Origin of the sequence: Lentibacillus halophilus (assembly GCF_039522485.1) — a bacterium.
Lineage (GTDB): Bacteria > Bacillota > Bacilli > Bacillales > Amphibacillaceae > Lentibacillus > Lentibacillus halophilus.
Genome location: NZ_BAAADM010000032.1, coordinates 119,829 through 161,812 on the forward strand (window position 1 = coordinate 119,829; position 41,984 = coordinate 161,812).

At 44.8% G+C, this 41,984-nt stretch carries 40 protein-coding genes and 1 riboswitch; of the genes, 27 read left to right on the forward strand and 13 right to left on the reverse strand.

What is annotated here, in order from left to right; translation table 11 throughout:
• A partial coding sequence (locus ABDZ72_RS06625) for a DUF1538 domain-containing protein (RefSeq protein ID WP_343751983.1) occupies positions 1-581 on the reverse strand: 581 nt, incomplete at its 3' end.
• Between the two features lie 199 nt (positions 582-780).
• Here ABDZ72_RS06625 and ABDZ72_RS06630 point away from each other — a divergent pair.
• The 3 genes from ABDZ72_RS06630 (at position 781) to ABDZ72_RS06640 (ending at position 2,104) form a co-directional block, all read left to right on the forward strand.
• Positions 781-1,356 carry a TetR/AcrR family transcriptional regulator gene (locus ABDZ72_RS06630; protein ID WP_343751932.1) on the forward strand — a complete coding sequence of 192 codons (576 nt, stop codon included), beginning with the start codon at positions 781-783 and terminating at the stop codon, positions 1,354-1,356.
• A gap of 80 nt (positions 1,357-1,436) precedes the next feature.
• The gene (locus tag ABDZ72_RS06635; RefSeq protein ID WP_343751933.1) at positions 1,437-1,790 is read left to right on the forward strand and encodes a DMT family transporter; all 354 of its coding nucleotides are present in this window, start codon (positions 1,437-1,439) and stop codon (positions 1,788-1,790) included.
• Complete coding sequence (locus ABDZ72_RS06640; protein WP_343751934.1) at positions 1,790-2,104, forward strand: DMT family transporter; 315 nt, start codon at positions 1,790-1,792, stop codon at positions 2,102-2,104. The genes ABDZ72_RS06635 and ABDZ72_RS06640 overlap by 1 nt, the downstream gene beginning before the upstream one ends.
• 307 nt (positions 2,105-2,411) lie before the next feature.
• Here ABDZ72_RS06640 and ABDZ72_RS06645 read toward each other — a convergent pair whose 3' ends face one another.
• Positions 2,412-3,473: an NAD(P)/FAD-dependent oxidoreductase gene (locus tag ABDZ72_RS06645; RefSeq protein WP_343751935.1), complete on the reverse strand. Its 1,062-nt coding sequence runs from the start codon at positions 3,471-3,473 to the stop codon at positions 2,412-2,414.
• 141 nt (positions 3,474-3,614) lie between these two features.
• Between ABDZ72_RS06645 and ABDZ72_RS06650 the strand changes: the two genes are divergently transcribed.
• Together ABDZ72_RS06650 and scpC are read left to right on the forward strand one after the other, a co-directional pair.
• On the forward strand, positions 3,615-4,259 hold the full coding sequence (locus ABDZ72_RS06650; RefSeq protein ID WP_343751936.1) for a LytTR family DNA-binding domain-containing protein: 645 nt from the start codon (positions 3,615-3,617) through the stop codon (positions 4,257-4,259).
• A 159-nt stretch (positions 4,260-4,418) separates the two neighbouring features.
• The gene (scpC, locus tag ABDZ72_RS06655) at positions 4,419-5,933 is read left to right on the forward strand and encodes a succinyl-CoA:acetate CoA-transferase ScpC (RefSeq protein ID WP_343751937.1); all 1,515 of its coding nucleotides are present in this window, start codon (positions 4,419-4,421) and stop codon (positions 5,931-5,933) included.
• A gap of 71 nt (positions 5,934-6,004) precedes the next feature.
• On the opposite strand, the gene ABDZ72_RS06660 is transcribed toward scpC, so the two are convergent.
• Positions 6,005-6,457, reverse strand: a complete 453-nt coding sequence (locus ABDZ72_RS06660; RefSeq protein WP_343751938.1) for a DinB family protein — start codon at positions 6,455-6,457, stop codon at positions 6,005-6,007.
• A gap of 143 nt (positions 6,458-6,600) precedes the next feature.
• Positions 6,601-7,602 carry an LLM class flavin-dependent oxidoreductase gene (locus tag ABDZ72_RS06665; RefSeq protein ID WP_343751939.1) on the reverse strand — a complete coding sequence of 334 codons (1,002 nt, stop codon included), beginning with the start codon at positions 7,600-7,602 and terminating at the stop codon, positions 6,601-6,603.
• Positions 7,603-7,768: 166 nt separating this feature from the next.
• On the opposite strand from ABDZ72_RS06665, the gene rlmN reads away from it, so the two are divergent.
• The 4 genes from rlmN (at position 7,769) to ABDZ72_RS06685 (ending at position 11,589) form a co-directional block, all read left to right on the forward strand.
• Complete coding sequence (gene rlmN / locus ABDZ72_RS06670) at positions 7,769-8,839, forward strand: dual-specificity RNA methyltransferase RlmN (RefSeq protein ID WP_343751940.1); 1,071 nt, start codon at positions 7,769-7,771, stop codon at positions 8,837-8,839.
• A gap of 273 nt (positions 8,840-9,112) precedes the next feature.
• Positions 9,113-10,285 (forward strand): Alp7A family actin-like protein, encoded by a 1,173-nt coding sequence (locus ABDZ72_RS06675; RefSeq protein ID WP_343751942.1) that lies wholly within the window; start codon positions 9,113-9,115, stop codon positions 10,283-10,285.
• Between the two features lie 9 nt (positions 10,286-10,294).
• A complete protein-coding gene (locus ABDZ72_RS06680) occupies positions 10,295-10,819 on the forward strand; it encodes a hypothetical protein (RefSeq protein ID WP_343751943.1) in 525 nt (174 codons plus the stop codon).
• Positions 10,820-10,923: 104 nt separating this feature from the next.
• Entirely contained in the window at positions 10,924-11,589 is a 666-nt protein-coding gene (locus ABDZ72_RS06685; protein ID WP_343751945.1) for a YetF domain-containing protein, read from the forward strand.
• 45 nt (positions 11,590-11,634) lie between these two features.
• Here the strand turns inward: ABDZ72_RS06685 and ABDZ72_RS06690 are convergent, their stop codons facing one another.
• On the reverse strand, positions 11,635-13,047 hold the full coding sequence (locus tag ABDZ72_RS06690) for a Na+/H+ antiporter NhaC family protein (protein WP_343751947.1): 1,413 nt from the start codon (positions 13,045-13,047) through the stop codon (positions 11,635-11,637).
• 97 nt (positions 13,048-13,144) lie between these two features.
• Positions 13,145-14,767 carry a BCCT family transporter gene (locus ABDZ72_RS06695; RefSeq protein WP_343751948.1) on the reverse strand — a complete coding sequence of 541 codons (1,623 nt, stop codon included), beginning with the start codon at positions 14,765-14,767 and terminating at the stop codon, positions 13,145-13,147.
• A gap of 314 nt (positions 14,768-15,081) precedes the next feature.
• Positions 15,082-15,276: riboswitch (cobalamin riboswitch) on the forward strand.
• Positions 15,277-15,388: 112 nt separating this feature from the next.
• On the opposite strand from ABDZ72_RS06695, the gene ABDZ72_RS06700 reads away from it, so the two are divergent.
• From ABDZ72_RS06700 to ABDZ72_RS06710, 3 genes are read left to right on the forward strand one after another with little or no spacing between them, the layout of a single operon-like run.
• Entirely contained in the window at positions 15,389-17,599 is a 2,211-nt protein-coding gene (locus ABDZ72_RS06700) for a ribonucleoside-diphosphate reductase subunit alpha (RefSeq protein WP_343751949.1), read from the forward strand.
• Positions 17,596-18,033: a flavodoxin gene (locus ABDZ72_RS06705; RefSeq protein WP_343751950.1), complete on the forward strand. Its 438-nt coding sequence runs from the start codon at positions 17,596-17,598 to the stop codon at positions 18,031-18,033. Before ABDZ72_RS06700 ends, ABDZ72_RS06705 begins: the two co-directional genes overlap by 4 nt.
• Positions 18,011-19,054 (forward strand): ribonucleotide-diphosphate reductase subunit beta, encoded by a 1,044-nt coding sequence (locus tag ABDZ72_RS06710; RefSeq protein ID WP_343751951.1) that lies wholly within the window; start codon positions 18,011-18,013, stop codon positions 19,052-19,054. Before ABDZ72_RS06705 ends, ABDZ72_RS06710 begins: the two co-directional genes overlap by 23 nt.
• Positions 19,055-19,129: 75 nt before the next feature.
• Here ABDZ72_RS06710 and ABDZ72_RS06715 read toward each other — a convergent pair whose 3' ends face one another.
• The 3 genes from ABDZ72_RS06715 to ABDZ72_RS06725 form a co-directional block, all read right to left on the reverse strand.
• Complete coding sequence (locus ABDZ72_RS06715) at positions 19,130-20,401, reverse strand: hypothetical protein (protein WP_343751952.1); 1,272 nt, start codon at positions 20,399-20,401, stop codon at positions 19,130-19,132.
• Positions 20,402-20,416: 15 nt separating this feature from the next.
• Positions 20,417-21,124, reverse strand: coding sequence for an MOSC domain-containing protein (locus ABDZ72_RS06720; RefSeq protein ID WP_343751953.1), 708 nt, complete (start codon positions 21,122-21,124; stop codon positions 20,417-20,419).
• A gap of 225 nt (positions 21,125-21,349) precedes the next feature.
• Positions 21,350-22,249, reverse strand: coding sequence for an N-acetylmuramoyl-L-alanine amidase family protein (locus ABDZ72_RS06725; RefSeq protein ID WP_343751954.1), 900 nt, complete (start codon positions 22,247-22,249; stop codon positions 21,350-21,352).
• Between the two features lie 237 nt (positions 22,250-22,486).
• On the opposite strand from ABDZ72_RS06725, the gene ABDZ72_RS06730 reads away from it, so the two are divergent.
• Together ABDZ72_RS06730 and ABDZ72_RS06735 are read left to right on the forward strand one after the other, a co-directional pair.
• On the forward strand, positions 22,487-22,717 hold the full coding sequence (locus ABDZ72_RS06730) for a hypothetical protein (protein ID WP_343751955.1): 231 nt from the start codon (positions 22,487-22,489) through the stop codon (positions 22,715-22,717).
• A gap of 131 nt (positions 22,718-22,848) precedes the next feature.
• Complete coding sequence (locus tag ABDZ72_RS06735) at positions 22,849-24,513, forward strand: aryl-sulfate sulfotransferase (RefSeq protein WP_343751957.1); 1,665 nt, start codon at positions 22,849-22,851, stop codon at positions 24,511-24,513.
• 623 nt (positions 24,514-25,136) lie between these two features.
• Here ABDZ72_RS06735 and ABDZ72_RS06740 read toward each other — a convergent pair.
• The gene (locus ABDZ72_RS06740; protein WP_343751958.1) at positions 25,137-25,514 is read right to left on the reverse strand and encodes a PH domain-containing protein; all 378 of its coding nucleotides are present in this window, start codon (positions 25,512-25,514) and stop codon (positions 25,137-25,139) included.
• A gap of 284 nt (positions 25,515-25,798) precedes the next feature.
• Here ABDZ72_RS06740 and ABDZ72_RS06745 point away from each other — a divergent pair, with 284 nt between their 5' ends.
• The 11 genes from ABDZ72_RS06745 (at position 25,799) to ABDZ72_RS06795 (ending at position 37,310) form a co-directional block, all read left to right on the forward strand.
• Positions 25,799-26,104 (forward strand): GRAM domain-containing protein, encoded by a 306-nt coding sequence (locus ABDZ72_RS06745; protein ID WP_343751959.1) that lies wholly within the window; start codon positions 25,799-25,801, stop codon positions 26,102-26,104.
• A 268-nt stretch (positions 26,105-26,372) separates the two neighbouring features.
• The gene (locus ABDZ72_RS06750; protein ID WP_343751961.1) at positions 26,373-26,693 is read left to right on the forward strand and encodes a hypothetical protein; all 321 of its coding nucleotides are present in this window, start codon (positions 26,373-26,375) and stop codon (positions 26,691-26,693) included.
• A gap of 40 nt (positions 26,694-26,733) precedes the next feature.
• On the forward strand, positions 26,734-26,877 hold the full coding sequence (locus ABDZ72_RS06755) for a hypothetical protein (protein WP_343751962.1): 144 nt from the start codon (positions 26,734-26,736) through the stop codon (positions 26,875-26,877).
• Positions 26,878-27,729: 852 nt separating this feature from the next.
• Positions 27,730-29,142, forward strand: coding sequence for an MDR family MFS transporter (locus ABDZ72_RS06760; protein ID WP_343751963.1), 1,413 nt, complete (start codon positions 27,730-27,732; stop codon positions 29,140-29,142).
• Between the two features lie 987 nt (positions 29,143-30,129).
• Positions 30,130-31,191, forward strand: coding sequence for an NAD(P)H-dependent flavin oxidoreductase (locus ABDZ72_RS06765; protein WP_343751964.1), 1,062 nt, complete (start codon positions 30,130-30,132; stop codon positions 31,189-31,191).
• 110 nt (positions 31,192-31,301) lie between these two features.
• On the forward strand, positions 31,302-31,526 hold the full coding sequence (locus tag ABDZ72_RS06770) for a DUF1659 domain-containing protein (protein ID WP_343751965.1): 225 nt from the start codon (positions 31,302-31,304) through the stop codon (positions 31,524-31,526).
• A 73-nt stretch (positions 31,527-31,599) separates the two neighbouring features.
• Positions 31,600-31,734 (forward strand): YvrJ family protein, encoded by a 135-nt coding sequence (locus tag ABDZ72_RS06775; protein ID WP_343751967.1) that lies wholly within the window; start codon positions 31,600-31,602, stop codon positions 31,732-31,734.
• A gap of 169 nt (positions 31,735-31,903) precedes the next feature.
• Positions 31,904-35,065 carry an SNF2 helicase associated domain-containing protein gene (locus ABDZ72_RS06780; RefSeq protein WP_343751968.1) on the forward strand — a complete coding sequence of 1,054 codons (3,162 nt, stop codon included), beginning with the start codon at positions 31,904-31,906 and terminating at the stop codon, positions 35,063-35,065.
• Between the two features lie 74 nt (positions 35,066-35,139).
• Positions 35,140-35,292 carry a hypothetical protein gene (locus tag ABDZ72_RS06785; RefSeq protein WP_343751969.1) on the forward strand — a complete coding sequence of 51 codons (153 nt, stop codon included), beginning with the start codon at positions 35,140-35,142 and terminating at the stop codon, positions 35,290-35,292.
• Between the two features lie 183 nt (positions 35,293-35,475).
• Positions 35,476-36,828: an MATE family efflux transporter gene (locus ABDZ72_RS06790; protein WP_343751970.1), complete on the forward strand. Its 1,353-nt coding sequence runs from the start codon at positions 35,476-35,478 to the stop codon at positions 36,826-36,828.
• 104 nt (positions 36,829-36,932) lie between these two features.
• Positions 36,933-37,310 carry a RidA family protein gene (locus ABDZ72_RS06795; protein WP_343751971.1) on the forward strand — a complete coding sequence of 126 codons (378 nt, stop codon included), beginning with the start codon at positions 36,933-36,935 and terminating at the stop codon, positions 37,308-37,310.
• Positions 37,311-37,341: 31 nt separating this feature from the next.
• Here the strand turns inward: ABDZ72_RS06795 and ABDZ72_RS06800 are convergent, their stop codons facing one another.
• Positions 37,342-37,587, reverse strand: a complete 246-nt coding sequence (locus ABDZ72_RS06800; RefSeq protein WP_343751972.1) for a YuzB family protein — start codon at positions 37,585-37,587, stop codon at positions 37,342-37,344.
• 282 nt (positions 37,588-37,869) lie between these two features.
• On the opposite strand from ABDZ72_RS06800, the gene ABDZ72_RS06805 reads away from it, so the two are divergent.
• Positions 37,870-38,778 carry a DUF1002 domain-containing protein gene (locus ABDZ72_RS06805; RefSeq protein ID WP_343751973.1) on the forward strand — a complete coding sequence of 303 codons (909 nt, stop codon included), beginning with the start codon at positions 37,870-37,872 and terminating at the stop codon, positions 38,776-38,778.
• A 271-nt stretch (positions 38,779-39,049) separates the two neighbouring features.
• Entirely contained in the window at positions 39,050-39,838 is a 789-nt protein-coding gene (locus ABDZ72_RS06810; protein WP_343751974.1) for a 3D domain-containing protein, read from the forward strand.
• Positions 39,839-39,902: 64 nt separating this feature from the next.
• Here the strand turns inward: ABDZ72_RS06810 and ABDZ72_RS06815 are convergent, their stop codons facing one another.
• Complete coding sequence (locus ABDZ72_RS06815) at positions 39,903-40,034, reverse strand: hypothetical protein (RefSeq protein ID WP_343751975.1); 132 nt, start codon at positions 40,032-40,034, stop codon at positions 39,903-39,905.
• A gap of 175 nt (positions 40,035-40,209) precedes the next feature.
• Positions 40,210-41,835: an ABC-F family ATP-binding cassette domain-containing protein gene (locus ABDZ72_RS06820; protein WP_343751977.1), complete on the reverse strand. Its 1,626-nt coding sequence runs from the start codon at positions 41,833-41,835 to the stop codon at positions 40,210-40,212.
• Positions 41,836-41,984 lie beyond the last annotated feature (149 nt).

Sequence of the window (41,984 nt, forward strand, 5' to 3'; positions counted from 1 at the left end):
ACACCGACTCCGAGTGCCAGTACAAAGGGAACAGTCAGTGGCCCCGTCGTCACCCCGCCGGAATCAAAGGAAATGGGTACGAAATAGGACGGGGTGAACGCCGCAATTAAGAAAACAAGCCCGTAACCGCCTGCCAGTAAATAAACAATACTGATTTTGAAAATAATCCGTAACATAGCAAGTCCGACGAAGATACCAACCCCCATTGCAACGGCCAGAATGAGCATCTGCTGTGAAATCGCCCCATCGGAGACATTATCAATTTGTGAGGAGAGCACACGCACATCCGGCTCTGCAATGGTTACAACTGCACCAAGCAGAAACCCAAAAAGGATGATGACCCACAGCTTTTTGGTTTTGGTCAGTGCGGAACCAATCAATTCGCCGACAGGGAGCAATCCGATATCAACACCGAGTAAAAACAGTATCAGTCCAATTCCGACAAACAGGACGCCGATTAAAAATTGTAAAAAATCTTCCATGGGTAGCCAAATGATGGTGAATTGCAGTAGCGTGATCACCAGTGCAATCGGAGCAATGGAATAAATAACTTCCAGTGCCGTATCCTTCAGATTATCCATAAAAAACCCCCAGCAAGCATTGGCGATTGGTATTCGTTGCAGAAAAATAGGAAAAACAAAATGAATCCCTATACAGAAGTATCTGCATCCAGTATAGCATTATGTGAAAAGAATCAGAAATAATTCACATAAATTTTGACAGACAGCAGAGGCATCCGGTATAATGAATGAAAGTCAGTCATAGTGAAGAGGTATGCAAATGGATAACAAAAAAGAAAAAATTATTCAATCAGCCATCGATGTTTTCCGTGAAAAAGGCCTTGAAAAAACGAAAGTCTCGGACATTGTGCATGGTGCTGGTATTGCGCAAGGCACGTTTTATTTATATTTTTCATCCAAACTCTCAGTGATGCTGTCGATAGCAGAAGTGATGACGGAAAAAATATTGGAAGAAATTAAAGAACATGTTCATGAAGCATCCCCTTTGTCGTTTAAACTGGAACAGGTTTTGGATATTGTGTTTGAATTGACGAGAGAGCACCGTGACATATTTGCCTTAACATATGCCGGTCTGGCTTCCGTTGAATACAGACAGGAATGGGAAGCCATTTACGAATCCTATTATGACTGGTTAAGTGGCGAACTCGAAAAGGCAAAAGCAGAGGGCGTGATCCGTGAGTCGCTGAATCCAAAACGAACAGCTGAAATTTTAATTGGATTAATAGAAGATGCAGCTGAGCAGACGTATATGTATACCCGCCAGGATGAACGGACAGCCGCATTAAAGAAAGAAGACGTATTGGATTTTGCCAAGCATGCACTAGGATTGTTGTAAATAGTGAACATCATGCTCGTTTCGTATATTATGTACGTTTGTGACTGATTATCAGTCATTTTTGGAAGGAGGCTCCGAAAATGAAAGAGAAAAAAGCCTGGATGTACGTTGTGCTTTTATGTTTGTTGGAATTGGTGTGGGTGTATGGTTTAAATGTAGCTATAAGTTGGTGGCATTATGTGGTGGTCATTTTCGTGATGTTTGCAGATATGGAATGTTTTCGAAAGGCTTGCGAACGGTTGCCGACTGGTACGGTTTACGCTATTTTCGCATCGGCAGGAACGGCTGGGATCGCTTTATTGGATATGATTTTCTTTGATGCGCGTTTGGGCACAGACAAACTGTTTTTCATTTTTTTGTTAGTTGTAGGTGTTGTAGGTCTGCAACTGGCTGACAGAAAAGCGGAAAAGCAGGCGAAAGAAGGTGTTGATTGATGGGATGGCTATTTATTATGATGGCGTCTATTTGTGAAATCATTGGCGTTATTGGTCTGAGATTGGCCAGCCAAAACCGGTCTATTTTGAATGTGCTTATGTATATCGCCGGATTTGGCGGATCAGCTGCTTTGCTCAATGTGTCATTTTCATACTTGCAGGTCAGTATTGCTTATGCGGTTTGGGTCGGTATTGGTACAGCAGGGGCAGTGGTGTTGAGCATCCTTTTTTTTGGGGAGTCGGGCAATTGGTCCCGTGTTATGAGTCTTGTAGTCATTATTGTCGGCGTCGTGGGACTCAAAATGGTATCGTGAAGAACCACTTGCGGTATACGACGGCTGTTGGTTGTCTTTGATTCACGAGAAATCGACCAGAATGAGGGAGATATCAACCAGAATCAAGATATATCGACCGGATCAGGCGAGAAATCGACCGGATTGAAAATATATCAACCGCCATTAAGATATATCAACCATATCGGGAATATATCAACCAAATTCGGCCTGAGTGCTCCTTCAAAGATGCACGGCCTCTTCTGCTTATAAAAAATCGGACAGGCTCGTGGGCTTGTCCGATTAGTCAACATTATGTGGTGCTGCGATGCATCCGGTCCAGTGATCATCAGTGGCGTTTATTCAGCCACAACACGCCTGATTTAGCCAAACGTGGAATGTAGCCGACGACGGATTGCGACATCATTTCGCCGAATCCTTCCGAACTACCGAGTGCGCCAAGGGTTCCTTTTAATTTCAATTTTCCGGGTTTTTTCGGCTTCTCGTCTTTTAGAACAGCGTACAGGACTTCGGCAATCTGTTCGCCTTGCTGACGAGCCAGCTGGGCGCTTGGGGAGTGCTCCGAAGATGCGCAGTCCCCGACTACGTATACGTGTTTATCATCGGGTACCTGGTAAAAGTCATTGATGACCACCTTGTCTTGTTCATCCTTTTTATATGGCAGGTCGCGTACGATATAGTTTGGACGCACACCGGCTGTCCAAATGGTTACATCGTTCACATAGCAGATGCCGTTGTTGCAGACCCCGTCTTTCTCGACGTACTCAACGTTTGCCTCGTGGAGCACCTCTACATCATTTTTCATAAACCAGTCTTCCACGTAATTTTGTATTTTGCTGTCAAATGCCTTCAGGACCGATGTTCCACGATCGAGTAGGCGGATGTTCAAATCTGGTCTGCTTTCCCGTATTTCGGCTGCCACTTCAATACCGCTCAGGCCGGCGCCAACGATGGTGGCTTTTCCGTATGCGTTCAAATTTCCGATGGCCATTCCCGCTCGGCGTGCTCCGTGGAATGTTTGGATGCTTTCGGTGTACTCCGCGGCGCCGTCAACGCCGTGATAATTATCCTCACACCCTAAACTGATAACTAAATAATCATAGACTTCCGGCTTATGGCGATGTTGAAATACAATTTGTCTGTTTTCAGTATCGACTTCAGCCACCTCTGCATAGATGTAGCGCACTTTATCGTGTTCTGGGAAATCCATGCGCACGTTTTTATCGGCAGATGTACCGGCCGCTATCGTATAGAATTCCGTTTTGATAGAGTGATAGGGATTGCGGTCGATCACCGTAATTTGCACATCTTCCGGCAAATCCTGTTCGATCAGATTTTGAGTGATATTGACGCCACCATAACCACCGCCAAGGATAACAACATTTTTCATCACGAAAACCCCTTACGTATAATTGCTCATACATCCAGCTTATCAAAAGTGCCAATGGAAAACTAGCAAAACAACGGGATTGTTGATCTATATCCAGTCATGGTACTCTAATTTTAATCAATGGGAGGAGTGTGACGTATCGTGGATCGTTTATCGTTTGGAACATTATTTGACGTGGTGGGGGAATTGTTTTCTGATGAAATATCCATCGCTGTTTCGGATGATGCGGAATATATCTATTACCGACCGAGCAAACGAATTGATTTAAAAATTAAACCCGGTGATCCAGTCATCGCCGGATCCATTGCCTATAAAGCATTGCACACGGGGCAGAAGGTTTCCGAATTTATTGACCGCAGTGTATTCGGCGTGCCGTATCATGGAATGGCGGTACCGTTTCATTTGGAGGGAAAACTTCAAGGCTGTGTTACGGCCATTTATCCTGTGATGACTGAGGGAAAGTCGGTCGTCACGGTGAAAACAGATGATGGGTGGAAGCCAGTTCCTTTTCATGACGTTATTTATTTGGAGGCAAAGGACCGAAAAACATATGTCTATGCTGATACACTTGTCGGAACAACCAAGCGGACATTGCAGAACTACGAATATGCACTTCCGCACGAGACGTTCATCCGTTGCCACCGGTCGTTTATTGTCAACGTGCACCATATTACGGCCATTTATCCGGATACCCATTCGACGTTTCTGTTGGCCATGGATAATGGCGAACAAGTGCCGGTAAGTCAGTCGTATTCCAGCTACTTCCGCAAACTGCTTGGGTTTTAAAACGTCAGTCATGATTTATCTATTGTTGGCATAAAAATGCTGTCTCATCTATTTATCTCGGCGTCTCATCGCAAATATAGCTTTTCCCTGCGCAGAATGCCAATCGTCGCTGTCGCATGCGTTATAATGGGTGAAAACATGCGCGAAAGGGGTTTCATTATGACAGCGAAACATGATCGCATTTATGCACAGCATCTCCATAACCGTGTTGTTACCGCAACAGAAGCTGCATCATGGATTACAGATGGCATGACGTTGGGGATGAGCGGTTTCACACGTGCCGGTGATGTGAAAGCGGTGCCAACTGCGCTCGTGAGCAGGGCAGAATACGAGCCATTCAAAGTAAACGTATTTACCGGAGCATCACTAGGCTCCGATGTCGATCGAATGTTTGCCGAAGCCGGTATAATTAATAAGCGTCTCCCATTTCAAGCGGATCCCGTCATGCGCAAAAAAATCAATCAAGGCGAGCACTTATTTGTTGACCACCATTTATCCCACACATCGGAATGGGTTCGCGGGGACGTAATCGAATCCATTGATTACGCCATTTTGGAAGCGATTTCGATTAAAGAGGATGGAACGATTATCCCATCAACGTCCATCGGTAATTCCCTCGTATTTGCCGAGTATGCCGAAAACATTATTGTCGAAATCAACACCGCCCAACCGGAACAATTGGAAGGGGTGCATGACTTATATAGTCCGTCCAAACAAGGACAGCGTCAGCCGATTCCATTGACTAATTCAGGTGAGAGAATCGGTCAAAAGGGGATGAAGGTCGACACGTCGAAAATTAAGGGGATCGTTTTCACTCATCAAGAGGATTCGCCATCAACGATTACCCAGCCAGATGACGAAACAAAATTAATGGCTGATCATTTACTTGCCTTTTTGCGGTCTGAAGTACAGTCCGGCCGCCTGACTGAGCAACTGGCACCGATTCAGTCGGGTATCGGTTCGGTTGCCAATGCTGTGTTGCACGGCATGGTTGATTCGGAATTTCAGAATCTCCATATTTATTCGGAAGTGCTGCAAGATGCTGTATTTGACTTAATGGATGAGGGAAAAGTAGACGTTGCCTCCTGTTGTTCGATTACTTTGTCGAAAGAAAAGATGGACCAAGTCTTTTCCCAGTTCGAAACCTATCGTGATCAAATCATCATGCGCCCGCAGGAAATTTCCAATCATCCGGAGATCATTCGTCGACTCGGACTCATCGCTATCAATACGGCGCTGGAGTTTGACATTTATGGAAACGTTAATTCTACGCACGTTTCCGGTACGAAAATGATGAATGGCATCGGTGGGTCGGGGGACTTTGCCCGAAATGCCAGATTGGCGATTTTTGTAACCAAATCCATCGCTAAAGACGGTGATATTTCCAGCATCGTTCCATTTGCGTCTCATATTGACCATACAGAACATGATGTCGATATTGTTGTCACGGAGCAAGGGTATGCGGATTTGCGCGGTTTGGCACCGAGAGAACGTGCGCCGAAGATTATTGAAAACTGCGCCCACCCGCTGTATCGGGAGCAACTGTGGGCGTATTACGAAGAAGCACTCAAGCGTGGCGGTCAAACACCACACGTGCTCGAGAAAGCTTTTTCGTGGCATACCAATTTTGCCCAAAACGGGACGATGAAGGAGCTCGTTTTAGAAACGGTTTAAAAGGATGAGGACGTTTGTTAGCGCAAAAAAACATCTGCTCCTTGGTAGGATCGGGAGCAGATGTTTGGCATTTATTTAGCGATCGCTTTTTTGATGGCGTTGATTCGTCCGGTATGGTTGGATTCGTGGGTCATAGCCACAGCGGCCAATTCACCGAATGTTTCAGCGCCAAGGATCGGTTTATCCAATTTGTTGTTAAATTGGCTCTCAGGAATCTGTTTCATGCGTTCCAATTGATCCTGAAGCTGGTTTGTTAGCTCTTTAACGCTTGGTACATTTTCCGGCCAGTCAGCGGGGGAAGAACCATTGCCGAACAAGTCATTATAATTGTCGGGCAAGTGGCTGGATTGATCCGGAAACCCGAATAAGAGCATTTCGTTAATCGTCAGCACGTGGCCAGCATGCCAATGAATGTTGTTGCCGAACCCTTCCGGTTGAATATCCAAACTCGCTTCATCGGCATTTTGAATTTCACTTACTAAATTGTTGTGAGCCGAATCAAATAGCTTGTGCATCACGTTCATGTCGTTCATCTCCCTTCACTATTTTGGTATGTCCACTATATCAATGTGTCTTCCATCGATCCAACGAAAGGGGATAATTTAAACCTCTAAATGCTGACGCCTCGGGTATATGAACGCTTGCGTAACCATCCTTTTCAACGTATTTATTCCATTAGTTCGCCGATAATTTCATAGGAGCGGATGCGGGCGTCAATGTCATAAACCTGTGAGGTGATAATCATTTCATCAGCTCCGGTATCCTCAAGTAGCTGTTCTAAATCGTTCTGAACGGTTTCTTTGCTGCCGATAATGGTGTATGGCGATTGACTGGATTGTTCGACGATGGCTTTCTCCAATTCTGTCCAGACGGCATCGGTGTTTTCGATGGGTGGCTGTAGTTTGCCAGGTTGGCCACGACGTAGATTCAATATTTGCTGCTGTTGTGTGGTCGCCAAGTACTTGGCTTCCTCATCCGTGTCCGCAGCCACGACATTGACACCGATCATCGCATGCGGTTGGTCAATATGGTTCGACGGCTGAAATTGCTCGCGGTACAGATTCAGCGAAGCCATTGTATTGTCCGGTGCAAAGTGGCTCGCCGCTGAGAATGGTCGGCCTTTCTGTGCAGCTAGTTGGGCACTGAAACCACTGGATCCAAGCAGCCAGATCGGGACATCAAGACCGGATCCCGGGATGGACTGTACGCTGCCGGTTCCGGCAAAGTATTGTTCGAGCTCGTCCACTTGATTTGGAAAATCTTCCACCCGTTGATTCAACGACCGTCGCAGGGCATAAACGGTTGCTTGGTCGGTTCCGGGTGCCCGTCCGAGTCCAAGGTCAATGCGACCGGGATACAAGGATTCGAGTGTGCCAAATTGCTCGGCGATGACTAACGCTGCATGGTTGGGCAGCATGACACCGCCTGAACCTACCCTTAATCGGTTGGTTGCTCCGGCAATATGTCCGATCAATACGGATGTAGCCGAACTGGCGATGCCGGGCATGTTATGATGTTCCGCCAGCCAATATCGATTAAATCCGAATGCCTCGACGTTTTGAGCTAAGCGCACACTGTTTTGAAACGATTGTTTTGGCGTGCTGCCTTCAAGAACAAACGCAAGATCCAGTACGGATAAAGGAATATGGTTAAATGTTTTAGCTTCCATGGTTTTTATCACTCCTCAAAAGGAATCATATGATGAAAGGCTCTCAAAGGCCAATAATGTGCTTATATGGGATCATCGCTGGACTGGCATTTTAGTTGCTCCATTGCGCTCCATGCCTTAATATAGTATAATAATTGATTGGAACGTTTGGAAATGAGGGATAAACATGAGCAAAAAATCCATTTACGGTTTGACATATGAAAAATTGCAAAACTGGCTCATTAATAACGGTCAGCGCCGTTTTCGCGCTGATCAGGTGTGGAATTGGTTGTATAAAAAACGCATTCATCAATTCGCTGACATGCGGAACGTCAATAAGGAAACCATAGCCCTTCTGGAAGAAAACTTTGTGTTGCATACGCTAAAAGATGAAATTAAACAGGAATCCGAAGATGGCACGATAAAATATTTGTTTCGGTTGTCTGATGGGAATTTAATTGAAACCGTACTAATGCGGTTCAATTATGGTCTATCGGTTTGTGTGACGACCCAGGTAGGCTGCAATATTGGCTGTTCGTTTTGCGCCAGTGGTCTGTTGCGGAAAAATCGCGATCTTGATAGCAGTGAAATTGTCGAACAGATTCTGAATGTGCAGAAAGATATGGATGCTAATGGAAAAGAGGAACGGGTCAGTCACATCGTTGTCATGGGTATTGGTGAGCCATTTGATAACTTTAACAACCTGATGGACTTTATTTACGTCGTCAACGATGATGCCGGTCTTAATATTGGCGCCCGTCATATAACAGTGTCCACGAGTGGGCTTGCGCATAAAATTTACGAGTGGACGGACACTGGTACACAAGTTAATTTGGCGATTTCGCTGCACGCGCCAAACAATGAGTTGCGTTCATCGATTATGAAAATCAACCGCGCTTTTTCCATTGATAAATTGATGAAAGCTGTCGATTATTATTTGGATCATATTAACCGACGTGTAACGTATGAGTACATTATGCTGAAAGGTGTCAATGACCACAAAGAAGACGCTGATGAGCTGGTGGAATTGCTCAAAGATAAACGACATCTGTCCTATGTTAACCTAATTCCGTATAATACGGTGAGTGAGCATGACCAGTACCAACGCAGCGATTCTGAAACCATTCAGGCGTTTTATGAGGCATTGCGTGAAAAAGGCATTCAGTGCGGTGTACGTTGGGAAAACGGTGCGGATATCGATGCCGCATGTGGTCAGTTACGAAGTAAGCAAGTTAAAAAAGAAAATGCAGCTAAATGATAATATGCCCTTGTAAAAGGGCATATTTTTTAACTATTATTTCCATAATTTACCTGAAATGTATTCATGTGTGCATGTAAACAAAACGTACACAAAATAATTACAATCCCGTTTGCAAGTATACAAACAAGTACACATGCTTTCATAATAGAGTTTTCAAAATGTATACATGTGTACATAAAAGAATGCACATAAAGTCGGATTGCACTATTGAATGAAATCTATTAATCTGTTAATAAGAAATCTACGAAAAAAGAGAGGAGTATGTGAAACATGACCGATACAAGAATTGCGGCTGTCGATGTCGGCAATGATGCGTTAAAAGCCAACTTTGGACAAATGGATGAATCCTATTACATTCCAAATGTTATTTCAAGAGACGTAGAAGACAGACCAGTGATCGGTATAGAGGATCTGGATGAAAAGGAACCGATTGATAATTTGCATATACGGGTCCACTCCCCTGCCCTGGAAGAAAATAATGCCGTGTACCGCATTGGCAATCTGGCAACCAAGGCAAACAATTCAACAGAGCTTGATCCCGGAAGCAGCAAATCGGAAGAAGACCAGACACTGGTCATGTTGTTTGCCTCCATTGCACTGGACGCTGTCAGCAGTGACGCTTTCCGAGAGAATAAGAATGATGTCATTGATGCCAATTACACACTGGGGACGGGATTGCCGTTGCGTGAAGTGAAGGAAGGCAAAGATGTCGGCTACCGTTCTCAGCTTCTTGGGTCGGTGCACCAAATCGAATTTCTCGTAACACCGCAATACCAAGGTAAAAAAGTTAACATTAAATTTAACGAAGTGAAAGTCTATCCGGAAGGCTTCGCCGCTTATGTTAATCTCATTATGGACAACCAGTTGAATGTCATAAACAAGGAATTAATTGATCAGCAAATTCTCATTCAGGACATTGGCGGACTGTCGACCGATATTGCCGTTATTAGAAATCGGAATGTCGATGATGACAAAGCCCAAGGGTTCCCGCTCGGTGTGGCCGAATCATTGGAGGAAATTCGCGACGAAATCCGGACACGACACGGCGTAGAACTGGACAGCCGTCGTGATGTTGTTGATATTATTACGCGGAAAAACGATCGCCACCACATTATGGTGAAAGGCAGCCGGACAAATGTTCATGATATTACTGATCGTATTTTGCTGGAACTTGCCAAAAAAGAATACCGGTTTTTGCGCCAAGTGTGGCAAAAGAATTCACAGTCGGAAATCTGTTATTTTGTCGGCGGTGGTTCGGCGGTGTTGAAAGATTATATTAAGGCATTGAACAACAAATTGGATGGCTTTAATATCGACTTTTTTGAAGATGAACAGGAAAGCATTTGGATGATGGCCAATGCCTACTATAAACTGATTATGGATTACTTGAATAAAACGGCACCGGCCGAAGCAAACGAACAAGCTGCAACGGATGAAACATAAGGTGATATTATGGAACGGTCGAAAAAGCGTATAGAGCGCGGACAGTCCATCACGTTCCGAATCCCGTCGGACACCCCGGATTACTTATTGAAACAACTGCAAAAAATAAAGGACCAGGAGCGTCGCAATTTCTCCAGTCAAATGGCCCAATATGTGCTTAAAGGCGTGCAGGAGACGTTCACACGGGAGCGAGAATCGGTAACGGTACCACTGCCTCGGCAGCTTACCCAGCAACAGAAAAACTGGTTGAAGCATGAACATTCCGAAGCTTTAATCGGCAATATTGTTTATCAGCTCATGCAGGATCCAGTCCGGGCAACATCGGTACTTGCGACATTAAGCGGCAATCAGCACCCGGTAGACGATGCCCCAGAGATGGAACAGCCTGACCCGCCGGAACCCCCAACCAGCGATAAGCCGGATTTGGATGCAGTTGAAATGAACGAACTTGATTCGCTACACGACGAGGGCGAAGCGGACGACCAGGAAGAAGACGATCCGCTGGCGGACTTCTTTTCCAAAATGAACAAATGACGAGCACATTACAAGGCTGTCCTGCCATACATGCTGGGACAGCCTTATCTATGTATAAGCAGCCGGATTCCACTTAAACTAACCGTAGAAAGGAGTTGGGTACAGTGGATTTTGACTGGATATGGAAGTCCATCGTTATTGTGGTCGGGGGAACTTTTTTGTTGAGGCTTGCAGGTCGCAAATCGATCTCACAAATGACCCTGCCGCAGACAGTCATCATGATTGGAATCGGGTCATTGCTTGTCCAGCCGTTATCCGGGAAAAATATTTGGGTGACATTAGGAGTGGGAACCCTTCTTATCACGACGTTGTTCTTCATGGAATACTCCCAAATCAAAGGCAATATATTTGAAAAGGTGATTACCGGCAAATCCAAAATATTAATCGAAAATGGTCAGATAAAGGAGAAAACCTTAAAAAAATTACGGTTGACGGTGGACCAGCTGGAGATGAATCTTCGTATTAAAAACGTCAGCAACATAGATGATGTCGAGTGGGCGACACTGGAGCCGAATGGACAAGTGGGTTTTGCGCTCAAAAAAGAAGCACAGCCGGTTACTCAAAGGGAATTTCAGAAAGTATCAACGGATGTGCAGCACATTTTAAGTCAGCTGTCCATGGATGCGCAAATTAACCAACTGCATGCGCAATTGAACGATTTAAATACTCAACTGCAACAGATGAAGCAACAACGGGATATGTTTAAAGAAATTGACGACGAAGAGAAAAAGCAGGCAACACAAACTCCCTCGCCAAAGCATTTGCAATAATTGGCGGGGGATTTTAGTGCCGGATACGGAAAGAAACAGGCATAATTAAGTCATGAAAAAACCGGCGGCCAGATAAAGTACCGCTGCTATGCCGGCACCAATGGAACAGATTTTTAATTTGTAGCGGGCATAAGCGGTTAAGGGTAACTCCAGAATAGAAGCGGTGGTAATGGTCGTATCCCCGAGGGGGGATGTCATAGCTCCGAATGACCCGCTGGCAAATACCGCACCGGCCGTCATCGGGATTGATGCACCGGAAGAAACGGCAAGTGCTATCCCCAGCGGCATAAATATTCCCCATGTTCCAAATGATGACCCCAGAAAATAACTGACAACAGCTCCAAGCACAAAAACGATGGCCGGTATCGTAAAACTTGGTAAAAAGGACCCAAGTGTTGCACTGATAAATTTGGAAAAACCGAGATCCTCCGTAACCAATGATAATGACCAGACAAGAATAAGCAGAATAATCGCTTCCATAAGCTGATTCCCACCATCATAAAAATGGTAAATGGTCTCGTCCATAGGCTGGCGACGAATGATATAAAACACGAAAGTCAAAATCAAGGTGATATATATTCCTAGCAACATGACAAACGTTGCATCCGCTTGTGAAAACGCCTGAATAAACGTTTCCGCTCCTTTTGCCACACCATCCCGCCATAATAAAAACAATGTTAATGCTAACAGCAAAAAGAGGGGGATAATCAAATTCCATGGCTGTGCTTTAACCGTTGACAATTCTTTTTCAATGCCCCTGCGATGATAGTCTGTTTCATCATTATCTTTTCCGGACTGTTTTTTCGACCTTTCTTTTTCGGACGATGACCAGAACGTGCGAATAAGTCCGATGACCAGCATCACCATGGCAAAAAAGTTAAACACAATACTGAGCAGGAAAATCTGGTATGGGTCCATGTCCAGGTTATATTTTTGAACACCGCTTTTGACCATTGATATCATAAAACCGACAAAGGCTGTTGCAACAGGCAAGAGGACGATCACCGAACTCGTCGACACGTCCATGGTAAACCCGACTTTGCGTTTAGAGATACTCATATCTTTTATGAGCGATTTCATGACCGGTCCAATCATCATAATCCGGAACATCGGCATCATAAATGTGAAGGGCAGTGTCAACCAGATTAGTCCAAGTAACCCGCGCTGTGATGAGATCTTGTCGCCGACCCAATCGGAAAAGCCTTTAATACCTCCGGAAATCTGCATCATTCCGATCAACCCGCCAAATAAGTAAAGAAAGCCAATAATTTTAAGATTGCCTTCATCTGTTAACGTTTCAATAATATAGTCGACCGACTTTTCCGCTCCACCCAGAACACTGAATTTGGTAAGGAATGCACCGACAAGCACACCCAACACCAATCCGGGAAGAATTTTTTTCAGCCAAATCGACAATCCAATGACGATGACAAACGGAATTAAGGAAAGCCAATTCACGAATAAAAGCCTCCTTCCATATGTTACATTGCCCTAATGAAGGCCATGTCATTCAGAAAGGAGGCTTGTTGTTTGTCAGGATCAGAATAAATCGTTATTATTCTTCAGATGTCTTTGCTGACTGTCTTTTTTGTTGCCGCTCACGGGTGCGCTGAACTGTTTCTCGCCGATTAATGTAGATAGTTGGCGGCTCATAGTCTTTGGATGCTCGCAAGTCTTCATTGGAGGCCTTCATGAACGACCATGTCAAAAGTCCCATAATGACAAGCACCGGAAATCCGGCGACGATGCTTGCTGTTTGCAAGGTTTTTAAATCACCGACGTACATTAGGACAAGCGGCATCAGGCAAAGTGTGAACGCCCAAAACAGCCGATTCCAGCGCAGCGGCTCTTTTTGTACTTCCTTTTGAACAACGGCTGCAAGAATATAGGAAGACGAATCGAACGTTGTGGCCAGAAAGATGATGGCCAGTATCGTAAATAAAGGCACCATGATGACAGCCATTGGAAGCTGATCCAAAATCGCAATAATGGCAGCCTGTGGACTGTTTTCATTCATAAATCCAACAACATCAAAGGCCCCGGTAAGCTGCAGGTGCAATCCGTAGTTCCCCATGATACCGAAAAACAGAACACTGCCCAGAGTGCCGTACAAAATTGTGCCCAGAATCATTTCCTGAATGGTGCGGCCGCGCGAAATCCGGGCCACGAACAGTCCGACAAACGGGGCATATACGAGCCACCATGCCCAATAGAAAACCGTCCATGCTTCCGGGAAACCAGTTTCCGTAAATCCACCTACATTAGCAAATGGTTCCAGCCAAGTTGCCATTTTGAAGAAGTTATTCAAAATTAGCCCTAAGCTTGTAAACGTTGTTTCACTAATGAATACAGTCGGGCCTAAAACAAAAATAAACACAAGAATAAAAATGGCAAGCCATAAATTCACATCACTTAATACTTTTATGCCGCGTCTGAGCCCTGAGTAGGCACTAATGGCAAAAATGAGTGTACATAGCAGCATAATGACTGTTTTCGTTGCCAGATTAGGTGGCAGCCCCGTAATGTTGTTGACACCTTGAGCAATCATAGGTGTTCCAAGAGCAAGCGTTGTCCCAGCTCCCCCCATAAGGCCGAACATGAAGAGAACATCAATGATATTGCCCAACGGTGTGTCGACAGTTTTGCCGAGAACCGGCCGGACTGCCTCACTTATTTTCAAAACCGGTTTTTTCCGCACGTAATAAAAATAAGCAATCGGCAAGGCTGGTAATGTATAAATGGCCCAAGCCATCGGACCCCAGTGGAAAATGCCGTATGCCGGCGCCCATTGGATAGCTTCCTGCGATTCACCTTCAAGCCCGAATGGCGGTCCTTGGTAATAGAAAGCCCACTCAATCATTCCCCAATAGAGAATACTGGACCCGATACCGGCAGCAAACAGCATGGCTGCCCAAGAAAAGGTGCCGAATTCCCTCTCAGCGTCTTTGTCGCCAAGTTTAATTTGACCATTTTTACTGAAGGAAACATAAGTGAGAAAAGCAAATGTTGCTAGTCCAAATATTAAATAAAGGACACCTAAATTACCGGTCACGAAGGCATTGGCCATATTCACAATCTCTTTTCCAGCCTGCGGAAAGACGGCAAGTGGAATGGAAACGGCAAGCAATAACACTAATGCGCTAATAAACGTTGGCCAATCAATCAGATCTTTATTCATAGCACTCATCCTTTCTATGCGTAGCATGTCACGAGGGTGCTCAGGATATTCAGCACTGTTGGAACTGAATGGAACGATATCAAAATGAGATGGAATGAATGCATCATGACGAATGAAAACGAAACCAGGATACAGGCTAATAAAAAAATTAGAAATTAATGTGTTATAGTGTTAAATATGTCGAACCGCTGGTAAGCTGGTCCATAGGTCTTTCTTCGGGTCCTTTTATATTTATTATGGTTGAACCATTGCACGTTCTATGCTAAAGTAGATACACAATATATATTAATGATGATAATACAATACCACTAAATATAGTATTGGCGAATGATGGTGACACAAATTGTCTTAAAAGGGAATCCGGTCAATCGAGTCGGAACTGTCCCCGCAACTGTACGTGTGGACGAACGGGATAATCACTGTATGGCATGCTTTGCGGCAGTTATATGGGAAGGTCCTCAGTAGATCGATGCACAAGTCAGGAGACCTGCCGTCATTCGGTATTTCTATTCCCCGGGGAAGCGGATGGTGAAACGACGGGCATTCTGTGCAAAGTCTGTCGTTTTACGTCCGTTCATCCATCAAGGGTGAACGTTTTTTTATGTATAAAGGAGGAGAACGATGACAACAGCAGTTACCGATCAGTGGACGAGATTATTGGATGAGGCAACGCTGGGCCTAAATGCCGATAAAGAACCACTGCTTGAAAAAATACATAAAGCCGATACTGCCGTGACAACAGATGACGTCATGAAATGGGCGTTGGAACATATCGATGAGGCAAACCCGGACTGGACGTTTGTAGCCAGTCGGGTGTATTTGCATACGTTATACGAAGCGGCAGCGGCCAACAGAGGATACGATGCCAGCGAACGCTATGGAGACTTTCACCAGTTAATCCAAACGCTGACTGAAAAAGGCATTTACACGGAGGCTCTTTTAGAAAAATATACAAAAGACGACATCGAATATTTCTCACAAATCATCGTTCCTGAGCGGGACCTGCAATTCAATTATCTCGGCTTGTTCACCTTGGCAACACGTTATCTGGCAGGAGATCATGAAAAAAACATCTACGAACTGCCGCAGGAGCGCTGGATGATTATTGCCATGCACCTGATGCAAGATGAGGATCCGGCGAATCGGTCACAGTACGTTGCTGAGGCGTATTGGGCGCTGAGCAATCTATATATGACCGTTGCCACACCGACGATGACGAATGCCGGCAAAACACACGGTCAGTTGTCAAGTTGTTTCATTGATACGGTCGATGACAGCCTGCAATCAATTTACGACAGCAATACTGCCATTGCCAAGCTTTCTAAAAATGGTGGTGGCATCGGCGTTTATATGGGGAAAATCCGCAGCCGTGGCAGTTCGATTAAAGGGTTTAAAGGTATGTCCAGCGGTGTGGTGCCATGGATTAAACAGCTGAATAATACGGCCGTCAGCGTCGATCAGCTCGGTACGCGAAAAGGGGCCATTGCCATTTATCTGGATGTATGGCATGCGGATATTGAAGGATTCCTTGATTTGAAGCTGAACAATGGTGATGAACGCATGCGGGCTCACGACATTTTTACCGGTGTCAGTTTGCCGGATTATTTCATGGAACAAGTGGAACAACGGGGCGACTGGTATTTGTTCGATCCACATGAAGTGCGCGAAGTGATGGGCTACTCGCTTGAGGATTTTTACGACGAAGAAAAGGGTAGTGGGTCGTTCCGTGAACGCTATCTGGAATGCGTCGCATCGGATAAGCTCAGCAAACGTGTTGTTCCGGCCATTGATATCATGAAACGCATCATGAAGTCTCAGCTCGAATCAGGTACGCCATTTATGTTTTACCGGGATGAAGTGAACCGGCAAAATAACAATCCGCACGAGGGCATGATTTATTGTTCCAACTTGTGCACGGAAATTACGCAAAACCAGTCCCCGACGGAATTTTTAGAGGAAATGACCGAAGAGGACGGTACGATTGTTCAAAAATACAAACCGGGTGACTATGTTGTTTGCAACTTGAGTTCGATTAATTTGGGACGGGCTGTGCCGGAAGACGTTCTTGAACGGCTGATCCGGATTCAGGTGCGTATGCTCGATAACGTGATTGATATCAATACGCTGCCGCTCACCCAAACACAGATGACTAACCGTAAATACCGCGCTATCGGATTGGGGACGTTCGGCTGGCATCATTTATTGGCCAAAGAGCAAATCAGCTGGGAGTCCGAAGAAGCTGTCACGTATGCCGATCAGTTGTATGAAAAAATTGCCTATTGGACCATTCAATCGAGTATGGAGCTGAGCCAGGAAAAAGGCAGCTATCCGGTGTTTTCAGGAAGCAAATGGGATTCCGGTCAGTATTTTACGGACAAGGGTTATACAGGAGAAGACTGGGAGGCGTTGAAGCAGGATGTGGCGACTCATGGCATCCGCAACGGTTACTTAATGGCGGTAGCGCCGAACTCGTCCACATCGATGATCGCCGGCTCGACAGCCAGCATCGACCCGGTATTTCATCCATTTTACTTTGAAGAAAAGAAAGACTTTAAAATTCCCTTCACGGCACCGGAGTTGAATCCGGAGACGTACCCATTCTACCGGCGTTCGGCTTATATTGTTGATCAGCGCTGGTCGATTCGGCAGAACGCAGCGCGACAAAAGCATGTTGATCAGAGTATTTCGTTCAATATCTATGTCCCGCATACCATTAAAGCATCTGTTTTACTGGACGTACATTTGCAAGCATGGCAGGAAGGACTGAAAACAACATATTACGTCCGGTCCACAGCTAACGATGTCGAGGAATGTGAGTGGTGTGAAAGTTGAGAGTCCTGATTGCTTATTTATCATTCAGCGGCAACACGAAGGAAACAGCAGAAATGATTGCCGATATGCTTGAAGCTGACGGAGCGACCGTCGAGATGCATCGCGCCGGGATGGATTTCCCGGTTGATGCATCCGTGTACGATTTGATTTTTCTCGGAACATTCACGTGGGATATGGGGGCAACACCTGATGAGGTAAAGGATTTTGTTCTTGAAGTCGGTTATAAGCCAGACAATGTCGCCGTATTCGGTACAGGTGACACGCAATTTGGCGGCGATGATCTGTTTTGCCGGGCGGTCGATAAGCTTGCCCGCTTTTATGGAAGCCGGTGGCCCGGGTTGAAAATCGAGCAGTCACCGCGCGGATCTCAGGAACAACGGGTGGAAGATTGGCTGAAAGGAGTGCTTCGTGATGTCAAAAGCCTTGCTGGATAAAGCAAAAACGTTGGAACCGATGAACCCAAACAAATCGACAGCGCTGTTTGGCGGGCAGTCAAGTGGTATTTTGAATTGGAATGATATTAAATATCCCCATTGGTATCAAATGTATAAACGTTTGGTCGGCAACTACTGGCAGGCTGATGAAATCAATATGTCTGATGACTTGCGCCAGTTCGCCTCGCTGACCGAGGAAGAACGCGATGCCTATCTAAGGATCATTGGTTTGTTATCCACACTCGATGGACCGCAGACGCGGACAGCACTCTTGTTGTCGTTGTATGCGACCGACCCGTCCGTTCAATCGATTATGGCGGTGATCGCTCAACAGGAAGCTGTGCATAATGAGAGCTATTCGTATGTATTGTCGTCGGTTGTTTCCCTCGATGAACAGAACGCATCGTTTCAGTTCGGCCGCACGGATCCTATTTTGCTGAAGCGGAACGAAGCGATTACGGAGCAGTACAATGCGTTTGTCGAGGAACCGTCCATTGAAAACATCCTGAAGACGATGGTCTATACGGCTCTATTGGAAGGCATGTTTTTCTATTCCGGGTTTGCGTTTTTTTATTCATTGGCACGCAAAAATAAAATGGTCGGTACGTCAACGATGATCAGCTACATTAATCGTGATGAGCTTGAACACGGCCGGTTTATTTCAGAGTTATTCCGGGCAACACTGCATGAAAATCCGGAAATGAATACAGAGGTCTTTTCCGACTGGGTATACAGCCGGTTTCAGGAATCTGTGGATTTGGAAATCGAATGGTCGAAGTATGTGCTCGCCAATGTGGATGGAATCGACCTTGATGAAATGGCCGGCTACATCAAATACCGTGCGAATAAAATGTTGCGGATGATGGGCCTTGACGAAATGTACCCCGAGCATACCGAGAACCCGATGAAATGGATCCGGGCATACGCAGATAACTTTGACGGTACAAAAACGGACTTCTTTGAGCAAAAGTCACGGCAGTATACGAAAACAAGTGACTTAAATGGATTTGATGATTTGTAAATGGAGTGGGACAAATGACAAACGGGCCGGTTTGGCTTAAATAACAGTCAATCCGGCCCCATGTATCCATCACAATTACAGCGTATTCAACCTGATAACATCACCGGTCACGGCATCAACGCCATAGGCACAATCCAATTTCCCGCACATGATATAATGGTCTTCTTCACTGTCGTACACGTACATCGGGTCCATTTGCAAATACGGGCGCAGATAGGCGACAGCGTCATCGCGTGACACAACCGCATCATCGGCTTGGTCAAAATGTTGGAATGCTCCATACAACGCTTCTTGATCAAAATAATTTATGGCCGTGCATGTTTCCCGTTCGATGACCACTTTTATTTTGACATCTAGTTCATTGGCTACTTGATCACCAATGCGTTGTATCTCTGCAATAATATACCCATCCTGCAAATAAACCCCCGTCCATTTTCGTTTTCCACTTTCCTTGGGATAGACAAGCCGCATAAAACGAAGTACCTCACGTTCACACGCCGCTACTTCTGCTTCGGTCAGCGGGATCGTATCCGGATGGGGTTTATTGGCACGCGCCGTTTCAACCGATACGTCCGGCGACAGATCCATGTCGCCAGGCTTCCATGTTCCTGTCATTGGTGTGCTCCACCGCATGACCTCGTCTTTCGCTACAAATGATTGTTTATCCGCTCCCATTTGGAACGGGATCGTCCGTTCAGCATCATTAGTGATAAACGTTTCCTCAATGCCGAACACCGGCAGCCATTTTTCCTGTGCTTGATCCGGCAGTTCCACAAGGTGGCATTGTTCCAGGGCGACGGGTTCATATTTGTCAGGTGTCAGCGCAAATGGCTCCCACTGAATGTGCTCCTCACTCGGAAAATGCCCGTCGATTGAAAACAATGTAAGTTCACCATTGTCATTGAAAGAAACCTCGATCGTTCCTCCAGGGGATACCGGGATGTTATCAACCGCTGCGTGAAAGGTTATCGAATGGTCATGCTCCCGGGCGATAAGAAATTGCCGACCAAAGGTAAGCCCCGTCAAGTCCTCGATCCACTCAATGACGTATTCCTTGGGGTCGGGTGTCGGGTAAACCTCGCTGTCAGCGCTGTTGGTATTGTGTACGAATACGATTCGCTGCACAGCTCCGGTATGAAAGTTGATATCTACAACAGCTGTTCCCGCAGGATTAGAGCCGTCATCGGGTAATTCCGCATGGTCGGGCACCCATTCTGTCGTTAAGGTATAGACTGTTTGATGGAAATCATCCACTTCACGAAAAAAATAATGGTGTATCAGTTGGTGCTGATGCAAACCAAGCCATTCACGCACCTGATCAGCCATTTTTCGAACGTGTTCATTCATCGTCAACCTCACCCCCTATTCATTTGGGCCGATAACCCGTTTTTTATCGGAACTTTGTTGGCCTTGTGCCCGTTTGGACAAGGTGTTCTGCCAGCTTGGTGCGAGCACATCCACAGCAGCGAGCTTAGCGGAGAGCTCCCGATTCCGCTTATGGTTATACATGACATCGTTGCAGGCGGCCACTGTCCATTCAGGATATGGACGTTCTTGAAGTTGAAAGGTATCGCCGGCTTGTATATATCCTTCCCTCAAAACACGACAATACCAGCCGGTCAATTCTTCCCGTTGGATCTGGATGGCCAGATCTTTAATCCGCCAGCGCCTGGCCGGTCTCCAGCACGGACGTCGTGGTTGGGAAACTTGCACGATGGCATCCCCGACTTTGAACGTATCACCAACACACACGTCCGATTCCGTCATATTTCGAATAGCGAGGTTTTCACCAAATGCCCCAATGGTAAAGTCGTTGCGGCTAAGTTTTTCCTGCCAACGATCATAGTGGGCGATGGGGTATATAAATATGGCCTTTTCTGCGCCGCCATGGTTTTTACGATCACCTTGCCCGTCCTCATCCAAATTCGTCTCACCAACCCATACGTTTCCTGAGACAGGCTCCTTCACAATGCCGGTGGTCCATTCGCGATCCATTGGATTTTTGGCGTCTTTGTCCCCATATGTTTGCGGTTTGCCAACCCTGATTTGCTCAATTACAGGATGAGTCAACGTTATAGCCTCCGATCATCTAAGTTTCGTTTATAAACGGTCATTTTGGGTCACGCCAGTAGTCAGCACACGTATCATCATACTCAGACGAAACGCATTCCATCATTCGTTACGATGGGCTCATATCTATATATTATCAGACAAATCGTGATTATTGAAATTTGAAACAGCGGTATAACGATTCAGCTGAAAAACAAAAAAGCTGCCCGTTATGGACAGCTTTCCTTACTGCTGGTTAAAGTGATTGTCAAGCCCGTCAACAATGCCATTTGCAACATTGGTTTGATAGACTTCTGTTTGAATGATGGAACGATCACTATCGTTAGTTAAGAATCCCAACTCTATCAGAATCGATACATCACGATTTTCCCGCAGTACATGATAATTGTTTTGCACAACTCCGCGGCTACTCAGTTTAATGTTTTGCTTCAAGGATGATTGAACATCCCGAGCCAATGATTGTTCATCTCCTTCATCATAATAGTACGTACTGAAGCCATTAACCTCGTCAAGTGGAAATGAATTGTAGTGTAAACTGATGAAAGCGTCGGCTTCACTAGCGTTACTTATACGGACGCGATCAGAAAGCGGTATAAATGCATCATTTGAACGGGTCAGCGCAACGGATGCACCAGCCTGACGCAATTTCTCTGCTACAAGATTCACCGTATTCATAGTGAGGTCTTTTTCGAGTACATTCGTTCCAGCAATGGCACCCGTATCTCTTCCGCCATGCCCAGCATCAAGAACAATAGTTGAGCCGTTTAATGTGTCTTGGGCTTCGCGTGCCGGCTTCAGCGTTGTGACGGTTGTTTTCGCCGCGTCATCTGTCCGGTGAAATGGTTTGCTCGCCTCGTCCGGAATCAACAAGTGTTTGGCCACCCATGCTTCACGCCCGTCATAATAGGTTTGCGCCCAACCATACCTTTCGTCAAAAATAGTCACCAAGTCCCCGTCGTCAAGCTGGCCGATTGTCGCCGCACTGGACGATGGACCGGAGCGCACCTTCAGCATGTCGGTTCCGACTTGATACGTTTGACCATCACCGGCGTGAACATTCGGGCTGAACCATCCCATAACAAGCAGCACAGCGAGTGACGCAAGTAATAAACGCAGCTTTTCCATGGTTACCTCTCCTTTTCTCGTTTTCTAGTAAACCATGGTCTCCAATAATCACGAGATTTAAACGAATCTATGAAAAAATTATTTGAACGGGTCAGTGGGAAATGACTCTAAATCGGCTGAATCGGCCAAGCGATTTGCTGCATAGACTGTATCAGGAACGAATGATTGCTGCGATCCTGATTTCGTCACGCAGGGCCGCCAGCAAGCTGAGTACCAGAATGGGGGGAGGAGAGCATCATGAACCGTTTGTTCAGCAACTTGTTTCAGGAATGGATCATCGTTTTTTCCACCAAGCATATTGGCGACTATTACCACGTGAAGTCCAAGCTGGGGCGGAATAACATTGATTATTACACAGAGACGGTCACGTTTAAGGGAAACAGTAGGCGGTACACCCATCCGACAACCTATCATTTAAAAGTGAGAGAAAAAGATAGGCAGAAAACGAGCGATATTATTCACCTCTGAAAGACCGATCAATGAAGGGCACCCCACTCATGTGAGGTGTCCGGGGCTTAAAATTATGTCTTCCATTTTTACCGTACAGCCTTTATTATCATAGTAGATGGTTTAGTAATCTAGTGAAAGGCGGGGAATGGATGCGACAGACATTGGCGATATTTGTGATCCTGGCCATCATGTTAGTGGCATTTTTGGTGGTCATTGAATTTACTGGTGATAATGGAAACGCTGACCGTGTTAATGGCACGGCTGTATCGTTTAAGCCGGACGGCGAGGTGGAACAGTTATCCTCGTATGACACCCGGCGAATGGATAAGCAGAAAGGGTTGGAAAAGCAACTGCAGAAAGCCTACAAAGAAGGCAACCATTCATTCGATAATCCATTTGTGAAAGTGGATCCATATAAGGTGGCGCCACTCACAGCTGTTGCTAAATTTGAAACGGACAAGCCCGCGAAAATCAGCGTTACGGTTGAGGGCAAAAATGAAAAAGGCGATATTCAGCGTAGCTACGAAGACTTAAAAACCGAACACACCGTCCCAATTTTAGGGTTATATCCGGACTATGATAATACAGTAACGATCGAAGCAACCAATGAAGCAGGTGAAACGAGGACACAATCATTCACCGTCAAAACGGGTGCCTTACCGGATGACTTTTTGACGAATGACCTAGTGACATCCAAACCGTCAAAAATGGAAGACGGTTTAACCTTTGTTCTCCCGAGCAGCCGCTACGTATACGCAGTGGATGATAAGGGAGATGTCCGCTGGTACTCGTCCTTATGGAATTCGCACATTTTCAAGCGATTTGATAATGGTCATTTAATGTATATCACCAAGGAAAAAGGTCAGAACAAATATAATGAAATTCTCGAAATGGACATGCTCGGCAAAGTGTATAACGCCTATACACTGCAGATGGAAGAACACCCGCGAACGAATGTCGTCCACCATGATGCGATTGAGCTGCCAAATGGCAATTTGCTGGCAACGGTGCACGACCTTGAATCGGATTATGTGCAGGATGAAATGATTGAAATTGACCGCGAAACCGGTGAAACCGTGCGGAACTTCAGTTTCCGTGATATTTTTCCGGATAGTTTTTATGAGAATTATGACGAAGCCCAAGCAGATAAAAACGACTGGTTCCATCAGAATGCCATTTGGTATGTGAACGAGGACGATTCCATTCTCGTGTCCAGCCGTCACCAGGATTTGGTCATGAAAATGTCCTATCCGGAGGGGACCATTGATTGGATTTTAGCGGATCACGAAGAATGGCCGGAATCCTATGACAAATACTTGTTGGAGCCACAGAGCGACGACTTTAAATTTCCTGCCGGCCCGCATGCCCCCATGACAATGCCGGATATGGACAATGATATGTCAACGAATGACTATATCCTGTTTGATAACAATATCGTTATCACCCGCGGCGATGATCCGCTCAGTGAACAATTCAGCCAAGCCGTTCAGTATCGAATCAACCCGGATAAAATGACGGTGAAAGAAGTGTGGGCTTATGGTGAAGAACGCGGCAAAGACCTATACTCCAACATCGTCGGCGATGCCAATTATTATCCGGATACTGGCAATCGCATGCTGACATCCGGCTATATCGACGTCGGCGGCGACAAGAGGAACAGCCGGGTCGTTGAGGTAAGTGGTGACAAACAAGCGGAGGTTATTTATGAACTTGTCATCTCCGGGTTTGAACAAAAAAGCCACCGCCAGGCCTACCGTGCCCTGCGCCTGCCGCTGTATCCCGAGCAGGAATGGAACGTCACAATGGGTGAATAAATGCATGTGCGGAGCAGCCAATGCGGATTTGGCTGCTCCATTTGTATGGTGGTTGGCTTATAAGACGAGTCCTTTGACAAACCGGTTGATATGGCGCCAATCTGGTTGATATATCTGGAATCCGGTCGATAAAATCGCCAGTCCGGTTGATAAATTCTGGATCTGGTCGATATAATTTAAATCTGGTTGATAAAATGTGAATGAGGTTGATATTTTCATAATCCGGTCGATAGATCACCAATTTCGGTTGATAACATCGTCAATCTGGATCGTGTTGCCCGGCAAAAATGATCCTGCCGTAATAGTGCTTCATTTCCTTATGAGGCACTGAATGCGGCGACGAACCTTGGCGAAGTCACTTATCAAGGGAATGAACGCTTGAATAAGGTGGGGACGTCGGATAAAGGTTCCTCATCAGGGGAATGAGAGCCCGCATGCGACGAGAACCATGGCAAAAGTTACTCATCAAGGGGATGAGCAAAGCGGTGAGTGGCAGAGCCTTAGCTTAGTCAATCGAAAACGTTATGAAAACGTAAAAGCTGACCTTCCAAGCAAGGAGGTCAGCTTTTACGCTGGTTGCGACATTTTTATTCCATGTTCGTTTTACAGGTGCCTACAATCGGTTATCCAGACACGTATTCCGATAATACACTCTGTACTTTGTAAATGTTCAGCTGTTTGTTGAATGTTTTTTGAACGGGTTCAGCCGTGCCTGAAATCCATATTTTCAGCTCAGCTTCCAAGTCGAACGTCCCGGCCGTTTCCACGGAAAAATGGGCAATACTCTTATAAGGAATGGAGTGATATTCCATTTTTTTGCCGCTAACGCCCTGTTTGTCAACGAGAATCAGTCGTTTGTTGGTGAAGACCATCAAATCTCGGATGAGTTTGTACGCGTGCTCCACCTTTTCGGTCGGAGCAAGCAGTTCCTCAAGTTCCTCAGTGACTTCATCGGTATCCGCTTCCGACGCATTGCCCATAATGCCATCAAAAAATCCCATCTGCATCATCCTCCTGTCAAACTTAACTTAAGTATATCAAAAAAAGAATGGTTTTCCACACTTGTGTGGTTGTAAAACTTAAAAGAATTGGAAAATGGTGTTAGACTATATACAATGGTTTTGGATACACTTACCAAACAATCGAACCTGATAATGAGGTCACTGATTACATTTTGTTAATTACTGCAAAAATAAACCCTATTATCTATAAAATAAAGATACTACACATCTTGAGCTAAATGAATAGTACTTAATGTATGTGAGAATAGCGCAGGAGGGTTCCTATGGAGTTAAAAAGTAATGAACACATTCAGTATAATATTGGAGCAAATCTTAAACGAGGGATTGAGTCCGTTGGTGGGAAATTGAAAGTGACAAATGATAGGTTGTATTTTAAACCGCATGCCATCAATATTCAGAAAAAAGAATTGGAATTATCGATGGGTAGTATCTTAGAAGTGAGAAAGGCAAAATCGCTGGGCCTTATCTCAAATGCGTTAATTATTGCAGCAGATAATGGCAATGAGTACAAATTTGTTTTGGGAAAACGCGATGAAATTATGGACTATATTAAAACTTGTTTAAATTAATAATAAGCGTTTATTGGATAACGGCTCAAGGCGAGATAAGGGATAGAACTGTCCCGACATGCTCGCCTACTTTGCTATTGCAAGTGAAAAATTAAAAAACATCGGTGATATAAAACTTGTAAAATATTTAAGGGAAGTAAAAGGTATGTCAATGGTTGACGCGAAACAGCTTGTAGATGCTTTGAAATAGTAATCCAATTCAGTTTAAGGGATTAAATCTGTAACCATTATGTGACAATAAGCGTCCCCTTAAAAAGGATGTGATATTGTGAAGAAGCTATCTCTGCTTGTTTTAACATCGATATTTTCGCTGGCTATGGTGGGATGCACCAATGATGCGGATTTTCAAGGTGTCATTATCAAGGTCAAGGAATCCAGTATGATTGTTGGGACAGATGATGTTGACCCGGAAGCATCGTATCCGGAATATGAGGTTTTGGTTGATGATGAAACAAGCTTCAAGGGAGCCGTTGATGAATTTTCCTATTTAAATGCTGATCAACAGGTGACCATTTGGGTGAATGGTGAATGGAAAAATGATCCTGATACTAAAATGGTTGCGAATAAAATCACTGTCAGTGAAGAGTAATAAGCATTCGGGGGAGAACGGGCAATAAGGGGGATGATTATTGAAAAAGATATTTTTTGTCAAGATTCTATCAGTAGGTGCTTTATTGATAGGATGCGACGGGGATAATATTGACGAATTACAAGAAGGGATTATTGCCTACACAGATAAAAAGGATTCTGAGCAACGGCATGGTGATGATTAAGAAGTATACAATGTCCTGTTGATACCTGATATTAAGGAAAGTGACGTTTCACGTAAAACACATGACGAATTAACCAGTTAGCCCAAGATAATTATGGTGCCTTTTATGTGTTGAACCGGATATGTATGATGAACTGGACTTGGATGAAGGAACAAAGGTAACGATTTATTGGGATGGAAGTCAAGGTGATTCAGACCCTCCCGTGCGTTATGCTGAAAAGATTGATATGATGTCACCATAACGTTCTATTTATTAATAGGTGGCCTATGTTAAAGTGCTAAATGGATAATCTGGGAGATACACCTCTTCATAAAAAAGTAAAACAAATCAGATGGACTAAACGTTAATGAAGCCTCCTTTAGATAGGGAGGCTTTATAAATGGGTGTTCGTATATATTTTTATTTGCTATCGTTGTCACTGTTTATAATGCAGAAATGTCAACTAAGAGTATGCTCGCATTGAAAAAGGTTTCTTGCTCACAACTGTTTTGTAATAAAAGCATTTGTGAAAGAAAATATGTTAAAGTTGATCAGATGACAACAGAAGGGTAGAATGTTCATGAAAAGCAATCGTACATGTTTGATGGCGGCGTTGAACGGTAGTAATTTCTAAAATGGTCGATTAGAATATACAACTATGGGGAATGATTATAATTGGGTTCATTGCTATTCATTGTATGTTTTTTCTGGATATATATCAGCTATTATTCCTATGTAACTAAGATCCAATAAAAGAAACACACCCCATCCAATGACGATTTTTTGGGTGCTTGTTTTGTTTTCCGTTATTCGGCTGTGAACGGGTAATCATACTTAATAAGCAATTAATTTTTGAAAGAAGGCAGATATGTCATGGCAAATACAGAAACATTTGAATGGAAAAAATATGTTCCGCTTTTCGTGGTATTACTATCGGGTGCTTTCATTACCATTTTGAACCAAACGCTTCTTGGGACTGCGCTTCCGCCCATTATGCGGGCTCTTGAATTGAGTGAAACGACAGTACAATGGCTCCAGTCCGTTTTTATGCTCGTAAATGGTATTATGATTCCAGTTACGGCCTTTTTAATTGATAAATTCACCACACGTCGTTTATTTTTGACTGCTATGGGATTGTTCGCAACAGGAACATTGATTGCTGCCATATCACCAAACTTTTCATTTTTAATGGCCGGACGGGTTCTTCAAGCCTCAGGCGCTGGTATTATGATGCCACTTATGCAGACCGTCCTGTTTGTTACGTTTCCTGTAAATAGAAGAGGCACGGCGATGGGGCTATTCGGACTTGTTATCGCGTTCGCTCCGGCAATCGGTCCGAGCCTCTCAGGCTGGCTTGTGGATCAATTCATATGGCGCAGTGTTTTTTACGTTATCCTACCAATTGCCATTATAGACATTATAGCGGCTTACTTCTTACTGAAAAACGTGACGGAACAGAAGAATCCGAGGTTGGATATATTATCGGTTATTCTTTCGACGGTTGGATTCGGGGGAATTTTATACGGATTCAGTACTGCTGGTGACGCTGGCTGGCTCAGTTATCAGGTCATTCTATCCTTGATTGTTGGCGGTGTTTCGCTCTACGTCTTTATTACACGACAGCTCAGTTTGAAACAACCGTTACTCGAGTTCAGGGTGTTTAAACATGGAACCTTTACGTTAGCGACTGCTCTTGGAATGATTGCTTTCGCTGCAATGATTGGAACGAATGTTATATTGCCGTTATACATGCAGAATATGCTTGGATTTACGGCACTTAAATCGGGGCTTGTGTTGTTGCCGGGAGCGATTATTATGGGATTTTCAAACCCGATTACCGGTTATCTTTTTGATAAATTCGGGGGAAAATGGCTTGCTCGGGGTGGTCTTTTACTCTTATCATTGACAACGTTCACGTTTACGAATTTGTCTACCGATACGAGCTTTGCCTATCTGGCAACCATGAACGGCATTCGCATGATTTCTATTGCCATGATCATGATGCCCATGACCACCCTGGCTTTGAACCAGTTGCCTGACGATCTGATTCCACATGGGACTGCGATGAATAACACATTCCGCCAAGTTGCCGGATCGATCGGGACTGCGATACTTGTTACCATTATGTCTACAGCTGCCATACCGAATGAGAAAGTAAGTGGACTTATTCATGGCGTGAATGTTTCCTTTATCGTTGCAGCCATAGCGGCCATCCTTGGGTTTGTGCTTTCCTTTAAACTGAAAGAAAAGGTGAAACCGGGTGATCCTGCAGCAACGGAAAGTTAATAGAGTCTAACGCATCTATGGTATTGAATACGACTGATGACATTATTGCGACTTTGACCCATCTATATATGTCCAACCATTAAGTAAAATGTGTACAAATAATCATTCTGTCCCTCAGAAGAAGGTGGCTCAGAAAATAATCCCTCACATGCCGGGTGATGTGCATGAGGGATTATTTTTTTATGGTTACTATCAAAAACGATGAGAAACGGCGCCAATGTTGAATATAAGGAACCATATTATGGAGCAAATAACTATTTTTAATGTTATAATACCATCAAAGGAGCGACAGACATATGGAACTTATCGATTTATACCGATTATGTCCCTTTTAGGAAATGCCATATGATGATAAGTTAATTCCGAATGGGATCTCATCGGGACTGCCGTTTGTAGAGTCCATTTATTTAAAAACACGTACGAAATATAAGGGAGCACAAACAATGCTTTTTTCACGTTGGACGTTATTCCAAATCATTCCGATGACATTATTGGTAGTTATTGCATTCTTGGCAGATATGTTTAAGACAGATATAGGAGTACCCATTTCCTCACGCCATACGTTCAACATACCGGTGATAATGACGGCTTTATTTATCGTTGTGGTCATTGGCTTATTAAGTTTAATATTGTATTTTCAAACGAAGAAAAGCAATACATTTTTAAAGCACCGATTGTGGGATAAGATGCACATCCTTATGCCCATTCTATTCGTTATATCCGTGATGGTCGTTGTTAGTGTTTTCTTGATAACCCCATTAAGTGACCTTACACAAAATAATCGCTGGATCATATATGTGTTAAGTTATTATGTTTTATTTTTAATACATATAACGGTTTTAGCAATGATACATAAGGCAAAAAAGAATACAATCTCAAATGAGAACAAAGTCGCGTATTCGTTTGTATGGACATCTCTAGGCCTTTTAGTCGTCATGTTTATAGTGTGAAAAAGGGATCATGAATCATTGAGGGAGGAAGGATAATATGTGGCATGAGAACACATTCACTCAGCAACTGGGCATTCGCTATCCGATTATCCAGGCAGGAATGGCGGGAGGTACGACAACACCTGAATTAATAGCTTCTATTTCCAATGCTGGAGGGCTTGGGACGCTGGGAGCAGGTTATATGAGTCCTGAACAGATGAAGACGGCCATTCAGAAAGTCAAGGAATTAACGGATCGGCCTTTTGGCGTTAATGTCTTTGTTCCGGAAATACCAGATGCATCTGAAACAGCCATAGAAAACGCCAATGAATTATTGCGGCCCTTTCGCGAAGAACTAAACTTAAAGGAACCGGACGTGTCAAAACCGTCGACCGACCTATTTGAAAAGCAAATGGAAGTGATTATAGAAGAACGGGTGCCTGTTTGCAGCTTTACATTCGGTGTTCCATCTGAGGAAAGGGTGCAGCAGTTAAAACAGAAACACATTGTCGTCATGGGAACAGCAACAACTGTCAACGAAGCAATAATTAATGAAGAACATGGAATGGATATGGTCGTTATGCAGGGAAGTGAAGCTGGGGGTCATCGTGGCACGTTTTCCGAAGCATTTGATAAGGCCATGATTGGAACGATGGCGCTTGTGCCGCAAGCCGTTGATCATGTCACTATTCCAGTGATTGCCGCAGGAGGCATTATGGATGGACGAGGTGTCTTGGCAGCCCTTACCTTAGGAGCTCAAGCGGTCCAAATGGGAACAGCCTTTATGACCAGTCTGGAAAGTGGGGCGAAACAACAGCAGATCGAAGCCATTTTGAACGGTACCGAGGATCAACCAATCATCACCTCGGCATTTAGCGGTAAACCGGCCAGAGGTATTCAAAATGCGTTCATCACGAGGATGGCTCCATATGAACAGGATCTGCCGGGTTATCCAGTTCAAAATGCATTAACCAAAGACATTCGGAGTGAAGCAGCAAAACAAAATCGACCGGAATGGGTTCATCTTTGGAGTGGCCAAAGTGTCCGGCTAAGCAAACGACAACCCGCTGGTGACATGATGGCAGACATCGTTTCTCAGGTCGATAAACGTCACATATAGGTGCCAGGCACATACGCAATTCAGAATTGTTTGTGTTTATGACACTTCTACACCGGTGACACCTTTTTCCCTTATGGATTCGATGGTAAGGGTGAAGGGAGGTGTCTGGCATGGCTGTCGCTCAAAAGGTTCAATCACGTTTGACGCTTGTTTTGGATGACGGGTATGATTTGGTGACAGGCAAAAAGGTTTATATGACAAAAAGCTTTCGAAATGTGAAACCTGACGCAACGACAAATAATCTGTTTGCCATAGTTTTGGCCATTAATCCACTTCAAAAGCGGTCGTTGTATACCATTGAACGCACAGATGATGCCATCATCAGTCGTGAATAATGCAGCCATTGGAGTTGAATCAGTTGATTATGCATAAGCACCTTTTATGAAACATTGTCAGGAGGGGATACAGATGGAAACATGGATATCATTTGTGACGGAAGTAGGCTTTCCGATCGTGGTGACCTTTTATTTGCTGCACCGGATTGAAAGCAAACTGAATGATCTGATTGAATCCATACACGCATTGCCGGCAAAAATGAAATAATATGGGGTGCATTGATTCTTCGGCGTATGCCGGAGTTTTTTTCTGTCGTCACTCTTATGTATACATCATGCCCGTCACAGCCATACTGGTAAGAGAATTCAGTTTAAAAGTTTTTTTCTTCATAGTACAATAATAGATAAAGAGAATGGCAGAAAGTAGGGTATACGTTTTGAAAACGATCGATGAAAAAACGGTGCAGCAATTGTTTCCGTCTGTTGTGTATAAGCGCGGATGGGAATATTATAATAATGGCCTTGTCACGGATCTTGCCTATGATCGGAATTTTGACATCTGGTCAGCAACTGTCCGTGGGTCGGAATCATATTTTGTCGAAATAAATACAGCTGATCTGTCCAATGACACGCTGCGGGCATATTGTGACTGTCCAGCATTTTCAGCTTACCGCTCGTGTAAGCACATTGCGGCGGTCATGCTGGAGATCAGTGACACCACACGGAACAATCCGTTGAGGCGGTCGCGGAATTATTATACGAGCAACTGGCTGATGAATGCCATAGCTTCTTTAAACGATGATAACCCAGCACCTGAGATTACTCAGCAGATGACACCGCTCCATGTTGAATATTATTTAACATGGAATGCCGATCACAACGTGCTTTTGGAAATGAAAGTAGGGGAAAAGCGATGCCTCTTTGTGAAAAAGCTATACGCCTTTTTGGAGGATGTATTTAACGGACGGGAGCATTATTTCACTAAAACATTTACGTATAACCCGGATACGCATTATTTCCTTGAGCAGGACATGGCGATTTTGGAACAGCTGTATGCCATTATGCGGAATGAACAAGTATATGTTGACCGGGTAAATCATCATTTGATGGACGTATCGGAGCGTTCGACTGTGATACCGCCGCTCGCTGCCAAACAGTTGTTGTCTATGTTGCAGGAACGTGACGTTACGGTGAAAGCCGACGAAGGAACATATAAAGGCCTGTCGATCGTGGAAGATGCGTTGGGCTTTCAGTTCCATCTGGATAGAGATGAGGCTGGGGAAGTGGTATTAAATCTGAATGACGTGCACGCCGTTACGTATTTTGAGAATTATGGCTTCCTGTTTGCCGATGGGACGTTTTATTTTCCGGAAAAACAGCATTTGCCCATCATGAAACAAATTACCGCGGCAGCCAAATATAGCAAAACCTTGCCTATCGAAAAGGAGCAGGCGGATGCCTTTATTTCCCAGGTTGTCCCGTCGCTGCAAAAGGTCGGTGATGTGCAGATGGCGGATGATCTTGCTTCCGATATTGTCCAGGTTCCTTTGCACGCCAAGTTGTATCTGGAGCTGGAGGACAGCTGGATTATTGGCAAATTGGAATACCATTACGGTGAGCACCAGATTGACCCATTTAATGGTCGGGAAGACGATGACGGAATCATCATCCGGGACGTTGAAAAAGAACGAACGATTATGAACCTGATCGAATATGCCTATTTTCATTACAACGGCAAACAATTATATATTGAAGCGGACGAGACAACGTTGTATGACTTTTTATACCATGTCCTGCCGGTTTTGGATAACTATCTTGAATTGTTTATTACCTCGGATATTCGGCAATTGATTGTTGACCACCAGTCATCGCCGAGCACAAGCGTGCAGCTGGAGTCCTCGTCCAATCTGCTGGAAATTGGCTTTAATATTCAAGGGATTGATGAAAGCGAAGTAGACCGTGTTCTGGATGCCGTTATGGAAAAAAGGCGCTACTACCGCTTCCAGGATGGATCGTTTATGTCGCTGGAAGGGGACGCGTTTTCCTCCATGCAGCAGTTGTTTGATGATTTGGACATACAGAAAGATGATATTCATAACGGTCAGGTGCATATGCCGGTATACCGCGGAACACAGGTGGATGAATTGATTGAAACGCCAAAGCATTACGGACCGGATTTTCAAAAGCTTCTGCATCAGTTGAAAGCGCCGGAAGAACAAGTGTATCCACTGCCCGACAACTTGCACGCTGAATTGCGAGCTTATCAAAATACCGGCTATCAATGGTTTAAATCGCTCAGCGCGTACCACCTAGGTGGCATTCTCGCCGACGATATGGGGCTTGGCAAAACGTTGCAGAGCATCGCTTATATTCTATCGGAACAAAGCGATATTCCGCATTTAATCGTGGCACCATCATCTGTCTTATATAATTGGAAAAACGAATTTGACAAATTTGCCCCTGATCTCGAAGTCGGTGTTTTGGCAGGCACACCGGCTGAACGGGAGCAGATGATTGAAACATTGGAGACGAAAAATGTTTGGATCACATCGTATGCAACGATCAGGCAGGATGCAGAGCAGTACCATGATAGAACATTGCAAACGCTCATCCTTGATGAAGCGCAGTACATTAAAAACTATGCGACGAAAACATCCCGTGCGATCCGGCAGCTGAAGGCCGGCAGACGATTTGCGCTGAGCGGCACCCCGATTGAGAATTCCGTTGATGAGCTATGGGCCATTTTTCAAGTGATTTTGCCCGGGCTGATGCCGAACCAACGTCAATTCAAGCAGTTGGATCATCAGAAAATCGCCGGGATGACACGGCCGTTCATTTTGCGGCGTATCAAAGAAGATGTGCTTAAGGAACTGCCCGAAAAAATCGAAACCGTTCATGTTTCTGAATTAACACAGGATCAGAAGGAATTGTATGTCGGTTACTGGCGCCAGCTACAACAGGATGCGGCACAGTCGTTGCAAGAAGACGGCTTCAATAAAAGTCGGATGAAGATTTTGGCTGGTCTGACCCGTCTACGCCAAATTTGCTGTCACCCATCCGTTTTTATGGAAAACTATGAAGGGGAATCCGGCAAACTGAACCAATTGATGGAGACCGTCCGCAATGCCCATGCTAATGGCAAGCGCATGCTTATTTTTTCACAGTTCACCAGTATGCATGACATTATCATGGAAAAGCTCAACAATGAAGGGATTGACTGCTTCTATTTGCACGGGCAAACCCCTTCACAGGAACGCCTTCAGATGAGTGAACGCTTTAACAACGGGGAAAAAAGTGTATTTCTTGTGTCATTAAAAGCAGGCGGCACCGGATTGAATCTGACCGGCGCGGATACGGTTATCCTGTACGATTTATGGTGGAATCCGGCCGTCGAAGATCAGGCGACAGGCCGGGCGCACCGATTCGGGCAAAAAGACGTCGTCCAAGTGATCCGTTTGGTGACAGAGGGAACCATTGAGGAAAAAATTTATGACCTTCAGCAGAAAAAACGGGAATTGATTGACCAGGTCATTCAGCCGGGCGAGTCCATGCTGTCAACGCTGAGTGAAGATGACGTGCGCGAGCTATTAAATATTTAACGTTCTCACACTTTTCAATTTATTCCCGATGTGATATACTGTCACAAATTAGTCATAAATAGGAGATGTTTACGTTGTCCCGAATACTAAAGGGAATCCCAAAATTTGTTGTGGCAAATCTGGCTGTTTTAGTAGTGATTATGATGTTGCCGGTATTTTTAGTGACAGATTCGGTGCCACTAATGGACGGTATTATGGATTACCTTTTTAACAACGAGTCATCATGACATAACGGAAGCTGCAGCGCACACCCGTAGCGCTGCAGCTTTTTAATTTGGGAATCGCCGATAAACGTACGAAAACCGCTGATTGACCGGAATCGCTGATCATCGCTCAATACCGCTGATAAAGAACGTTCACACGATTCATGATACAATAGCAGCGTAATACCCTGGGAGAGGCGGTTGGTGATGCGCAAACAACATGATTTCACACAAGGAAATATGTTACGGCATCTCATTATATTTTCCGGTCCGGTCATGCTGACGAATCTACTGCAGACGTCGTATCAGTTTGCGGACAGTTTATGGGTCGGGAATTTGCTTGGGGCGAGTGCGCTCGGTTCGGTGGCCATTTCGAGCACGATTATTTTCACAGTGCTGTCGTTCGTTCTCGGATTGAATAACGCAGCTCTGACGATTTTGTCCCAGCAAAAAGGCCGTGCCGATGAAAAAGGGTTGAAGCGTTATTTGAACGCGTTTGTCGTCGTGTTAACGGTGATGGCATTGCTGTTGAGCACCCTGGGGCATACATTTGCCGGGCAACTGCTCCGACTTTTGGGGACACCGGATACGATGTTGCCGGAAGCACGGACGTATCTGCAAATTCAATTCCTTGGCATCTTGTTTGTGTTTGGCTACAATTTTATTTCCACCGTGCTTCGTTCGCTTGGGGACAGTAAAACGCCTCTCCGTTTTGTTATGATGGCTGTCTTGTTAAATGTCATGCTGAATCCTTTATTCATGGCTGTGTTTGATCTCGGTATTCGTGGGGCAGCATTGGCGACCATTGGTGCTCAAGGCAGTGCTTTTTTGTACGGTCTGATTTATGTCTTGTCGAAAAAACTCGCTCCATTCAGCACGCCGAAACGCCCGTCAAGGCAAGAGGTTGGCCTTATCCTGAATCTCGGTATCCCGTCTGGCCTGCAAATGGGGGTTATATCGGCGGGGTCGGCGGCGATTATGAGTGTTGTCACCGGGTTCGGGGATCATGTGGTGGCCGGATTTGGTGCGGCGCAGCGTCTGGACCGTCTGTTAATGCTACCTGCGCATGCATTGGGGACGTCGGTGAACAGCATGGCCGGGCAAAACATTGGCGTGCGTGACTGGAATCGGGTGCGCCAGATTGCCAAATACGGTGTCCTGTATAATTTCTCGGTTATGCTGGCGGTCGGCATCCTGGTTGTGCTGTTTGCCGAATACGGCGTCCGGCTGTTTTTGGAGGATTCAGCTGCCGTTTCATTTGGAACGACCTATTTGCAAATTATCGCCTTGTGTTATCCGTTTCTTGGGATTAATTTTATTTTGAACGGAATCGTCCGGGCATCTGGAGCGATGTATCAAGTATTGGCGCTGAATATTATTTCATTTTGGGTGCTGCGCTTTCCGCTAGCCGGTATGTTTTCCGCATGGCTCGGGGATGCAGGGCTTGCTGTTGGCATGGGAATCAGTTTTCTCGCGAGCAGTTTAATAGCCTTTTTATACTACCGGTTTGGTAAATGGCATGAAAAAGTGTTGTGGAACGAACAAAAGCAAAATGGGTGACGTCGTTGCGGGATGTACATACGTACAAAAAATTCTGCAAAACCGTAGTGGAAAAACGTGCAACATGATACGCTGAGGATATACACATGGAAGGAGGAATACGTATGGTAAAAGCAATCTATACGGATAAGGCGCCGGATGCCATTGGACCGTATTCACAGGCCATTCAGGCAGGTGACTACATTTATATTTCCGGACAAATCGGACTGGATCCGGAAACAGCTCAATTGCAGGAAGGCATTGAAAATCAGACAAAACAGGTGCTTCACAATTTGCAGGCTATTTTGACCGAAGCCGGAGCGGATTTTTCCGATGTCATAAAGTTCAACATCTATGTCGCATCCATGGATGACTTTTCCACGGTCAATGACATTTACGGACGTTTTTTGACGCAGCCATATCCGTCCCGGGCAACCGTCGAGGTCGGCGGTCTTCCCAAAGGCGCCCGCATTGAGATGGATGCCATCGTTTACAAAGACTGACTGTTGACCATGTAAAAAGAGGAACCGGCCATTATTGATAAACGGCCAGTTCCTCTTTTATCGCTTGTCGAATGTTATCCAAACATTCATCAGGCGTGTGTCCGAAAATGCGGCGGTTATTGACGAGTGCGTATGGTTTCACACGGCACAGACCGCAAAAGGATAAACATTCGTTCATTAAAACGGCTACTTCCGGAAATTCACTTTCAATAATTCCTTCTATATCCAAAGTCGTGATCGCGTTTCCGTCACAGACTTCAACAATAACGACACCCATGGTATCACTTTCTTTCTCATAAAGGTAACACCCGTATTTGTATCATATTTGGTCTGCATTTTCAATGATTCTGGCTGATGAGACTCCGGTGCCGGGGAATTAAGAACAAAGACCGAGTCATTCGATACGTTAAATATAAGCGAATGAATGATAAAAATAAAGATGGATGCTCAAACGACTAAACCATCAGGACTATCAAAAATCATCATAAAACGGTATAATCAATCGTAACAATGAATGATGCTGGACAAGCATATGTCAATGATAAAAGGAGTCAATAAAATGAGATTGTTTAGAACCATCATTGCTACTATGGTACTCACCCTGTTTGTATCTGGTGTTTTTACGAGTGGCGTCATGGCGGCCAATGACGGAATCGACGAAAAATTCGGTGCTCCGATTGTCGTCTATGGTGATACATTGACAAACGATCAAAAACAAGATGTCAAGAATATGTTGGAGGTCAATGAAAAGGGTTCGGTCGAAGAATATACGGTGACAGGAAACGATATCGCGTCCTATATTGATGGCAACCCGGATTCCCGAATGTTTTCATCGGCTAAGATTACCAAGGAAAAACAGGGAGCAGGTATAACAATCAATATTGTCACGTCTGAAAACATCACACAGGTGACGAACGAGATGTATGCCAACGCGCTTTTGACAGCCGGCGTGGAAAATGCAACGGTGGATGTGGCTTCTCCGGTGAAAGTAAGCGGGCATTCCGCGCTTACAGGCATCTATAAAGCCTATGATACGCAAGGGGAACCATTGGACAAAGAGCGCATGGAACTGGCCAATGATGAACTGGATACAGCGACGAAGCTGGCGGATAAAGCAGGAATGGATCAGGAAAAGGTAAGTGAGCTGTTGACCGAAATCAAGAAGCAAATAGCGGAACAGAATCCGGCGACTAAAGAGGATGTAAAACAAATCGTCGAGGAAAAGCTTGATGAACTTAGCCTATCGCTAAGTGATGAGCATAAGCAAATGCTTATCGATTTATTTGAACGCATGCGCGATCTGGATATTAATTTTGATACCGTTAAAAAGCAACTTGATGACATTGCTTCCAAAGTGCAGGGGTTGTTGAACGACGACGGCTTCTGGAATCAAGTGAAGTCACTGCTTAGCAAGATGATTGAATTGATAGGTAGCTTTCTGAATGGGTTATTTGCACAAGGACAATAACGCCGTGTGGTTTGTGCCCCTGACGTAAATCTATTAACATGAACCACTCGAATAGCGAAATAGATTGCTGACCGGCAAACGGAAGTGAATGCCTGAAGGAGGCATTCGCTTCCGCTTTTTATATGTTTCTATGCCATTAATCTATTATCTGTGTAATATTTTCTCGGTCATTTGGTAACCCTTGTAATAGACTCTTAATTATCCTGTAACTGCATTGCCGTCAAGGACGTGGTAGGATAAATAGCGGAGTAATTAAAGGAGGGACCATCCTATGAAAAAACTGACAGCGTCCATTGCTGCAGGAATTATTATGGCCGGGGCTGTATGGACCAGTGTGTCAGCAGCGACATACAACGATGAAGAAGATAACAACCTTTGGGCTATGACAAAGGATCATAATACAACGATAAACAAACTAGCAGACTCCAACGAATTAAATTCAACCACCATTCAACCAAAACAAACATCGCCTCTGCGTGAGACATATCAAGTAGAGAAGGATGATACATTAATCGGTATCGGCAATAAATACGATGTATCGGTTGAGAACTTGAAAAAATGGAATGATCTGGATTCCCAATTGATTGCGGTTGGACAGGAGCTTGACATTAGAGAAGCAATCAGGCGTGAAGATGACAGCACATCTGCTTCGGACAACCATGACACACAAGCGGAATCGGATCAGGACAAATTGAATAAGTCTGCTGTTCATAAAGTGGCAGCGAAAACCACTGAAAGCAACGAGCAGTCATCCAACCAGAATCCGCAGGGCAAAACGATAACGGTATCCGCGACCGCTTATACAGCGGATTGCGACGGATGTTCCGGCGTGACATCAACGGGCGTCAATTTGAATGCGAACCCGAATGCCAAAGTTATTGCGGTTGACCCTGACGTTATTCCGTTGGGATCAAAAGTCCATGTGGAAGGGTACGGTTATGCAACGGCTGCTGATGTCGGTGGTGCCATTCAAGGAAACAAAATTGATGTTCATGTACCAACAAAGAATAAAGCATATAATTGGGGCGTACGTACGGTCGACGTCACCATCGTCAATTAAAAAAGCAGTAGCAGATGTGACCCTTGTCGATTGGACAAGGGTCACATCCATTGGGATACATATACTATTGAATAGTAACCGTTTCATTATTGTTTTTCCCCACGGCATCGCTCGCATCGCTGATTGTACGGGTGATGCCGATAATACCGAAACCCAAGATCAGCATTACAAATATCGCCAGTAAAACGTTTCTCACCTTTATCCCTCGCTCGTTTTTAATCTAAATTCCATTATAGTAAAAACGTCATGCAGGCACCACTGGTAATTGTTACAACAAGAACGAAAACGGCAGACGAGATTCGCTTCAGCTCTCGGGTAACATAACTTCTCCCGTTCAGACCAAAAAAGAAACCGGTCAATATGCCGGTTTCTTACGCTGTTTGATACATAGCTTCTATTTTTTCCTGCAATTCTTTATCCGCAATATACTCGTCATAGCTCATTTCTTTGTCAATGATGCCGTTTGGTGTGATTTCGATCAGCCGATTGGCAATGGTTTGGATGAATTCATGGTCATGGGATGCAAACAAAATGGACCCTTTGAATTTTTCCAGGCCATTATTCAGTGACGTAATGGATTCCAGGTCAAGATGGTTGGTCGGCTCATCCAAAATCAGCACATTGGCTTTGGACAGCATCATTTTCGACAGCATGCAACGGACACGTTCACCGCCGGAAAGAACATTCGCCTTTTTCAGTGCCTGATCGCCCGAAAACAGCATGCGGCCCAAAAAGCTGCGCAAAAATGTTTCAGTGCCGTCTTCTGGTGAGTATTGCCGCAGCCAGTCAACCAGCGACATGTCAATGTCGTCAAAGTAGGCAGAGTTATCACGCGGGAAGTAGGATTGGGACGTTGTAATCCCCCATTTGAACGTGCCAGCATCCGGTTCCATATTGCCCATCAAAATTTCGAAAAGGGTCGTTTTGGCTATATCACTCTTGCCAAGAAAGCCGACTTTGTCATCTTTATTCAATGTAAAGCTGACGTTGTCGAGCACTTTGACACCATTAATGGATTTCGTCAGACCGTCGACGAACAACAAATCATTGCCAATTTCCCGTTCCGGCGTAAATGAAATATACGGATATCGCCGTGATGAAGGCTTAATGTCATCGAGTGTGATACTGTCGAGCATTTTTTTCCGTGACGTTGCCTGCTTTGATTTCGACTTATTCGCGCTGAATCGCTCGATAAACGCTTTAAGCTCTTTCACCTTCTCTTCTTTTTTCTTGTTCTCTTCTTCAGCCATTTTTTTGGCGAGCTGGCTGGATTCATACCAAAAGTCATAGTTACCGACGTAAATTTCAATTTTTCCATAGTCAATATCGGCAATATGAGTGCAAACGTTGTTTAAAAAGTGCCGGTCATGTGAAACGACAATAACGGTGTTTTCATAGTTGATCAGAAATTCTTCGAGCCATTGAATGGCATGGATATCCAGTCCGTTTGTCGGCTCATCCAGAAGTAAGATCTCCGGATTGCCAAAGAGGGCCTGGGCGAGCAATACTTTTACTTTCTGTTCCTCTGGCAAATCCGCCATTTTCGATGTGTGGAGGGATTCCTCAATCCCCAACCCTTTCAGAAGAACAGCCGCGTCTGATTCTGCTTCCCAGCCGTTCAATTCAGCGAATTCCCCTTCAAGTTCAGCAGCGCGCATGCCGTCTTCCTCGGAGAAGTCGGGCTTCATATAAATGGCGTCTTTTTCTTGTTTCACCTCATATAATCGCTCATGTCCCATTAGGACCGTTTCCAAGACATCATATTCTTCAAATGCGAAGTGGTCCTGTTTCAGAACAGCCATCCGTTCGCCCGGTGTGATCGATATGTCGCCGGACTGTGGCTCTTCTTCGCCGGCAAGAACGCGCAGAAAGGTTGACTTGCCCGCCCCATTCGCACCGATGACCCCATAGCAATTGCCGGGGGTGAACTTCAAGTTGACATCTTCAAACAACTTTTTATCTGCGTATCGCAGACTGACATTATTAACAGTAATCATCTGTAACCGTCCTCCAAAAAATAAACTCTATGTAAGCGTACGAAATTTATACGGTTTCGTCAATGCAAACGAGTTAAAAGTATGTGTCAATCTTTTCTCGATGTGGTTGTCACACCAATATATCTGGCACTTTATCTTTGTACACTTTT

What these genes read in the sequence shown, in the direction of transcription:
- ABDZ72_RS06630 (WP_343751932.1), top strand. Translation starts at nt 781, where the DNA reads ATGGATAACAAAAAAGAAAAAATTATTCAATCAGCCATCGATGTTTTC.
- ABDZ72_RS06635 (WP_343751933.1), top strand. Translation starts at nt 1,437, where the DNA reads ATGAAAGAGAAAAAAGCCTGGATGTACGTTGTGCTTTTATGTTTGTTG.
- ABDZ72_RS06640 (WP_343751934.1), top strand. Translation starts at nt 1,790, where the DNA reads ATGGGATGGCTATTTATTATGATGGCGTCTATTTGTGAAATCATTGGC.
- ABDZ72_RS06645 (WP_343751935.1), bottom strand. Translation starts at nt 3,473, where the DNA reads ATGAAAAATGTTGTTATCCTTGGCGGTGGTTATGGTGGCGTCAATATC.
- scpC (WP_343751937.1), top strand. Translation starts at nt 4,419, where the DNA reads ATGACAGCGAAACATGATCGCATTTATGCACAGCATCTCCATAACCGT.
- ABDZ72_RS06660 (WP_343751938.1), bottom strand. Translation starts at nt 6,457, where the DNA reads ATGAACGTGATGCACAAGCTATTTGATTCGGCTCACAACAATTTAGTA.
- ABDZ72_RS06665 (WP_343751939.1), bottom strand. Translation starts at nt 7,602, where the DNA reads ATGGAAGCTAAAACATTTAACCATATTCCTTTATCCGTACTGGATCTT.
- rlmN (WP_343751940.1), top strand. Translation starts at nt 7,769, where the DNA reads ATGAGCAAAAAATCCATTTACGGTTTGACATATGAAAAATTGCAAAAC.
- ABDZ72_RS06675 (WP_343751942.1), top strand. Translation starts at nt 9,113, where the DNA reads ATGACCGATACAAGAATTGCGGCTGTCGATGTCGGCAATGATGCGTTA.
- ABDZ72_RS06680 (WP_343751943.1), top strand. Translation starts at nt 10,295, where the DNA reads ATGGAACGGTCGAAAAAGCGTATAGAGCGCGGACAGTCCATCACGTTC.
- ABDZ72_RS06695 (WP_343751948.1), bottom strand. Translation starts at nt 14,767, where the DNA reads ATGAATAAAGATCTGATTGATTGGCCAACGTTTATTAGCGCATTAGTG.
- ABDZ72_RS06700 (WP_343751949.1), top strand. Translation starts at nt 15,389, where the DNA reads ATGACAACAGCAGTTACCGATCAGTGGACGAGATTATTGGATGAGGCA.
- ABDZ72_RS06710 (WP_343751951.1), top strand. Translation starts at nt 18,011, where the DNA reads ATGTCAAAAGCCTTGCTGGATAAAGCAAAAACGTTGGAACCGATGAAC.
- ABDZ72_RS06715 (WP_343751952.1), bottom strand. Translation starts at nt 20,401, where the DNA reads ATGAATGAACACGTTCGAAAAATGGCTGATCAGGTGCGTGAATGGCTT.
- ABDZ72_RS06725 (WP_343751954.1), bottom strand. Translation starts at nt 22,249, where the DNA reads ATGGAAAAGCTGCGTTTATTACTTGCGTCACTCGCTGTGCTGCTTGTT.
- ABDZ72_RS06730 (WP_343751955.1), top strand. Translation starts at nt 22,487, where the DNA reads ATGAACCGTTTGTTCAGCAACTTGTTTCAGGAATGGATCATCGTTTTT.
- ABDZ72_RS06735 (WP_343751957.1), top strand. Translation starts at nt 22,849, where the DNA reads ATGCGACAGACATTGGCGATATTTGTGATCCTGGCCATCATGTTAGTG.
- ABDZ72_RS06740 (WP_343751958.1), bottom strand. Translation starts at nt 25,514, where the DNA reads ATGGGATTTTTTGATGGCATTATGGGCAATGCGTCGGAAGCGGATACC.
- ABDZ72_RS06745 (WP_343751959.1), top strand. Translation starts at nt 25,799, where the DNA reads ATGGAGTTAAAAAGTAATGAACACATTCAGTATAATATTGGAGCAAAT.
- ABDZ72_RS06760 (WP_343751963.1), top strand. Translation starts at nt 27,730, where the DNA reads ATGGCAAATACAGAAACATTTGAATGGAAAAAATATGTTCCGCTTTTC.
- ABDZ72_RS06765 (WP_343751964.1), top strand. Translation starts at nt 30,130, where the DNA reads ATGTGGCATGAGAACACATTCACTCAGCAACTGGGCATTCGCTATCCG.
- ABDZ72_RS06770 (WP_343751965.1), top strand. Translation starts at nt 31,302, where the DNA reads ATGGCTGTCGCTCAAAAGGTTCAATCACGTTTGACGCTTGTTTTGGAT.
- ABDZ72_RS06775 (WP_343751967.1), top strand. Translation starts at nt 31,600, where the DNA reads ATGGAAACATGGATATCATTTGTGACGGAAGTAGGCTTTCCGATCGTG.
- ABDZ72_RS06790 (WP_343751970.1), top strand. Translation starts at nt 35,476, where the DNA reads ATGCGCAAACAACATGATTTCACACAAGGAAATATGTTACGGCATCTC.
- ABDZ72_RS06795 (WP_343751971.1), top strand. Translation starts at nt 36,933, where the DNA reads ATGGTAAAAGCAATCTATACGGATAAGGCGCCGGATGCCATTGGACCG.
- ABDZ72_RS06800 (WP_343751972.1), bottom strand. Translation starts at nt 37,587, where the DNA reads ATGGGTGTCGTTATTGTTGAAGTCTGTGACGGAAACGCGATCACGACT.
- ABDZ72_RS06805 (WP_343751973.1), top strand. Translation starts at nt 37,870, where the DNA reads ATGAGATTGTTTAGAACCATCATTGCTACTATGGTACTCACCCTGTTT.
- ABDZ72_RS06810 (WP_343751974.1), top strand. Translation starts at nt 39,050, where the DNA reads ATGAAAAAACTGACAGCGTCCATTGCTGCAGGAATTATTATGGCCGGG.
- ABDZ72_RS06820 (WP_343751977.1), bottom strand. Translation starts at nt 41,835, where the DNA reads ATGATTACTGTTAATAATGTCAGTCTGCGATACGCAGATAAAAAGTTG.